Genomic DNA, 55,863 nt, shown 5'->3' with positions numbered 1-55,863 from the left:
CACGTGCCCGTCCCTGGATATGGGGCCGTCCAGCTCCGCCAATCCGACAACTACGACGCCGCTACGTATACCTGCTTTGAGGAACGTAGCACTAGCCAGGAGTTGCCTTCGTATCGCACCCACCACTCGGGAGTGGTCGTAGCCCAGAGGGACGTTGAAGGTTCCTGAGGCGGCGTCGAGGAGAGTTCTGCCGTCCCACAGCTCGATGGATGATCCGCGGCCCCGGGCCAATGTGTGGGCGCGTGAGTCAGCGGCTCCCTGACGAGCTGCCTTCGACGTGGATTCGGTCATGACGGCCTTCCTGAGATCGAGGGGGTCTCCCCGCGTCCGGACTGCATTACATCTCGGGGTGTGTGGCGTGGCATCCGGGCCATGTGCTGAGGGGATTCCCGGAGGCAGTTCCGAGCCCCACATCCGACATGTAGCATGACAATCTTGACGGGGCAGCGTGCGCACAGGTCCTGAGGGGGCTCTGTTGCCCATGCACTGACGGATCACGACTGGAAGCACCTCCGGCACTCGGTCGACCCGCCGTCCGCCCCTCGGAGCAGGTCGGCGGCAGGTGCTCCGATCGTCCTCTCGGCACGCCTCGGCAGTGAGACATCCTGTCTCCGGTCGTGACAGCGATCCGCACTCGTCCACCGCCGACACACTGGCCTGAGCTGCCCACGATCGTAGTGCACCGGGCACCTGCCTCATCGTGCTACCCGCCCGAGCAGGGTGTCACCCGGTGAGGAATCACCGTCCTTATAGTGCGAGGTTGAATTGTCTGCACCAGGCCTGGATCTGCTTGTGGCGTTTCTCGAGATCTACCGTTCGGGGTCCTTGTCGGCCGCTGCGGAGCGCCTTGGCGTCAGTCAGCCCGCCGTGAGCGGTCAACTCGCCCGCTTGGAGTCACATCTCGGCGAGAAGTTGTTCGTGCGCTCCGCCAGGGGAGCTGCACCGACCGCACGATCGGGTGCTCTGGCGGTCCAGGTCGGACTGCACCTCGACCGGCTGCGGGGAGTCCTGCGCCCGGAACGCGAAGCACTGTTGGAGGGCGATCTGCGCATCGCCGGCGCGAGCGAGGTCATGGCGTTGCGGGTGCTGCCTGCGTTGGCCGGCCTCATCGCCCGCGGTTTACGCGTCCGGGCAACGTTGGGCTTCTCGCACGGACTTCTCGACGCCCTTGCTGACGGCCAGGTCGACCTTGTCATCGCCTCCACACGCCCGAGGCACCCCGACATCGACGCCGTGCCCTTCGTCGACGAGGAGTTCCTGCTCGTAGCCTCACCCGCGCTCATGCACACCATGGACTTGGACAAGCTCGCGACCGAGCCGGTGAAGGCACTCGCACATCTGCCGCTCGTCGCCTACTCGCAGGAGCTGCCGATCATCCGTCGCTACTGGCGCAGCGAGTTCGGGTGCAGGCCGTCCAACTCCGCCGCTCTCATCGTTCCGGATCTGCGGGCCGTGCTCGACAACGTGATCGCGGGAGCCGGCTTCTCCGTACTTCCGCGCTACATCGCGCACCAGGCCTTGACGGACGGGCTGATCGAGCAGATCCACCATCCGCTCTACCCTCCACTCAACACCCTCTATCTCGCGACCCGGCGCGGCTTCGAGAGCCCGGGGCTGTCGGAGGCCCGCAAGACACTACTCGCGGAAGCGGCCGGTTGGGGGGGCCCTGTAGCCGGCGCCGCCGGCCCGCCCGGGCTCCCGAGCCTTGATCCGCCGCCAATCGCCGCTGCGGTGGCACCAGGCAGGCCGACCACGTCCGCCGCCACCGTCGGCGGATGAGCAGGAAGGCACACCGCCACCTCGACATATAAGGACCCGAATACCCGCGATGTGGCGAATGTGGGACCAGCGCTGCAGCATAGCCGCGTTCCACGGATCCCGAGTGTCGGGAAATCGGCGGTGGCGAGCTGGCCTCGGACCGGGAAGGGGTGACCTGAATGGCAGACCCGCCAAGCGTGCCTCGACTGAGCCGACGCGCTCCGGCCGGTTCCGCCGACCACCCCGCCGGCTCGTGCCCCGCACGTCTGGCGGTTTCCACGATCTTCGCGGTCAACGGTGCGCTGCTGGGAAACTGGGCTCAGAGAATCCCTGAGACTCGGGAGCGACCCGGCACCGGCGACGGAACCCTGTGCTTGGCTCTCTTCGCGCCTGCCGCCGGAAGCCTGAAAGCGATGCCTGTTGCGCGTTGGATCATGCAGCGGTGGGGTAGCGCCCGTGTCCTGCGCGTTTCCGCAGTTGCAGCCTGCCTGCTTGCCGCGGGGGTCGGGGTCGACCGTAGCCTGCCCTCCGCAGCCACGATTGTCCACCTCCCGTCCCGCACCATTGCGACTCCAGGACGCGGGCGACGACGACGGGCGCTGCAAGCCCACCCGTCGACGTCGAACCGACTACCGGTTCGACGTGGTACTCGTCGACGAGCGTCTCATCGACAACTGAACTCCCGTCCCTGCCGCAGGCGCTGTCGGCGACGACGAGTGACCGGAGCCGGCTTATCGTCCCTTGTCGGACAGCCGGACCACGAGCGGATCGGCCTTCCACGGCACGATTCGGCAGCCGACCGTCCCCGGCGGGCAAGGGTGGGAGACCCGCCTGGGGACGGTCGGCTTCCTCCGACCTTCGGGCTCCTACTGAGGATTTCGGGTTGTCGTCGGGTAGTGACGGTTCATGATCCCTGCGGTATGCCGTTGGTGTGAGGTATCCGGAGGGTGGGGGCCTGACCGCTGAGCGTCGGGCGTTTCGTGAGGGGATCCGGTTCCAGGCCGGGATGCGGTTCGCGGTGGGTGAGAAGACCACGGTGATCGCAAAGGATCTGCGGGTGAGCGTGCGGTCGGTGGAACGCTGGCGCCGTGCCTGGCGCGAGGGCGGGATGGAGGCATTGCGCTCAGCGGGGCCGGCCAACTCCCCGACTGTCACCGACGCCCAGTTCGCCGTGCTTGAGGAGGAACTCGGCAAGGGGCCGACCGCGCATGGTTTCGCGGATGAACGGTGGACGCTGGCCCGGGTGCGGAGCGTGATTCAGCGCCGGCTGCAGCTCAGTCTTTCGATCCCGACGGTGTGGCGGCTGCTGAAACGGCGCGGCTGGTCCTGGCAGGCACCCGCCCGCAGGGCCCTCGAGCGTGACGAGCATGCGGTGGAGCTGTGGAAGAAGGAGGTGTGGCCGCGGGTAAAAGCATCGGGGCGGCGTGTGGCGGCTGGATCGTCTTCGAGTTGCGCCGTGAGGCGCTGTGTTTCGTGTGGAGGTGAGAGACCTCCACCGCTGGCCTGTCGTAGCAGGGAGGTGGAGCTGAGGGCAGCCTGATCCGGGTGATGCCGGGGAGGGCGGGAGCGGCCCTGACAAAGCCGGGACGTGCCAGTACTGCCAGATGGCGCGGGTCCGGCGAGCGGGATGAAGAGGAGTACGCGAGGAACCGGCGTCTTTACGTCTCTTAACGATGTCATCGGCTCGAACCTGGCGGATCTGGGCCGGAAGCGGTGCGCACTCGTCGCGGGTCGGCGGGGAACTCCTTGGTCGGTCTTTCGAAGCCGGCCGGGAGGCCACGAGGAAGGTCTACGGCGTACTCGTGGCGATGCCGCAGGGACACAGTCGGGCTCCTACTTCGTCGAGCGAAATGCAGTGAACACGGGAACCATCCGGTCTCAACTCCCCTGTCGTGCAAGGCCAGTGCCCGGCCGGGGATAGGCGCATCGACTGCCGAACGGGCCGGATGGGGCGGAGCCGCCGTAGTACTCCGAGCCGGGGAAAGCCCGGTGCATGGGGAAGGGCGGCAGCGGTACCGAGAAGGGATGGAGGCTGCAATGCCGAAAGAGGCACCGCTGAACAGCGGCGCTCTGCTGGAGGCGGCCCCGGTGGGGCCGCGCCAGCGGGTATCGGAGATGCAGGCCAAGCTTCACCGTTGGGCGGTGGCCGATCCCGGCCGCCGGTTCGACGATCTGTTCAACCTCGTGCACGACCCGGCGACGCTGATCGCGGCGTTCGACCGGGTCGCGGGCAACCGGGGAGCCGGAACTCCTGGCGTGGACGGCCTGACAGCCGCCGACATCGAGGAAGCGCTCGGCGTTCCCGGGTTCCTGGACGACCTGCGTGCCCAGCTCAAGGCGGGCGCGTTCCGGCCGCTGCCGGTACGGGAGAAGATGATTCCCAAGCCGGGCGGGTCGGGGAAGGTGCGGCGGCTGGGGATTCCCACGATCGCCGACCGGGTCGTGCAGGCCGCGCTGAAGCTGGTGCTGGAGCCGATCTTCGAGGCCGACTTCAAGCCGGCCTCCTACGGGTTCCGGCCCAAGCGGCGGGCTCAGGACGCGATTGCCGAGATCCACTTGTATGGCACCTGCGGCTACCGCTGGGTGCTGGACGCGGATATCGCGGCGTGCTTCGACGAGATCGATCACGTTGCACTGATGGACCGGGTCCGGAAGCGGGTCAAGGACAAGCGCGTGCTGGCGCTGGTCAAGGCGTTCTTGAAGTCCGGGCTGCTGAACGAGCTCGGGGAACTTCAGAACACCTATACCGGCACGCCGCAAGGGGGCATCCTGTCCCCGCTGCTGGCCAACATCGCCCTGTCGGTGCTCGACGAACACCTGCACCGGGCATGGGAAAGCGGCGGGGAACTGTCCACCGAGTACAGGCGCGGACGACGCCGGGCCAAGGGCCTGCCCTCGTGGCGGCTGGTCCGCTACGCGGACGACTTCGTCGTCCTGGTCCACGGGACCAGGCAGGACACCGAGGCACTGCACGAGGAGATCGCCCAGGTGCTCGCACCGATGGGGCTACGGCTGTCACCGGCCAAGACCCAGGTGGTGCATCTGAGCGAGGGGTTCGACTTCCTGGGGTTCCACATCCAGTGGCGCCGCAAGAGGGGAACGGACAAGTGGTACGTCTACACCTTCATCGCCGACCGGCCCTTGCGGTCGATCAAGGCGAAGATCCGTTCCCTGACCCACAGAACGTCGCAGCAGGACCTGGCTGTGGTGCTGATCAACTTGAACAGAGCCACGCAGGGTTGGGCCCACTACTTCCGGCACGCCGTCGCGAAGCACGTATTCACCAAGGTGGACGACATCATCTGGTGGCGACTCGTCCGCCTGCTGCGTGAACGGCACCGCTGGAACTGGAGGGACTTCCGCCGACGATTCACCACCCCCAGCGGGCGGTGGCTTCCGATCGCGGCGGGCGAGATCAAGCTGCGGAAGATCAGCGCGATCCCGGTCACCCGGTATCGCTACCGCGGCAACAAGATCCCCAACCCCTGGGTCCCCGAGACCGCCTGACGGCAGAGACCGTGGAGAGCCCGTTGCGTTGAGAGGCGCACGGCGGGTTCGGCGAGAGGTCCGGGGAAACGGACCGGGAGCAATCCCGGCACCGCGCCCCGGGCCTACTCAGCGACGAAGCCGGATTCTCCATGACGCCGCCCAGCGCCCGCACCTGGGGCCGACGCGGAGACACCCCCGTCGTCCGGGTCCGTGGCAGATCCCGCCGCCGGACCTCGATCGCCGCCCTGTGCTGCTATCGCCCGGGCGAGAGCCGGCTGATCTACCGGCCCCGCAACCACCTCCTCCTCAAGGGAGCCCGCAAGAGCTTCTCCTGGAAGGACTACCGCGACCTGCTGGTCCGGGCCCACATCCAACTCGGCGGACCGATCGTGGTCGTCTGGGACAATCTCAACACCCACCTGTCAGCAGGGCTGAAACGGTACGAGGCCGAACACGACTGGCTCACCACAGTCCGTCTCCCGCCCTATGCACCCGACCTGAACCCCGTCGAGGCCATCTGGTCACTCGTGCGCAGAGCGATGGCGAACACCGCCTTCGGGACGCCCGACGACCTCGACCGCACACTCCGCCGCGAGTTGCGCCGAATCCAACTCCGACCCCACCTGATCGACGGATGCCTGACCGCCACCGGCCTGACTCTCAGACCACCGACCCCACCCTGAAAACCTCAGTAACAGGTACACCGTTTGCGGCGCTGCAGGGACACGACACCGTCGAAACCCGCGGCTCGGGTCGATGCTCCGAACCGTATCTCGGCCGCTGCGCTGCTCACCTGTCTGCGATGGCGCGCCCCGGCGTACGGGGAAACATACCGTGATCTACTCACCCGACTGCGAGAACCGATCGATCGCAGAATTGGTCCTACAAGTGCTTGATCATCGTCTTCTCCCTCTCGGGGGGATTCCCGCGCGAACGGGGCCATGAGGGCTGCCAGCTGGCCGGCAGGAGCGCGACTGGAGTTCCGGGCCGTCGAGCGTTGACTTTGACCCGGCATCGTCAAGTACGCTTCCGGGCATATGGTCTGACGTTGCTCGCGGGATCATACGCCGAGGTTTGCACAGGCGTCCAAGCTCACTCGGTTCCAGGACACGACACCTCTACGAGGAAGTGCCGACCTGGCACTTCGAAGCCGAGGTCTCTGCTGTGCGTCAGACCCCCGTGACAACAAGGCGATCGCACAGCCGGATCACCGCGCGACGGTCGAACTCTTCCTGGCGGGTCATGCCTCACAACGAGCCCGACCGCGCTCGGCCCTGAAGGCGAACAGAGCTGCCACCGCCCGCAGTGGAGGGTGCTGCCGGCCCAGGTGCCACCGTGCGGGACTCCAAGTCGGCCATCGAACAACCTCAGCCAGGAGCAAGCCAACCCGCTGGTTCCTCACCTTCAGCTAGCCGACGCACGACCTCAGCAGGGATTCGACATGGACAACGCTCCACGGTGCGAACCGCCCAGGGTTCTGCTCCAGGACGAAGTGCTGCGGGAGTTCCTCACCGCAGCCGTCGAGAAGTACCAGTTCATCACCTCCAGATCGCCCCTCCCGTGCTTCGCACTCCTCCTGGGGTCGGCGCACGGCAATACGTTCGCCGTGGAACGCATAGCCTTCGCCCGTAACGCGCGAACTGAGGACCCCGCCGCACGAGTCGAGTTCACCGCCTCGATCATTCCGCGGTTCGGCACCGCCTACGAGAACGAGGCCCGCGGATGGTGGGTGAACTCGAGCGACCTCCTGAGCATCTCCCGGGAAGCCGAGGCGGACGGCCTGGATCTGCTGGGCTCAATCCACCTGCACCCCGACTGGCATCGCATCGGGCCCCCGTCCGAACGGCACCTGGTTCTCAGCGACCATCCGACCCCGATGGACCAGCACACCTTCGGCCGCACCAGCTGGCCGGTCAACCTCATCTGTTACCTGGAGCGCCGAGGTTCTGCGATGTACCACTCACTCGCGGCCTGGTCACCGCCCAGCGAGCCCGACGACCAGTGCCACCGAATACCCCTTCTGGTAACGGCTGACGTGACGATGGAACGGTGAACTCGGTGAACTCGGTGAACTCGACAGCAGAATCACAGATCCACGCCCTATGGGATGCGATGAGGTCGGCATGGGCCACCGAAGACGCAGAGGGATTCGCAGCGGTCTTCACGGAGAACTGCGACTTCACCACCGTGCGGGGCGAGAGGATGCGCGGCAGGGCAGACATCTCCGAAGGACACGGACGCCTCTTCCGATCGACCTACCGTTCCACCAGGCTCGACACGGTGATCCGCTCCATCCGGTACCTGAACCCGGACCTCGCGACCGTGACCGTCGAGTCCACCGTCTCAGCGTTCGACGGAGCCACCATTGCCGGCACTCACGCTCTGGCTGTCGTAGAGCGAACGATGGTCTCCGGCACGAAGGCCTGGCAGATCACCGCCTTTCACAACATGGTTCCCGTCCGCACGCCGGCGCCCTGACCAACCCCGATGAGCCCAAGGAGGCACACGTGTCCGACCTGCCCAACACGCACAAGCCCCGACTCCGGCACCTCGCCATCGTCGCCCAGGACCCCATGAAGCTCGCGCGGTTCTACACCGAAACCCTCGGCATGCGACTCTTCCACCAAGACCCCGACGGCAGTTGCTTCCTCTCCGACGGTTACTTCAACCTCGCCCTGATCAAGCACCGGCTGAACGGTGACACACCGCTGGGGATGAACCACTTCGGCTTCCATGTGGCCGACACGTCGGACACGTCCGCGGCACTGATCGCGGCCGGAAGCTCCCAGCCCGCGGAGCGCTTCACCACCCGCCCGTTCGCCGAGTACCGGGCCATGGATCCGGAGGGAAACTGGTTCGACCTGTCGACACACGGCTTCGGAGGCACTGATCCGTCCCCCGCAGAGCAACCGCCGGTCGACAACGGCTGATCGACTATCTCCGGATGAGTCCGGGCCGAGGCACCCGGGGGGCGGAAGCCTTGCACGCCGTCCGTGAGGCTCATCCTCGGCCGAGGAGCAGTACTCATGAGGGATATCCCCCGCACAGGCGTGACTCTCAAATTGACTGGACATCATCATAATCGTGAGCGCAGAGAAGGGCGCACCCGCCACGACGATGCGCGGAGATCCACGCTTTGACGCGCCCCTTTCGCAGTGCGCCGAGTCGAGGCGCACATCGCCCTCTGCAGCAAGACCAGTCCGGAACCTCTTTCCCTGTCAGCCCCACATGCAAGGAGAAATGTCATGGACAAATCACGCCGCCGGAAGTGGCCCTCCGCCCTGCTCGCCACGGCCGCCATCATGGCGCTTGGCACCGGCCCTGCCGTCGCGGACAGCGCCACTGCCCAGTCCGTCCAGGGCAGGGCGACCTACTACAACGACGCCGGGTACGGCGCGTGCGGTACCCAGATCGACGCTTCCCGCGAATTCCTGGTGGCTGTTCCCGCCGCCTACTGGACCAGCCCGAACCCGAACAACGACCGTCTCTGCCGGGGCGTTTGGGTTCGAGTGACCTACCAGGGCAGGACGATCACCGTCCCGGTCGCCGACAAGTGCCCGTCGTGCGACAGTAGCCACATCGACCTGAGCCTCCCCGCGTTCCAACAGCTCGCCGACCCCAACGTGGGAGTCATAAACGTCCAATGGGAGTTCGTCGGAAACTGGTTGGGTCAGGTGCCGGCGGACCACTCCCGCTCCGGCAAGTAGAGCTGCTCCGCGCCGTGCCTGGTCTGATCCTCCAGCAGGCCGGGCACGGACGCTGCGGCAGCTGGCGTCCTGGCGATCCCGTCCGTTGAACCTCCCGGGGCAGCATGAACAGCCGCGACGCCCGCTGATGAGTAGCGGCAGAGCCTTGGGACCGCGTGGTCCGGCCGGACCACGCGCGACGGGTTGGGGGCCCTCCACCTCGGCGGGGGCGCTGCGAGTGGGCCACCGCCGTGCGCGACGCCGAGTCGGATCCGACGACCTGCTACTCGGCGTGGGTCAGGAGTCCCAGATCCTTCACCAGTGCCTGCAGTCCGGCTGACAGCGACGCCTTCACCACCACCAGGTCGCCGGGGCGCAGTAGATCCCCCAGCAGGCGGGCCGCGGACTGGCGGTCGGCCACGAAGTGGGTCTCGGCGCCGCCGGCGCGGGCTCCGGCGGCGGTGTGCTCGGCGTCGCCGTCGCCGATCGCGACCACCAGGTCGGTGCCGAGCTCGGCGGCCAGGGCGCCGACGGTGCGGTGCTCGGCGGCCGACGCCGGGCCGAGTTCGCGCATCTCGCCGAGCACCGCGACGGTGCGCCGCCCGCCCCGCATCGCGGCCACGGCGCGCAGCGCGGCGGCCATCGAGTCGGGGTTGGCGTTGTAGGCGTCGTCGATGACGGTGACGCCGTCCGGGCGGTCGTGGCGCTGCATCCGGGAGCCGGTGGAGGCCACCGCGGTGCTGAGGGCGTCGGCGAGAGCAGGCCGTCCTCGGGGCCGCCACTCTCGCCCTCGTCCGTGCTCCGGACGGGCGCGGGGACTTCCGGATCGTCGACCGCAGCAAGGACGTCATCATCCGGGGCGGCCTCAACGTCCACCCCGGGAGGTCGAGGAGGTGCTGTACCGGCACCCGGCGCTCGCCGGGGCCGCGGTGGTCGGCGTGCCGCACCCGACGCACGGGCAGGAGGCGGCGGTGGTCGTGCTGCGGCCCGGCGCCGGGGCGACCGCCGAGGAGGTACGCGAGTTCGTGCGCGTCCGGGTCGCGGGCTACAAGTACCCGCGGTTGGTGGGGACGACGGAGGTGCTGCCCAAGGGGGCCGACGGGGAAGATCCTCAAGCGCGAGATCGCGCCGCCGGTCCGGCTGCTCCAGCGGCCGGGCGCCGGGCGGGCGTCGGTGCGCAGGTCGGCGTCCGCCCGCTGCCGGTGGCGTGCTCGGGTGGTGTCGCGCGTGGGGCGCCGGGGCGGTTGCCGACCTGGTCCGGTGCGCCGGTCCGGGTCTCAGCCCACGGGGTGGTTCGCCCAGAGCGCCGGATCGTTCACGTTGTCCTTGGTCACCAGGGGCGCGGGGAGCTGGTCCTCCAGGCCGTTGGGCAGCTGGATGATGGTGGACTGGTGGTCGGTGGGCCCGGTCTGGAAGGACCTGCCCTGGGCCGCGGCCCGGGCGTAGAAGAGGGCGTACTTGGCGTAGAGGTCGGCGGGCTGGGAGACGGTGGCGTCGATCTGGCCCTCCCGGATGGCGGCGAGCTCGGTCGGGATGCCGTCGTTGGAGACGATGGTGATGTGGCCGCTCTGGCCCGCGGGCTTGAGTAAGCCCTTCTGGCGCAGGACGTCGAGGGTGGGCTGGAGGAACACCCCGCCGGCCTGCATGTAGATGCCGTTCAGGTCGGGGTGGGTGGCCAGGGTGGACTGCAGCTTGGTGGCGGCGACGTCGCCCTTCCAGTCGGTCGGCAGCTCGATGACCTGGATCTTGGGGTAGTTCCGCTTCATGCAGGTGGCGAACGCCTCGGAACGGTCGTAGCCGTTGACCGAGTTGAGCGCGCCCTGGAGTTCGGCGACCTTGCCCTTGCCGCCGAGCTGCTTGCCGAGGAACTCGCAGGCCTTGGTGCCGTAGGCCTTGTTGTCGGTGCGCACCACCATGTAGACGTTGCCGTGTTCCGGCTCGGTGTCGACGCTGATCGCGTTGATGTTCGCGGCGAACAGCCCGGAGAGCGTGACATCGGTGGTCACGGTGTTCTGCGGCGCCATCACGATGGACTTGGGGCGGCGGCGCTGCAACGCCTGGATGTTCGCGGTGAACTTCGCCTCGTCGCCCTCGGAGTGGGTGAGCGGCAGGACGTCCAACTGCTGGGCGCCGATCTCCTGCTGGAGGTACTTCGCGTAAGCCTTCCAGAAGTCGGAGTCGGTGCGGGGGATGTCGATGCCGATCTGCTGGGCGGAGCCGCTCGGCCCGCCGGAGCTTCCGCAGGCGCCGAGGCACCCGGCGAGGAGCACGACGACGCCGCCCGTGCAGGCGGTCCGGGTGGTACGTGTCTTCATGTGGCGAAACGTCCTGGGTGGTAGGGGTCCGGCGGATCGGGGCGAGGCGCCGGGGGCCGGGGTCTCGGCACGTCGCCGTCAGGCGGTGGTGCCGGGGCCCCGGAGGTCGGTGGTGGTTCCGGTGGCGAGCCAGTCCTCGACCGCCGCCACGTGCACGGTGCTGGCGCCGGCGGCGCGCAGGGCGTCGCGGTCGACCAGAGCCCGCCAGAGGGCCTCGTGCTCCAGGTGGGCCTGCTCGCGGGCGGGGGGGGATCCGGGTGCCCGCGGCGCAGGACCGGAGGAGGGCGCCGCGCACGATCCGCAGCCGCTGGGTGTGGGTGGAGAGGACGCCGAGCAGGGTGGACAGCACCGGGTTGCCGACGGCGTCGGCGATGACGCGGTGGAAGTCGATGTCCAGCTCGACGAATTCCTCGATGCCGATGTCCGTGGCGCTCCGGTCGAGGATCGCCCGGAGCGCCAACAGCTCGTCGTCGGTGAGCCGGCCGGCGGCGAGGGCGGTCACCTGGGGTTCGAGCAGTCGTCGGACCTGGAGGAGCTGGCGGGCGGTGCGGCCGTGGGAGACGTCGGCGGCGAAGGCCAGGGCTTCGAGGAGCAGGTGCGGCTCCAGCCCGCAGACGTAGGTGCCGTCGCCCTGTCGGGGGACCAGGATCCGCATCGCGGTGAGCGCTCGCACGGCCTCGCGCAGCGAGCCGCGGGACAGCCCGAGCCGGTCGGCCAGGTCGGCCTCGCTGGGCAGCCGGCCACCGGGCTGCAGGACGCCGGAGACGATCATGCCCTTGATCTTCTCGATGGCCTCGCCCGTCACCCCGATGGTGATCGCCTCCCGCGTCCGGGTGCTCGCGCCTACGGGGGTCGGGCGAGGCCGCGGCGGCGCGGCCGGCCGGACCCGGTCCCGGTCCCGGCCGCGCCGCCGCGGCTCGCAGGCCGTACGACCCGTCACTCCTGCTTCTCGCCGGAGGCGAAGCGGGAGATGATCAGTGCGACGATGATGATCGCGCCGTTGAGGAACTGGTTCCACAGCGGCGGCACGCCCGCGAGGGTCATCACGTTGACCACGAGCTGGAGGGTCAGCACCCCGGTCAGGGCGCCGAAGAGCGTGCCCCGGCCGCCGTTGAGGCTGACGCCGCCGATGACGGTGGCGGCGAAGACCTGGAAGATCCAGCCGTTGCCCTGGTCGGCGGAGATGGACCCGTAGTGTCCCGTGTAGAGGACGCCGGCGAAGGCGGCCACCAGGCCGCCGAGGACCAGCACCGTCCAGGTGATCCGGTCGACCCGGATGCCGGCGGCACGGGCGGCCTCGGGGTTGCCGCCGATCGCGTACAGCGCGCGGCCGTGGCGCAGCCAGGCGAGCGCGCACCCGCCGGCGAGGAAGAGCAGGGCGCAGATCCAGATCGCCGCCGGGACGCCGAACCAGCGGGCGCCGCCCAGGTAGGTGAACGAGCCGGGCAGGTTGACGATCGACTGCCCCTGGGAGACGGCGACCTGGAGCCCGCGGAGCAGGGTCAGCGCGCCCAGGGTGACGATGAAGCCGTTCAGGCGCAGCTTGAGGATCAGGAAGCCGTTGACCGCGCCGATGAGCGCGCCGACCGCCAGGCACAGCGGGACGGCCGTCCAGGAGGGGAACAGCCCCAGGCCGTTGAAGCGCGCGCCGTGGTCGGGCAGGACCAGCCAGACCGCGATGACCGGGGCCACACCGATCGTGGACTCCAGCGAGAGGTCCATCCGGCCGGCGATCAGGATCAGCGCCTCGGCCAGGACGAGCAGGCTCAGCTCGGTGGCCTGCTGACCGACGCCCAGGAGGTTGTCGGAGGTCAGGAAGGCCGGCGAGACGGCGAAGCCGATGACGCCCAGGACGAGCAGGACCGGCACCAGTGACAGGTCGCGGTAGCGGGCGAGGGTGAAGCGGCGGTCGGCGGGCGCGGTGACGGCACTCGCCGGGCGCGCGCGGACCTCAGTGGTGGGAGACATCGCGTTCCTTCGTGTCAATCGGGCCAGCCAGGCCCTCCATGGCTGCGACCAGCTGTTCGTCGCTCCAGCCGTGTTCGAACTCGGCGACCACGCGGCCGTGGAACATGGCCAGGACCCGGTCGCAGACCCGCAGGTCGTCGAGTTCGTCGGACACGATCAGGGCGCTTCGCCCGGCGTCGGCGACCTGGCGGACGGTGCCGAGCAGGGATTCCTTGGACTTCACGTCGACGCCGTTGGTGGGCCGGACGGCGATGAGGACGTGCGGTTCGGTGGCCAGCGCCCGGGCGATGACCACCTTCTGCTGGTTGCCGCCGGACAGCGCGGACACGGGGGCCGCCGGCCCGGGCGTCTTGATGTCGAGTTCGTCGATCATCCGCCGGGCGAAGGCCCGGGTGCGCGAGGGCAGCACGGTGCCGAACGGGCCGAGCTGGTCGGTGACGGTCAGGGTGGCGTTCTCGGCGACGCTGCGCTGCGGAATGAGGCCCTGGAGGTGCCGGTCCTCGGGAACGAACCCGATGCCCGCGGCGAGGGCGGCGGGGACCCGCCCGGTACGCACCGGACGGCCGGCCACGGTGATGGTCCCGGTCTGGGGGCGGTGCAGGCCGGCCACGGTCTCGCCGAACCGGACGTTGCCGCTGGCGGCCGCGCCGGCCAGGCCCACGACCTCGCCGGCCCGCGCGGTCAGGGTCACGTCCTGGAAGGCGCCGACCAGGCTCAAGCCGGTGACGGTCAGCAGCGGGGCCCGGTGGGTGCCCGTCCGGCCGGTCACCGCCCAGGACGGCTCGCCGCCCCGGGCGCTCTCCCCGGTCATCGCCTCCACCAACGCCCGCCGATCGAGTTCGGCGACCGGCGCGGTGACGATGTGGCGCGCGTCGCGGTAGACCGTGACAGTGGAGCAGAGGTCGTAGACCTCCTGCAGATGGTGGGAGATGAACAAGAAGGCGACGCCCTGCTCCTGGAGCGAGCGCAGCTTGTCGAAGAGCAGCTCGATGCCGCGGGCGTCGAGCTTGGCGGTGGGCTCGTCCAGGATGATGAAGCGGGCACCGAAGGACAGCGCCCGGGCGATCTCCACGAACTGGCGCTGTTCGACGGTCAGGTCCTCGGCGCGAACGGTCGGGTCGACGTCGACGCCGTACTCGGACAGCAGCTCGGCGGCGCGCCGGCGCAGCCGCTTCCAGCCGATCGGCCGCAGCGCGCCTCTGTCGTCGGGGCCGTGCCGGTTCAGGAACAGGTTCTCGGCGACGCTCAGCGCGGGGATGACGGTGGAGCGCTGGTACACGCAGGCGACCCTGGAGCGCCAGGCAGCGGTGTCGCCGGGTGCCGGGGCGGGCTCGCCGCCGAACCGCAGGGTGCCGGTGTCCGGGCTCTGCAGGCCGGTGAGCACCGAGACGAGCGTGGACTTGCCCGCGCCGTTGCGGCCGACCAGGGCGTGCGACTCGCCGGGCGCGACCGAGATGCGGGCGTCGCTGAGGGCGACGGTGGCGCCGAAGCGCTTGCTGATCCCGTCGGCCTCGACGACGGGGCCCCGTCCGGGGCTGGGGTCCGCCATGGCGGGGTCCTTTCCGAGGGCTCCGGTGAACGGCGGCGGGTGGCCGCAGGCTCGGACGGCACCGCCGTTCACCGGGGGCGGGGACTACTTGCCGACGTTGTTGCCCCAGAGGCTCTGGTCGTCGACGTTCTCCTTGGTGACCAGGGGGGCGGGGAGCTGGTCCTCCAGGCCGTTGGGCAGCTGGATGATGGTGGACTGGTGGTCGGTGGGACCGGGCTGGAAGGTCTTGCCCTCGGCCGAGGCCTGCGCGTAGTGCAGGGCGTACTTGGCGTAGAGGTCGGCCGGCTGGGAGACCGTCGCGTCGATGTCGCCCTTGCGGATCGCGTCGAACTCCTGCGGGATGCCGTCGTTGGAGACGATCGCGATGTGGCCGGGCTGGCCGACGGGCTTGAGCAGGCCCTTCTGCTGCAGCAGGGCCAGCGTCGGCTGCAGGAACACGCCGCCGGCCTGGAGGTAGACGCCGCCCAGGTCCGGGTGGGCGGCCAGGGTGGACTGGAGCTTCGCGGAGGCGACGTCACCCTTCCAGTCGGTGGCCAGCTCGATGACCTCGATGCCGGGAAACTTCTCCTTCATGCAGGCGGCGAACGCCTCGGAGCGGTCGCGTCCGTTGATGGAGCTCAGAGCGCCCTGGAGTTCGGCGACCTTGCCCTTCCCGTCGAGCTGCTTGCCGAGGAACTCGCAGGCCTTGGTGCCGTACGCCTTGTTGTCGGCGCGCACCACCATGTAGACGTTCCCCTTGTCGGGGCGGGTGTCGACGCTGATCACCGGGATCTTCCGGGCGGACAGCTGTTCCAGGGTGGAGGCGATCGCACCGGTGTCCTGAGGTGCCATCACGACGGCCTTGGCGCCGGTGTTCTGGAACACCTGGACGTTGGCGACCAGCTTGGTGACGTCGTTCTGGGAGTTGCTCACCGGCAGGGTGTTCAGGCCCTGGGCGGAGGCGTCCTGCTTGACGTACTGCGCGTAGGAGTTCCAGAAGTCGGAGTCCGCGCGCGGCAGGTCGACGCCGATCGCCGGCTTGCCGCCGGCGGAGGAGTCCGAGGCGCTACCGCGGTTGCAGGCAGTGGCGAACCCCGCCAGGACGACGACGGCGGCGAGCGTGGCCGCGGTTCCGGAGGAGCGGAACTTCATGGTGCAGATCTCCTTGGCTGGGATTGGCCGGGTCCTCCACGGCGGTGAGGGGAACCGGCGCGGCGGGAGGGGTGCGAAGCCCGTCCCGGTGAGGCGAGGCGGGAGGGGAAGCCGGCCGCCTTCTCCGGCCCTGGTCCGGGAGGGGAGCCGGTTCCTGGTCGCGGCGATCGGGGCGGCAGACGACACCGGAGCGCGCGTCCCGTAGTCATGGGATGCCTTGCGATACGGAGGACCTTATGAGCCTGACAGCTGACTGACAAGAGAAAACCTCGGATGATTCACAACCGTGACATCCGAGTTTCCCGGATGTGTCACGACGCACCGTCATATCGGCTCTGAGCTGCGAGATTTGGGAGCTTCTGACGGGGCCTCACCCGGTGTCGCCAGGAAGACATCGGAGGACTTCTTGCGATATGCGAGGTCGCTCCGTATCGTCTGGGCATCACTGATTCATCCGATGTATCGGCCCATGGAGAGCCACGGCCTCCGGAGTGACCTGGGAGAGACAGCATGAGGTTCCTGCGGATCGGGCCGGCGGGGAAAGAGGTTCCGGCGGTCCTGGGCGAGGACGGGCGGGTGTTCGCGCTCTCGGCCCTGACCGGTGACATCGACGGGGCGTTCCTCGCCTCGGGCGGGATCGACCGCGCCCGGGCGGCCCTGGCCGCCGGGGAGCTGACGCCCCTCGACCCGGCCGGCCTGCGGACCGGCGCCCCCGTCGCCCGCCCCGGCAAGGTCGTCTGCATCGGCCTCAACTACCGCGATCACGCGGAGGAGACCGGGGCGGCCGTCCCGGACCGTCCGGTGGTCTTCCTGAAGGACGCCTCCACCGTGGTCGGCCCCTACGACCGGGTGCTGATCCCCCGGGGCTCGACCAGGACCGACTGGGAGGTCGAACTCGCGGTCGTCATCGGGCGGGAGGCCCGTTACCTGGCGAGCCCGGAAGACGTGGCGGACCACATCGCCGGTTACGCGATCAGCAACGACGTCTCCGAGCGGGAGTTCCAACTCGACTACTCCGCCCAGTGGGACCTCGGGAAGTCCTGCGAGACGTTCAATCCACTGGGTCCGTGGCTGGTCACCCCGGACGAGGTCGGCGACGTGCGGGCGCTCGGCCTGCGCCTGGCCGTCAACGGCGAGGTGCGGCAGGACGGCGACACCAAGGACATGGTCTTCGACGTGCCCTACCTGGTCTGGTACCTGAGCCAGTACATGGTCCTGCGGCCCGGCGACGTCATCAACACCGGCACCCCGGCCGGCGTCGCGCTGGGCCTGCCCGGCACTCCCTACCTGCGCGCCGGCGACACGGTCGAACTCGGCATCGACGGCCTCGGCACGCAGCGCCAGACCTTCTCCCACGCGTGAAAGGCACCGAGTTGTCCGCAACCACAGCGCGGATCACCGCCGTCGACACCTACGACATCCGCTTCCCCACCTCGCGGGAACTCGACGGGTCCGACGCCATGAATCCCGACCCCGACTACTCCGCCGCCTACGTCGTCCTGCGCACCGGCGCGGACGGCCACGAGGGCCACGGCTTCGCCTTCACCATCGGGCGCGGCAACGACGTCCAGGTCGCCGCGATCGACGCGCTGCGCGAACACGTCGTCGGACGCCCCGTCACCGGGCTGTGCGCGGACCCCGGCTCGCTGTACCGCGACCTGATCGGTGACAGCCAACTGCGCTGGCTCGGCCCCGAGAAGGGCGTGATGCACATGGCCGTCGGCGCCGTCGTCAACGCCGTGTGGGACCTCGCCGCCAAGCGCGAGGGCAAGCCGCTGTGGCAGCTGCTGGCCGACGCGGACCCGGCGTGGCTGGTCTCTCAGATCGACTTCCGCTACCTCACGGACGCGCTGACTCCCGACGAGGCGCTGGAACTCCTGCGCAACGGCAAGCGCGGCGCACCGGCGCGGGCCACCGAGCTGCTGCGCCGCGGCTACCCCGCCTACACCACCTCGCCCGGCTGGCTCGGCTACAGCGACGAGAAGCTCACCCGCCTCGCCAAGCAGGCGGTCGCCGACGGCTTCACCCAGATCAAACTGAAGGTCGGCGCCGACCTGGCGGACGACACCCGCCGCTGCCGCGCCGCCCGCGAGGCGGTCGGGCCGGACATCCGGATGGCGATCGACGCCAACCAGCGCTGGAACGTCGACGAGGCGATCGAATGGACCAACGCCCTGGGCGAGTTCGACCCGTACTGGATCGAGGAGCCCACCAGTCCGGACGACGTGCTCGGCCACGCCGCGATCCGGCGGGGGGTCCACCCGATCAAGGTCGCCACCGGTGAGCACGTGCAGAACCGGATCATCTTCAAGCAGCTGCTCCAGTCCGGCGCCATCGACGTCCTCCAGCTGGACTCCGCCCGGGTGGCCGGCGTCAACGAGAACCTCGCCATCCTGCTGCTCGCCGCCAAGTTCGGGGTCCCGGTCTGCCCGCACGCCGGCGGCGTCGGACTGTGCGAACTCGTCCAGCACCTGTCGATGTTCGACTACGTCGCGCTGTCCGGCACGGACGAGGACCGTGTCATCGAGTTCGTCGACCACCTCCACCAGCACTTCCTCGATCCGGTGGTGATCGAGAACGGTCGCTACCGGGCCCCCACCACGCCCGGGTTCTCCGCGACGATGCACCGGGCCACCATCGACACCTACACCTACCCGGGCGGCGCGTTCTGGGCCGCGGAACCGTCGGAGCCGGCGGCGCAGGGGGGCCGGGCATGACCACCGACCTCGACGGGCTCACCGCCCTGGTCACCGGCGGAGCCTCCGGCATCGGCCTGGCCACCGCCCGACTGCTCGGCGAGCGCGGAGCGGACGTCGCCGTCCTGGACCTCGACCCGACCGACGCCCGCCCCCCGCTGCGCGGCTTCACCGCCGACGTCGCCGACGACCGCTCGGTGCGCTCGGCCGTCCAGGCGGCGGCCCGGGCGCTCGGCGGGATCGACATCCTGGTCAACAACGCAGGCGTCGGCGCGGTCGGGACGCTGGAGGACAACCCCGACGAGCAGTGGCACCGCGTCCTGGACGTCAACGTGCTCGGCATCGTCCGCACCACCCGCGCCGCCCTGCCCCACCTGCGCCGCTCGGTGCACGCCTCCGTGGTCAACACCTGCTCCATCGCCGCCACCGCCGGCCTTCCGCGGCGCGCGCTCTACTCGGCGAGCAAGGGCGCCGTCCTCTCGCTCACCCTCGCGATGGCCGCCGACCACGTCCGCGAGGGCATCCGGGTCAACTGCGTCAACCCCGGTACCGTCGACACCCCGTGGGTCGCGCGACTGCTGGGCGCCGCCGACGACCCGGCCGCCGAACGCGCCGCACTGAACGCCCGCCAGCCCACCGGACGTCTGGTGGCCGCCGAGGAGGTGGCCGCCGCCATCGCCTACCTCGCCTCCCCGGCGGCCGAGAGCGTCACCGGCACGGCCCTGGCGGTCGACGGCGGCATGGCCGGCCTGCGGCTGCGACCGGAGCCCCGCCCGTGAAGCCGCGCCGCCGCCCCCTCGGCCGCACGCCGGTCCAGGTCACCGAGCTCGGCTTCGGCGCCGCCGGAATCGGCAACCTGTTCACCGCGGTCGGCGACGACCGCGCGGAACAGGCCATCACCGCCGCCTGGGAGTGCGGCGTACGGTACTTCGACACCGCCCCGCACTACGGTCTGGGCCTGTCCGAGCGCCGGCTCGGCGCCGTGCTGCGCACCCTGCCCCGGGGCGAGTACACGCTGTCCACGAAGGTCGGCCGGCTGCTGGAGCCGACCCCCGCCGGTGGGGGCGACGACCTGGCCTACGGCTTCGCCGTCCCCGCCACCCACCGCCGCGTCTGGGACTTCAGCGCCGGCGGCGTGCGCCGTTCCATCGAGGACAGCCTCCGACGCCTCGGCCTGGACCGGATCGACGTCGCCTACCTGCACGACCCCGACGACCACGCCGAGCAGGCGCTCGCCGAGGCCTACCCCGAGCTGGAACGCCTGCGCGCCGAAGGCGTCCTCGGGGCGATCGGGGTCGGTATGAACCAGGCCGGGATGCTGGCCCGGTTCACCCGCGAGACGGACCTCGACGTCGTCCTGCTGGCCGGCCGCTACAGTCTGCTCGACCAGTGCGGACTGGCCGAACTGCTGCCGCTGGCCCACCGGCGCGGCGTAGGCGTCGTCGTCGGTGGCGTCTTCAACTCGGGCCTGCTCGCCGACCCGCGCCCCGGCGCGACCTTCGACTACACCGCGGCCCCCGCCGAGCTGCTCGCCCGCGCCACCGCGCTCAAGGCCGTCTGCGCGGAGCACGGCGTACCGCTGCGCGCCGCCGCCCTGCGGTTCCCGTTCGGGCACCCGGCCGTCGCGAGCGTGCTGGTCGGCACCCGCAGCGCCGAGGAGGTCCGGGACGCCGCCGCGCTGCTCGACCACCCGGTTCCGGCGGCGCTCTGGGCGGACCTCAAGGAGCGTGGTCTACTGCCGGCGGACGTCCCCACCCCGGCGCGGGAGAGCTGATGCGCATCGCCCTGTTCATCACCTGCTTCAACGACACCCTGTACCCCGGCACCGGCCGGGCCGTGCTGACCCTCCTCGAACGGCTCGGGCACACCGTCGAGTTCCCGCGGGACCAGACCTGCTGCGGGCAGCTGCACTTCAACACCGGCTACCGCCCCGAGGCCGTACCGCTGGTGGCCCGCTTCGCCCGGGCCTTCGCCGACTACGACGCCGTGGTCACCCCCTCCGCCTCCTGCGCCGGCATGGTCCGCGACCACCATCCCCTGCTGGCCCGGAAGTACGGGAACCCCGGCCTCCAGCGGCAGGTCGAGGACCTGGTGCCCCGGGTGCACGAGTTCACCGAGCTGCTCATCGACGTCCTGGGCGTCACGGACGTCGGGGCCCGCTTCCCGCACCGGGTCGCCTACCACCCCACCTGTCACTCGCTGCGCGGCCTCCGGCTCGGGGACCGCCCCTCGCGCCTGCTGCGCGAGGTCGAGGGCCTCGACCTGGTCGACCTCCCCGCGGCCGACTCGTGCTGCGGCTTCGGCGGCACCTTCGCCGTCAAGAACGCCGACACCTCGGCCGCGATGCTCGCCGACAAGGGCGACGCGGTGCTCGACAGCGGGGCCGAGGTGCTGTGCGCCGCCGACAACTCCTGTCTGATGCACATCGGGGGCGGACTGTCCCGCCGGCGCGCCGCCGTGCGCACCATGCACCTGGCCGAGATCCTCGCCGCCACCGAAGGAGCCGCGCCGTGAGCGACCACCGTGACCGCGGCGTCGTCTGGCTGGGCGCCCCCTCCTTCCCCGACGCCGCCCGCGGGGCGCTGAAGGACACCCAACTGCGCGCCAACCTCAAGCGCGCCACCGCCACCATCCGCGACAAGCGGCTCGCGGTCGCCTCCGAACTCGACGACTGGGAGCAGCTGCGGGACGCCGGCGCCGCGATCAAGAGGCGCACCTCGCGGCACCTGGACCGCTACCTGGTGCAGTTGGAGGCATCCGTCACCGCGGCGGGCGGCATCGTGCACTGGGCCGCCGACGCGGCCGAGGCCAACCGCATCGTCACCGAACTGGTGCTCGCGACCGGCGAGCGCGAGGTGGTGAAGGTGAAGTCGATGGCCACCCAGGAGATCGGGCTGAACGAACACCTGACCGAAGCCGGCATCAACGCCTACGAGACCGACCTGGCCGAGCTGATCGTCCAACTCGGCGACGACCGGCCCTCGCACATCCTCGTCCCCGCGATCCACCGGAACCGCACCGAGATCCGCGACCTGTTCGCCGCCGAGATGCGCCACTGGGGGCGGCCCGCTCCCGAGGGCCTGACCGACGAACCGGCGGACCTCGCGGAGGCGGCCCGCCGCCATCTGCGGAGCAGGTTCCTCACCGCCAAGGTGGCCGTCTCGGGGGCCAACTTCGCCGTCGCCGACACCGGTACGGTCGTCGTCGTGGAGTCCGAGGGCAACGGCCGGATGTGCCTGACCCTCCCCGAGACGCTGATCACCGTCATGGGCCTCGAAAAGGTCGTCCCCACCTGGTCCGACCTGGAGGTCTTCCTCCAGCTGCTGCCGCGCTCCTCCACCGGCGAGCGGATGAACCCCTACACCTCCACCTGGACCGGCACCACCGACGGCGACGGCCCGCGGACCTTCCACCTGGTCCTGCTCGACAACGGCCGCACCGACACCCTCGCCGACCGGGTCGGACGGCAGGCCTTGGCGTGCATCCGCTGCTCCGCCTGCCTCAACGTCTGCCCGGTCTTCGAGCGCACCGGCGGCCACGCCTACGGCTCCGTCTACCCGGGCCCGATCGGTGCCGTCCTCACCCCCCAGCTCGTCGGCGTCGAGAACGCCGCGAGCCTGCCGTTCGCCTCCACCCTCTGCGGGGCCTGCTACGACGCCTGCCCCGTGAAGATCGACATCCCGGAGGTGCTCGTCCACCTGCGGGCCGAGGTCGTCGAGAGCGGGACGGGCGGTGCGGAGGCGCCGGCCATGAGGGCGGCCGCCGCCGTCCTCGGCTCCCCACGACTGCTCGGCGCCGCCCAGAAGGCCGCCGCCCTCGGTGGCCGGGCCCTCGCCCGCCACGGCCGCATCGGCCGGCTGCCGGGCCCGCTGCGCGGCTGGTCCGACACCCGCGACACCCCCGTGCCCCCGGCCGAGTCCTTCCGGACCTGGTGGCGCAAGAACCGGGAAGGCGAACGATGAGCAGCCGTGAAACAGTCCTCGGCCGCATCCGGGCCGCCCTCGCCGACGTCCCCGCCGGCGAGGACCCGGACGACGTCCCGGTGCCCCGGGCCTACCGCCGCCGCCACACCGAACCGGGCGAGGACGTCGTCGCCCTGTTCGCCGAGCGGGTCGCCGACTACCGCGCCACCGTCACCCGCACCGACCGGGCGGGCCTGCCGGCCGCCATCGCCTCCGCCCTCACCGCCCGCGCCGCCGTCCGTCTGGCGCTGCCCGACGGCTTCCCCGTCGAGCTGCTGCCGCCCGGCGACTGGCAGTGGCACCCGGAACCGCTGGACGTTCCCGAGCTGGACGCCCTGGACGGCGCCGTCACCCTCGCCGCCGCCGGCATCGCCGTCACCGGGACCGTCGTCCTGGACACCGGCCCCGGCCAGGGCCGCCGTGCGCTCACCCTGGTCCCCGACTACCACCTGTGCGTCATCCGGGCCGGCCAGATCGCCGACGACGTCCCAGAGGCCCTCGCCCGCCTCGATCCGACGCTCCCGCTGACCTTCGTCTCGGGCCCGTCCGCCACCAGCGACATCGAACTCGACCGGGTCGAGGGCGTGCACGGCCCCCGCACCCTGCACGTCATCATCGTCGACCCCACCCGACCGGACCCGGAGCCGTCATGAGGATCGCCCTGCACACCCGCGTCCGCGAGGACCGGATCGAGGAGTACGAGGCCGCCCACCGCGCGGTGCCCGCCGAACTCACCGCCGCCATCCGCGCCGCCGGCGTCAACTCCTGGACCATCTGGCGCAGCGGCTGCGAGCTGTTCCACCTGCTCGAATGCGAGGACTACGCCCGGCTGCTCGGCGAACTGGAGCGCCTTCCGGTCAACGTCGCCTGGCAGGCGCGGATGGGCGAACTCCTCGACGTCGCGCACGACTACGGTGAGGGCGGTGCCGCGGCCGGGCTCCGGGCGGTGTGGGAGCTGTGACCGGCCCCGGGACCGTCGACGCGCACCACCACCTCTGGAACCTCGCGGCGAGGCCCCAGCCCTGGATCACCGGTGCGGCCCTCGCCCCGCTCGCCCGCTCCTTCCACGTCGAGGACCTGGCTCCGCGGGCCCGCGCCGCCGGTGTGAGCGCCACCGTCGTCGTCCAGACCGTCTGCGTCCCCGGGGAGACCTCCGAGCTGCTGGCCCTCGCCGCCGGCGGCGGCCTGGTCGCCGGCGTCGTCGGCTGGACCGACCTCACCGCCCCCGACGTCGCCGACGCGCTCGCCGCCCTGCGTGAACGACCAGGCGGCGACCGGCTGGTGGGCATCCGGCACCAGGTCCAGGAGGAGCCCGACCCGGGCTGGCTGCTGCGGCCCGACGTGCACCGCGGGCTACGCGCGGTCGCCGGGGCGGGCCTCGCCTACGACCTGGTCGTCAGGCCGCACCAGCTGCCCGCCGCCACCGCCGCGGCCGCCCGGATGCCCGGTCTGACGTTCGTCCTCGACCACCTGGGCAAGCCGCCGATCGCCACCGGGGCGCTCGAACCCTGGGCGGGGCACGTACGCCGTCTGGCCGCCCTGCCCAACACCGTGTGCAAGCTGTCCGGCCTGGTCACCGAGGCCGCGCCCGGCCGCTGGGGGAGCGAGCACCTCGGGCCGTACGCCGACACCGTCCTCGACGCCTTCGGCCCGCGGCGGCTGCTCTTCGGTTCCGACTGGCCGGTGTGCACCCTTCGGGCCGGCTACTCCGACGTCGTGCGGACCGCCGAGCAGCTCGTGGCCGGGCTGAGTCCGGGCGAGCGGGACGCGGTGTTCCGGCGCAACGCGGTCCTGGTCTACGGCCTCGACGTACCCGTTCCGGGCGTCACCGCCACCTGAACCGGGGCCCGCGCCGCCGCCCGTGACACCGGCCGCCCGTGACACCGGCCGCAGGTGCCACCCTGCCGCGGCCGACGGACCCCGGGCCGGGAGGGGCGGGGTGACTATGCTGTGACGATCAGGACCAGGGAGGCAACACCGTGCCCGTCACCGACGAGGCGATCGAGAAGATCAAGGCCATGATCGTCAGCGGTGAGCTGCGGCCGGGCGCGCGGCTGCCCAAGGAGGCCGACCTCGCCGAGCGGCTCGGCCTGTCACGCAACTCCCTACGCGAGGCGGTCAAGGCGCTCTCGCTGATCAGGGTGCTGGACGTGCGCCAGGGCGACGGCACATACGTGACCAGCCTTGAGCCGCACCTGCTGCTGGACGCGCTCGGCTTCGTCCTCGACTTCCACCAGGACGACACGGTGCTGGACTTCCTGGAGGTCCGCCGCATCCTGGAGCCCGCCGCCGCGGCCATGGCCGCCCGAGTGATGTCCGAGCAGGACATCACCGCCCTGGGCGAGGTGCTGGAAGGCCTGCGCGACGACTCGGCGCTGGAGGAGCTGATCGACAACGACGTCGAGTTCCACCGCCGGATCGCGGCAGGCTCGGGCAACTCCGTGCTCTGCTCGCTCATCGACGGGCTGTCCGGCCCGACCGCGCGGGCCCGGACCTGGCGCGGCCTCACCGAGGAGGGCGCCGTCGCCCGGACCCGCGAGCAGCACCGCGCCATCTTCGACGCCATCGCCGGCCGTCGCCCCGACGTCGCGCACGCCTGGGCCACGATCCACGTGGCCGGCGTCGAGCAGTGGCTACGCAACATCCTCGGCGCCCCCGGGTCCGCACTCGGCTGACGGGCCGCCGATCCGCCCGGCCGCCGATCCGCCGGCCACCCCACGCGGGCCCGTGCGACAGGCGTGTCCGTCCTGCGAACAGAGCCGTCCACCACGGGCCTGTCACGGCTGCCGGCGAGTGCCTGGCGTCGTTCCCCGGTGGTGAACGGATCGCCCTTGCGCGGCTGCCGGCCCGTACGGTCCTCGCCGCAGACTCCGGGGTGGAGGACCTACTGGTCGAGCACCTCACGGCCGAGCACCGGGCGCCGCACCACCGGATCGGCGACGAGCGAGTCCACGTCCTCCTGCACCCCCTCAAGCCGGAGGAGGCCGCCGTCGCCACGTGACGGGTCCCGCTGGTGCGGCACCGGGGGGAGGTAGGACGGGGCGCCCGTCCCGTCCTGCTGGAGCGAGACCGTCCGCGTAGGCGCGGGGATCGAGATGCCTTCCGTCCGGTACCGCTGGTGGAGGCGCTTGATGAACTCGTGCTTGATCCGGTACTGGTCGCTGAACTCGCCGACACCCAGGATCACCGTGAAGTTGATCCTTGAGTCCGCGAAGGTGTGGAAGCGGACGGCGGCCTCGTGGTCGGGCACGCCGCCGCTGATGTCAGCCATCACACTGTCGACGACGTCGAGGGTGACTCTCTCCACGTGCTCCAGGTCGCTGTCGTATCCGACCCCGACCTGGACCAGGATCGACAGCTTCTGCTCGGGCTGCGAGTAGTTCGTCATGTTCGTCCGCGCCAGGCGGCCGTTGGGGATGATCACCAGGTTGTTCGACAGGTTGCGCACCACGCTGTTGCGCCAGTTGATGTCGACGACGTACCCCTCCTCCCCGCTGGTGAGCCGGATGTAGTCACCCGGCTGGACCGTCTTGGAAGCGAGGATGTGCACACCCGCGAAGAGGTTGGCGAGGGTGTCCTGCAACGCCAGCGCGACCGCGAGACCGCCCACGCCGAGGGCGGTGACCAGCGGGGCGATGGACACCCCGAGGGTCTCCAGGGCCACGAGGACGCCCATCGACAGCACCACGATCCGGGTGATGTTGACGAAGATGGACGCGGATGCCGCGACACCCGTTCGAGAGGCGGCCACGGACTGCACCAGCCCGGCCACCACCCGGGCCGCGCTGAGCGTCGCGATGACGATGAACACGGCCATCAGCGACTGATCGACCAGTCCCCCAGTCCGCGCGGTGAGCGGAAGCGCCGAAGCGGCCACCGCGACCCCGGCGAGCACGGCTGCCCAGGGAACGATGGTGCGCAGCGCGTCGACGATGACGTCGTCACCGCTCCATTTGGTCCTGGTCGCGTGTTTGCCCAGCCATTTCATCAGGGCCCGCAGCAGGAGACCGGCCGTGCAGCCGGAGGCCAGCGTGATGCCGGCCACCACCCAGTCGTGCAGGACCAGGTCCCGGGTCACCGCGCCGCTTCCCCTGCGTGGGGAGGGAGGGAACGGGCCGTCGCCGGCCGCTGTATGTGTTGTGTCGTCACCCTGTTGCCTGTCAGATCGTTCTGTTCATAGCCACGTCGGAGCGGATGTACGCATTCCGAACGGACTGCCATCCTGCCCCATGGGCAGGCCGCAGCTACGAGCAGCCCGCCGTGCAGCCGGTCGACCGCGCCCTGCCCGCCCGACGAACGGCCGACGAACGGCCGACGATCACCAGAACCGAGCGCCGGTCGGGCCCGGGGGCTCCCCCGCGCCATGGGAAACGGTCGGCGGAAGGTCGCTACGCCGGCGCCAGCTCGAGCGCTCGGCCCGCCGGGGACGACCCGCCCGCCGCTCCGCGGCGGTGCTGAGACCCGGGGCGTGCGTGCCGGTGTGCGGCCGCCGCCGCGGGGCCATCCCCGCAGGCGCGGCGAGCAGGAGGCTGCTGTGGTCAGTTCGCGTCCTCGGCAAGCACCAGGACCAACTCCTCCCGTTTGACGTCGACCTCCCTTGCCGCACGTCCGAGAGTCCGAGCCGGGGAAGGGGCGCCACCGATGGAGAGGTTCACCCGCAGCAGTTCCTCCACGCCCGCGCCGACCAGGTCGCGGCGGGCCCGCGGCAAGCTGTTGATCGCACGCTCCACGGTGTTGCGCTTCGTCGTCACAGGTGGGAGACCAGCATCCATACGGCAATGGCGAGGAACGCGATCCCGACCACACGCTGCATCAGGTAACCCCTGCGCGTGGGCTCACCGGCATCAGGGTCCTTCACCCACCCCCGCTGGAGCCGCCGGTTCATCCCCCACAGGAGCTGTGGCCGCAGTACCTGAAGAAGCCCCATCGCGAACACCGCGCACGCCACCATGATGAACATCCGTCCTCCTCGTCTGGCCACCGCGGGCGTTCCTCTCACCTGACACCCGCTCATCCAGCGGCTGCCCTCACAGCCTCGCCTGAACCAGGGTCTGCAACCCGCGGTGCGCCACCACCCGGCTGTCCGGCATCGCGGTGGGCGACCTCGGCGGCGACATCGGCTCCGGGCTCACACTGACCCCCGCCCCGCACCGACCTCGGACGGCACCACCGGCTGGCTCCTCCCTCGGTCCCCTACCAGACGGCCGACCAGGGCAACCGCGTCCCCGGTCGACCGCCTCCGCCGGCCGGCTCGTCCCGCTCCGTGGTCACGTCGTCCTCCCTGCCCCCGTGACCGACCCGGTGGCCGGCGACGTGGAGCCTGGCCGATACACGGTTCCGCCGAGGCTTCAGCGAAGGAATATCGCACGCCCGAAATGACGCTCCCCGCCAATCGGAGCCGACACCTCGACCACCGCCAAGCCCCGCGCCTACGCCACCGACCTTACCCACTCCCAGCTGATCGCCGTCTCCGCCGCCTCCAACCGCAGCAAGGGCGACAAGTTTCGGCCGCCGCTCTACGGGGGGACGGCCGTCCACATCCCCTGGACCTGGGCGAACCGTTTGCGGGCGAGAACTTGACCGGCCGTCTGAGCGGCGTATCGACCGTCGGTTAAGCGTCCTCACCAGGCCGACGCCAACCGCACAGGACGGCCCCGGCTCCTCTTGATTGACCGTCTCCCAGGCCTACCTTCCGGTGCCAAGGACCGCCGAGACGGCCCGGGTCAGCACCAGCCAGGTGCCCCGCAGCCCCCGCCCGGGCACAGTGAGTGGCAGGAACGCTCGGACCATGTTCCCGTTCGCTCGCCCATGGTCTCTGCCCCGCCGGACTTCGTGGAAAGGGGTCAGTCGTCCGCGGATGACTGACCCCTCTCGTCCCGGGCGGTTCGCGTGAGTTGCCGCGGAGCAGCTTTCCTCACGGCCACGCGAGTGCCGGTGCGACGACGTACGGACGCGGCCATCCACTCCGGTTCGCGATACATCGGAGCCGCGAGGCCACGCAGGCCGCCTGTTGGCCCTCGGACGCACGGGTAGCCTGCTCAGCACCCGGGGTACTGACCGGCCGAGGAAGTGGATCAGCTGGTGACCGCTGCGGCGGAGAGCGCGGAGATGCCGCCATTGCCGTCCAGCAGGCTGGCGCCGGTCCAGGAGCCGTCGGTGTTGCGCTGGTTGTCGTACACGTTGCCGCTGACGAGGGTCTGGACGTGGAGGGTCCCGTCGGCGAGGCCGGCGGCGGAGACGGCGGCGATGTGCCCGTTCTGGTCGAGGAGGTTGGCGCCGGTCCAAGTGCCGTCGGTGTTGCGCTGGTTGTCGTACACGTTGCCGCTGACGAGGGTCTGGACGTGCAGGGTCCCGTCGGCGAGGCCGGCGGCGGAGACGGCAGCGATGTGCCCGTTCTGGTCGAGGAGGTTGGCGCCGGTCCAAGTGCCGTCGCGGTTGCGCTGGTTGTCGAAGACCTTGCCGTCAGCGATGGTCTGGACGTGCAGCGTCCCGCCGGTCAGCCCGACGGAGGAGACGGCCGAGATGCCGTCGCTGCCGTCCACCAGGTTCGCGCCCGTCCACGAGCCGTCGCGGTTGCGCTGGTTGTCGAAGACCTTGCCGTCAGCGACGGTCTGGACGTGCAACGTCCCGTCGGTCAGCCCGACCGAGGAGACGGCCGAGATGCCGCCGCTGCCGTCCACCAGGTTCGCGCCCGTCCACGAGCCGTCGCGGTTGCGCTGATTGTCGAAGACCTTGCCGCCGGCCAGGGTCTGGACATGGAACGTACCGTCGGTGAGCGCCGCGGTGGCGACCTGGGTGATACCGCCGTTGCCGTCCAGCAGTGCCACGCCGTCCCAGGTGCCGGTGGTCCGCCGCTGATTGTCGTAGACGCTGCCGCCGGCCACCGTGTCCACCCGCAGCGGGTAGGGGTCGGTGCGGTCGATACCGAGACCGTTCGAGCGACCGCAGTTCGGCCAGGCCCCCGGGCCCTGGCCGGCAAGCACCCGCTCGGCGACGGTGATCTGCTGCCGCACCGTGGCCTGGTTGGCGTAGGGCGCGTACTGTCGGCCGCCGTAGGCGTTCCATGTACTCGCGGAGAACTGGAGGCCGCCGTAGTAGGTGGTCCCGCTGGACGTCATGTGGACGATGGTCCAGTTGTTGCCGCTCTCGCAGGCGGCGACCTTCGTCCAGGTGCTGACCGATGCCGCCCACCCAGGCTCCGCTACCACGGTCTGGAGGAGGGCGCCGGATATCGCGGCGAGGCCGACGAGCGTGTGACGCGTACGGATGCGGCGGGACGCTGACCGGGTTCGGCTCCCATCCGGGTTCATGCCGGTCACGATCCGAGGCCGGCGGCGGAGACGGCGGTGATGGCGCCGTTCTGGTCGAGGGTGTTGGCGCCGGTCCAAGTGCCGTCGGTGTTGCGCTGGTTGTCGTACACGTTGCCGCTGACGAGGGTCTGGACGTGCAGGGTCCCGTCGGCGAGGCCGGCGGCGGAGACGGCGGCGATGTGGCCGTTGCCGTCGAGGAGGTTGGCGCCGGTCCAGGAACCGTCGGGGTTGCGCTGGTTGTCGAAGACCTTGCCGTCAGCGACGGTCTGGACGTGCAGGGTCCCGTCGCTGAGGCGCGCGGAGGAGACGGCCGAGATGCTGCCGCTGCCGTCCACCAGGTTCGCGCCCGTCCACGAGCCGTCGCGGTTGCGCTGGTTGTCGAAGACCTTGCCGTCAGCGATGGTCTGGACGTGCAGCGTCCCGTCGGTCAGCCCGACCGAGGAGACGGCCGAGATGCCGCCGCTGCCGTCCACCAGGTTCGCGCCCGTCCACGAGCCGTCGCGGTTGCGCTGATTGTCGAAGACCTTGCCGCCGGCCAGGGTCTGGACATGGAACGTACCGTCGGTGAGCGCCGCGGTGGCGACCTGGGTGATACCGCCGTTGCCGTCCAGCAGTGCCACGCCGTCCCAGGAACCGTCCGAGTTCCGCTGATTGTCGTAAACGCTGCCGCCGGCCACCGTATCCACCCGCATGGTGCCGGTGCCGCCGGAGCCGGTGATCTTCTTGTACCGCAGCCCCACGTAGTTTCCCGCCGGGTGGCCGTCGATGGAGCCGCTGTAGACGTTGGCCTGCTCCAGCGAGGTGGGCACGCCCCGCCGGTGCTCGGCGTAGTACTTGAACGTCCCTGCGGACTTGTCGATCCAACCCGCGAACAGCACCGCGTGTCCGTCGCCATCGTCGTTGAGGGCGTCGCCCGGCAGGAGGGTGGACTTGTCGGTGACCTTGGTGGACACGTTCGGCAGGCTGCTCGTGGTCAGGCTGCTGGTGAGCTGCCAGGCCATCGAGATGAGCCCCGAGCAGTCCTCACGGTAGCGGCCGCCGGTGGCCTCGTCGGCCCACCAGCCGTAGGGCGGGGTGAGGCCGTTCGGACTGTACGGCACCCGCTGGTCGGCCCAGTCCTGAGCCCGGGCGATCGCCTGCTGCCGGGTCACCGGGCCGCCCGGCGCCGCCCAGCGGCCGATGGAGCCGGTTGAGGTGACCGGCTCACCGTAGGAGACGACCGTATCGGCGGCCGCCGGGGTGGCGGCGAGCAGGGACGCGCCGATCACGATCGACGCGACTCCCCCGACGGTGGAGCGGGAGAACGGACGGGCGAAGATGAGCTTGAGCATGGAGTGTCGGCTCCTCGGAGAATCGGGAAGCGCCTCTGGGGGCGCACACCGTGATCCTCCGAGAGCCCGATCACCGCCCGATCACCGCGCGATCACGCCCGCCGGTACAGTGGCCGCCAGGGCGCCGGGCACGGCCAGGACGGTGCTCGAACCGGCGCCCGCGACTGCCGCGCGCTCCCGGGCGAGCTCGCGGGCGAAGGCCCGGACCAGTTCGTGCGTCGTGTAGCGGCCGCGGCCACATTCCTCCGCCAGGGCCACCTCGGCGAGCCGGTTGAGCACCCGGTCGGCGTGGTTGTCGTCGGTGTCCAGCAGACGGGCGACCGCCGGTGCGGTGTAGGCCGGCAGGTCGACCGAGCCCATCCGCAACAGGGCGGCGGCGGCGGCGTTGTCCAGCGGACGGCCGTTTTCGCAGAGCCAGTCATAGGTGACGCGCAGCGACTGCCGCACACTGAGGTCGTCGTGCTCCAGCCCGTCCAGGCGCTGGTCGAGCAGGGTGAGCTCCTCGACCAGCGCGGTGATACCCAGGGCGCGGCGGGCCGCCAGCCGGGCCGCCGCGATCCGCAGGGCGAGCGGGAGCCGCGTGCAGAGTTCCACCAGCCGTGCTGCTGCGGGCGAGTCCAGCTCGCCGTGCGCACGGCCGGACGCACGGCCGACGAGGTCGAGGGCGTCCGGCAACGGAAGCGGTCCCAGCCGGAGCTTGGCCGCGCTGTCCAGCGCCGTCAGTGAGAGCCGGCTCGTGACGAGGACGGCGCACCCGGGGCCGGAGGGCAGCAGGGGGCGGACCTGGGCCGCGCAGGCCGCGCTGTCCAGGACGAGCAGGGCGCGGCGCTCTACGAGCGTGCTGCGCAGCAGTGCGGCCGCGGCGTCGACGTCCTCCGGGATCCGCCCCGGCGGGTGGCCGAGGTCGTGCAGCAGGGCGGCGAGCGCCTGCGCAGGGTGGAGCGGCCACCGGCCGGTCGTGGAGCCGAGCAGGTTGACGTACAACTGTCCGTCGGGGAATTGCTCCTGCAGGAGCTGGGCGGTGCGCAGCGCGAGGGCCGTCTTGCCGGCGCCGGCCATGCCGCTCACCACAGCGACCCTCCCCTGCTCGGCAGGTGTGGTGAGGGCGGCGCACAGGCCCGCGACCTCGGATTCGCGTCCGGTGAAGTGCGAGGGGCACGGTGGAATTTGGGAGGGCCGTGTCCGGCTGTGGCGTGATTCGGCGGGTGCCTCCGCCGCGGCGGACCGCCGCGGGCGGGGTACGGTGCCGCCGGTCTGGAGGACCTCCTGATGGATCCGCTGGAGGGCGGGTCCGGGGTCGATCCCGAGCTGGTCCACCAGGGCGGAGCGCAGTCCCTGGTAGGCCGCCAGGGCCTCGGCGCGCAGGCCGCTCCGGTGCAGGGCCCGCATCAGCTGGCCGTGGAAGGTCTCGCGGAGCGGGTGCTCGTGGGCCAGCCGAGTGAGCCCGGAGACCAGGCCCTGGTGGCGACCGAGTTCCAACTCGGCCTCGTGGTACCACTCCAGGGCCTCCAGTCGGGCCTCGCCGAGGCGGTGAACCTCGGCCCGCAGGTCCGGGCCGAGCGGGCCCAGGTTGCTCAGCGGGGTACCGCGCCACAGACCGAGCGCGGCCCCTGTGCGGTCGGCCACCTGCTGCCAGTCCCCCTTGAGCCGGGCCGCACGGGCCTGCCGGAGTTCGCCCGAGAACTCGGCGGCGTCGAGTTCGCCCGGGCCGACGGTGAGCTCGTAGCCAGGCGGTACGGTGCGCAGCCGGGTCCGCCCGTCCGGGCCGAGCAGGCGTCGCAGCCGGGCGACGTGGTTGGCCAGGGACGAGGCCGCCGAGGCGGGCGCGGCACCGTCCCAGACGGCGGAGGCGAGACGGTGCACCGAGAGGGGCCGGTTGGGCTCGACCAGCAGAGCGGCGAGCAGCGCCCCGGTTCGCGCGCCCTGGAAGGCGGTAGCGGTGGTTTCCTGACGGAGTTCCAGAGGGCCGAGGATCGCAAAGCGCAAGGCGGTGGCTGCCTCTCCGTCACGGGTCAATGATACCAACCTCCTTGGTATCCCGGCGGCCGCCGGAGCGGCAACGCGTTCTCGTGTGAGGATCACCACCCTGGCTGCACTCACGCCAGGGGCGGCGCAGGTCTGCGGCCAGCGGGCGGGCCAGGCGAGACTGGGTGTGGGCGACGACGACCAGCCAGGTCCACAGGTCGGCGGTGTCCGGTGCGCGGAAGTGCGGCGCGATCCAGCGGAGGGCGCCCTTGAGCAGGCGAAACGCGGGCTCAAAGTCGAATCCGCGCAGGAAGGTGCGCCGTCTCCGGTCCACGTGTGCGGTGTCGATGCCGGTGGCCGAGGAGCACAGCCACAGCGGCTTCGCTTCGCGTTCGCCAGGCCGGTGCTCGACCGGGAGGCGGACCAACGTGCCGTGGGTGATGGGGATTTCACCTTCGCCGTCGAGCCATGGGCCGTGTTCTTCTAGCCAGGGCCTGTCCGGTCGATCATGTTCGGAGGCAGATGAAACCCGTCCAGCCCCGGGCAGGATCAGCAATGGCGACTTCAGCGACTGCCCGGCCCCGGTCGGGACCGGGTCACCAGCACGACCGCGGGTCTTGTACGTGCTCTGGTGAGTGCCGGTCCTCGCCCCTGCCCAGGCCGGTCTGGACCAGGAAGCCGGGGTCCACTTCCCACGGCGGGGCAGCAATGTGCACCCGCTGGGTGCCGGGGATGCCCACCTCGACGAGGACCCCGTCGCGGAACATCCACAGACCGAACAGGTCGTCGTCCTCGTCGTGGAGCATGACCTGCACGCAGGCGGGCTCGTTCCACGGCAGGGACTCCAGGTCCTTGAGTACCCCGCGGCGCCGGTTCCACCGCTCGAACTCGATGTGCCAACCCCCAACAAACCAGGGAATCCGCACGAAGCAGCCGTGCCAGGTGCGGGCCTCGTCCGGCCGCGTCAGCGGCTCCATCACCTCGTCCTCGTACCGCGCCAACACGATGACCTGCGCCATTCTGCTCATACCCAGATATCACACCGTGCCGGGTACCGAGGCAATCGATTTGAGACCCCGAGCCGTCGGGGCTCCTTCCGTACGCGGAGTCCGCCGCATGGGCAGCGGCCGTTCTCCGGCTTCTTCGTGACTCGACATCTCGAAGCGTGGAGAACGGCCACCTTCGCTGTCCCGGGAAGAACCGCAGATCAGCAGGTCGACTGACCAGTGGGGTTGAACAACGAGCTCAGGCGGGTGTGGCCGGCTTCCTGCCGCGCCGGGCGCCGAGGAGAGCGCACCGGAACAGGATCAGCAGGGCGGCCGCGGCGGCGAGTGGGGCGAGCAGGCAGGTGGCGGGCAGGTCCTCGTCCGGGTAGGGGTCGCCCACACCACGCGCGCTGTCGCCGGGTCGCCGGCGGCCACCTCCAGCGGGGCGCTCACCCCGACGGCCGGATGTGCGACGCGCTCGAGGCCGAGGGTTGCCGTCGAGTAGTCGCGATCGCCCACCCGGTAGGTGACCTGGTAGTCCCTGCCGCGCTTTCGGGGGATCGCGGAGGTGATCGTTCCGTTCACCCTGAGCGGCTTGTCATCGATGAGGCTCCCGGCCCGCTCGCCCAGCGGCCGCGAGGGAGCAGCGCGGCCGCCGGTCGCCAACCCGTCGGCCCTGTGGTCGCCGTGCCGGTCGCCAGCGTGCCGGAGGGGTGGATCGCCGGGCTCGCGGCCGGTGGCATCGCCCTGGACGACCCGGCCGTCCATCACTTGTTGACGGCCTGTCTACGCGCGCTGCCCAGCGTCCTTCCCTGTGCCGGCCCGATTCCGGGCCGGCACCGAAAGGGAGAACCCCCGTGCTGCGCGGGACCCGCGCTCTGCTGACCGGTTCGGTCGCCGTCCTGGCCCTCAGCCTCACCTCGACCACCTTCACCGCCGACGCCGCCGGTGACCAGAGCGGCATCGACGCCTGCGCCCGCGAGGCCCAGTGGGCGGGCTTCGCGAAGGACAAGTCCGGCGAGGGCCGCGACGACGACGCGATCTACGCGGTGGCGATCGCCATGGCCGAGTCCGGCTGCGACCGGCTGGCCGTCCACACCGACCTCCCCCACCGACCCCGACCCGGGCCCCAAGGAGCTCGGTGCCCGGCAGATTGATGAGCACTGGTACCCCGAGGTCCACGGCCACGACGCCGGGATCGTCACCGCCGAGAGCTGGCAGGACATGGGCCGGTCGGCACGAAAGGCCTTCAAGATCGACAACGGCGGCACCGGCCGGGGCTGGGCCTCGTGGGCGGCCTGGCACCTGGGCACCTGGGCACCTACCACCAGTACCTCGGCCAGGCACGGGACGCGGTCTACCGCGTCTGGCAGTGACGCCCCGCCCCCGCGTGACCACCGCGGGCCCCGCCCGGCCGAACCGGCTCGGCCCCGACCGGCAGACCGTCATTCGGACCGGTCCCCAACGACGAACTCCCCACCGCTACCCTTCCCCCCACCCGCGGACCGGCCCGCTACGGGCGGGCCGGTCCCCCCTGCTCATCCCCCAGAGGACGCCCATGTTCAAGGTCAACGAGTACTTCGACGGCACGGTGACGTCGATCGCCTTCACCACGGCGGACGGGCCGGCGACCGTCGGCGTCATGGCGCCCGGCGCGTACGGGTTCGGCACCGCGAAGCGCGAGATCATGCACGTGGTCTCCGGCGCCCTGACCGTCCGGCTGCCCGGCTCCGAGCAGTGGGAGACGTTCGAGGCCGGCGAGCGGTTCGACGTACCGGCCGACAGCGCGTTCCAGGTCAAGGCCGACGTCGAGACCGCCTACCTCTGCGAGTACCGCGACTGATTCCGGCCGCGCGGCCCGCCGGTGCGCCCAGCACGGGCGCCGCGCCGGGCACGGGGGGAACACGCCCGTCGCGGCGGCGTCAGGCCGGCGCGGCGCCGGTGCCGGTCACCATGGGGAGGGTGCGGCCGTCCGGGGTGGTGAGGGCCACCAGCCACTGCTCCGGCGGCGGTTGGCCGGGAAGGGCGTCGAGGCGCAGTTCGGGCCCGGCACCGGCGATGGACGGCGGGGTGGACGGCGTCGGGCCAGTCGGGTCAGCCGGCCCGGCCGCCGTGGTGGCGGCGGACAGCGTCCAGGGCGCCGCGGCCGGGTGCGTGGCCGGCACCGTGACGGCGAGACTCGCGGTGCCGTCGCCGTGCGTGGTGTAGACGGGTACGACGGCCGGGAGCGGCTGGGGCGCGGCTACCCCGCGGGGCTCGGAGGGCGGGCTCCACACACCCGGCCGGGCGACCGTGGCGGGCGCCCCGAAGGTCTGGGCGAACGCGCCGGCGACCGGCTCGGCGCCCGGCCGGTAGGTGGGCTCGGCGGGCCAGGCCGCCTGGCAGGTGTAGCGCAGCGGCGCCCAGGCCGGGGTGCCGGGCGGCAGGGTGTCGGCGAGTTCGCCGGTCCACCGCCAGCCGTCGGCCGGGTTGTCGGGCGGCTCCGGGCGCATGTCGACCGTGGCGAGCACCGGCCAGGCGGCGGGCGCGCCACCGGCTGCGGACCGGCGCACCCGGACGAGCGGGGCGGCCTCCCCGCCCGGACCGAGCCGTCGGGCGATCGGCGGCGCGGTCCCCCCGCCGGCCGACCGGTCACCGGGGAAGGCGACCGACACCCTCAGCCGGACGGTGCGGCCGTCCGGGTCGAGGGCGGCGGTGAGCAGCGGGGCGGGGGGCGCGTCGGTCAGGGGGACGGCGACGACGCAGCCGCCCCGCCGGTCCCGGGGCGCCTCCAGCCCGGCGGCGCTCACCGGTGCGAGCTGCAGGGCCCGCAGCGACTCCAGCCGCCCGGGGAGCGGGCAGCGGATCCGCAGCCGTCCGTCGGTCTCGGTCACCGTCGCCTCGGTGGCCCGGGCCATCGGGGTCTGTCCGGCGGCGGTGTCGTCCCGGAGCCTCTCGGCGCGCTGCCAGCGGGGTTGTCCGGCGGCCCCGGCGGTGCCCGGGCTCTGTTCCTCGCCCGTGTACAGCCGCCAGGTGGTGCCGGCCGGAGCGCCGGCCGGCCGGTCGGTCCAGAGGTCCAGCTCGGCGAAGCCGTCCGGCCGGCGGTCGCCGCTGAAGAGGATCACCTCGCCGCGCAGGGGGCTGGTGTAGGGGCGCGGGTCGTGGACGGTCAGGCCGGCGGGCGTGGAGGTCGTGGTGCCGTCCTGGTAGGTGGCGGTGACGGTGCAGGAGAGCTCCAGGCTGGTACCGGGGGTGGTCGGCGGTGCGGCGACGTCGGCCGTCCACAGCCCGTCGGCCAGCTTGCTCAGGATGAACGGGCTTGGCGTGCCGGTGAGTTCGGCTTCTACCGAGCTGATCGGGGCGCCGCCGGCCAGGGGTGCGTTGAGGGTCGCCCGGACGGTGACGGTGCCCGGGCTCGCGGGGGCGTCGTCGGCGGGGACGGCGAGTGCCTGGGCGTAGTCGAGGGCGGCCGCGGGAACGGCCGGGTCGGGCCGGGTGGGCTGCTGGACGTCGCCCGAGCAGCCGAAGTCCGACCAGCGGCCCCACGGGTCGGCCGTGGCGACCAGCCAGCGCGCGCTGCCCGCCGGGCAGTCGGTGTCGGTGACGAGGGCGGCCCCGGTGCCCGGTCCGGCGGACGCCGCGATGATCGGTTGCCGATCGGGCCCGGTGTCGTCGGTTACCGGGTTGAGCCACGTGCCGGGCTCGCGCCTGACCGCGAGCGGGCCGGCCACGGCGTTCCGTACGGTGAGGGAGACCGTCCGGGTGCCGTCGGGTGCGCCGGCCGCGTCCTGGGCCGGGTTCCACCGGGTGAGGTCGGCCACGGCGTCGACCTCGGGCGGGTCGGGCGGGTCGGGGGGCGGCGTCGCGACGGCGATCGTCCAGAGGCTGACCAGCCGTTGTCCGCCCGCCTCCAGTTCCTTGGCCTTTCCGAGCAGGTCCTTCGCCGTGTGGGCCTGGTACAGGGCCTTTCTGAACGCCTGCTCCATCGGATCCGCCGCGTCCGGCAGCAGCCGCAGCAGCAGGGCGTTGCGCTCCGTCGGCGCGATCGCGAACAGCGCGGCGACGGCGAAGCAGCCGACCAGCTCCCGGCCGACGAGCGGCACCGGGTCCGCGTCCAGGGTGGTGGCGAAGCCCCACCAGCGGGCCACGGCCGGGTCGGTGGCGGCCGCCCAGAGCGGGAGCGAGAGGTCGGCGTCGACCGTGACCTCCTTCTGGTCAGCGCCCGCGCCGGACAGCGACAGCGAGGTGAGCGGCGCGAGCGAGGGCGGTGACGCATGGGCGTCCCGCGCCCAGAGTCTGCCGATGTCGGCCTCCAGGTGCCGGGCCGCGGCGGCGGCGCGCTCCACCGGGTCCTCCGGCGCCGGGTCGTACGGCGGCGCGGCGCTGTCGGGAACCCCGCGGCGCACCCGGGCCTCGCTGTCCGCGGAGTGGTACGCGCGATCGGCACCGCACCACCAGAGGCCCTCCGGCAGAGCGGCGCCGATCGCGTCGACCGGCGGGGCGCCCAGCCAGGCCGGGGGTGTGACCACCGCGCCCTCGACCCGCGGCCCGGACCGGAAGGACGCCAGGCCCAGGTCGGTGGACGGCCCCTGGTAGCGCAGCCCCGGCAGCGGCACCCGGGCCACGAACGGGCGGCGGGTGAACGGGGGCCGCCCGGTGCACCCGGGCCCCGGGCGTCCGGCGGCGTCCACGAGGGTGACGGTGCGGTCGGGGCCGCCCCACGCGCCGACCAGCAGGCCCTGCGCGCCCGTGCCGGTGAAGCACCGGGAGCCGTCGGGCAACTCCGCGGGCAAGGGGTCGGCGGACAGCGTCGCGCTCCCGGCCCGCCAGACGGTGAACGGGCAGACCGGGAAGCCGATCAGCGGGGAGGGGAACACCCGCAGGTGCACGCCGGGCGGCAGCCCCGCGCCGCTCGCCTCGTCCTGCGGGACGCTCACGCACTCCGCGGCGAGCAGCGCGGGGCTGACCCAGGCCGGTCCCGTGGTCATGGCCACACCTCCAGGGCGAGCGTCGGCACCGTGGCAGGCGCGGGGAGAACGAGGGTCGCCAAGTGGCTGACCCAGTCGGCCTTCTCCGGTGCGCGTTCCTGCCAGGTGAGGGTGAGCGGACCGGCCGGGGCGGGGGCGGGCGGCACGCACAGCGCCGCGGTGGTGGCGCGGTCGGTGCGGGTGACGAACCCGGTGAGGACGGGGTCCTTCAGCCGACCCGCGCGCACCAGGGGTTCGGCGGCCTCCAGCAGCACCCCGCCGACGGCGTGTCCGCCCGCGCCGTCGGGCACCCACAGCACGGTGGTGCGGGCCCAGGTGTCCAGTGGGCCCGGGTCGGCACCGGCCCGGTCGAGGGCGGCGCGCAGGGCGCCGTCGCTGTCCTCGCCCGGGTCGGTGGGGGCGGTGTGGACGACGAGGTGCTGCACGGCGTCCACCGGGCCGCCGAAGCCGAGGTCCTCGAACATTCCGGGCGCGTCGGCCCAGTGGCTGGTCCGGAAGGAGACGTGCGGCAGGGGGGTCCGCACCCGGTCGGGCTGGGCCGTGTCCGTTCGGAGTTCGGCCACGGCGGCCAGGTCGTAGCAGGCGTCGGGGACCAGGACCGCCTGCACCGCCAGATCGGCGGCGGTGACGGGCCATGCGCAGGCCGACAGGACGGTGTCGGTCACGCCGTGCCGATCGGCCGGATCCATCAGCCCGAACCGCGCCGACGGGGCCAGGCCACCGGTCAGCAGCTGCTTGAGGCGCGGGTCCTGGTTCTGCGCCCAGCTGGGCGGCGGGTCCTGCGGCTGCGCCCAGCTGGGCGGCGGGTCGGTCCGGGCGACTTCGAGACCGATGAGGTAGCCGTACAGGCGGGCGACGGTGGAGACGGTGTCGGTGGAGAAGGTGGCGACGAGCCGGTCCTCGTAGAACACCGGGGCGTCCCCGCCGGCCGAGTAGCCCTTGAGGTACCGGCCCAGCATGGCCGGGTGGAAGGTGCTGACGTCGCTGTGGAGCGTAGCCTCCGACGGGCGCGTCGCCTGGTGCTTGGCGATCCGGAAGCAGCGGCTCTCGGTACCGCCGGAGGTCTGCGGGCTGCCGTCGAGCGAGCCCGCCCAGGTGACGTCCAGCCGGTAGGTGGCGTCCTCGACGAACAGGTTGCCGAGCGCGAGGGCGCGTGACTTCTTCCGTTCGGCGATCGAGGCCTTGCCGGCGGCCCGGGCGTGGTCGACGGCGTCGGCGGCCACGGTGGTGACGCCGCCGATCGCCACCACGGCCAGCAGCGGACCGACTGGGCGGGCGGCCGGGACCAGCCCGTGGCGGACCGTCACGGTGGCCACGGGCGCGGGAGAGCCGTCGCCGGGCCGGTACTCGAAGACACCCAGGAGACCGCCGGACGTCTTCTGGGTGTCCGTCAGCGTCCAGTCCACCCGGGCCCGGTTGCCCGGCCGCTCGGTGAAGACCTCGACGCCCCGGAAGGACTCCGCGGTGTACCGGAGGACGAGCGTCGGCGCGACGCCGGTCCGCTCCCGCGGCACCAGCGGCGAGTCCAGGGCGAGGGTCGTCCGGGCCGGCCGCGGGCCCTCGCCCTCGAACGGGACGACCACCAGGTCGGCGAGCGGCAGCAGGCCGGGGAACTCGGTCGGCGGGAACGTCGACGGGAAGGAGACGGGCACCGGGCCGGTGTCGGGCGGCCCGCCCGGGACCAGGGCGGTGCCCGGCGCCAGCACCGGCGCCGACGAGGGGACGGCCGGGACGGGGTCCAGCGGTGCCAGCGCCGTGACCACGGTGCTCGCGGTGGCCCGGACGGTGGCGGTGGTCGCGGGGGTCGGCCCCGGCGTGGACGGCCCGTCGGCGAGTGACGGGAGCCGCCAGGAGACGCCGTCCGGGACGGCCCGGCCGCCCACGGCCCAGCCGGGGGCCGCGGACCAGTCGCCGGCGCAGTCGCGCCGGAACCGCGCGACCGGGTCGGCGAGGTCCTTCGCACCGCCATTGAGCAGGTGCCGCGTCCAGAGCGCCGGTTCGTCGGTCAGCAGGGCCAGCACCCGGCCGGTGGTCGGCGTGTTCGGCGCCACGCCGGGCGGAAGCTGCCAGCAGGCGGGCAGTCGGGAGGTCAGGGGCACGCCGACGCCGTTGTCCAGCCGCTGGAGGGTCAGGCCGGTCAGCGTCCAGTGGCCGGGGTAGCCGGGTGATCCTATCGTGCCGTCCGGGGCGGCTCCGGTGCCGGGGCCGGGTGGGGCGGAGGTCTGGTCGAGGGCCCGGTGGAACGGTTCGCCGGGCGGGCCGGTGTAGGCGGGGCCGGGCGCGAAGCCGAGCAGGAGGACGCCGTCGGGCCACATCGCGGGCGCGCCGTCCGAGGTCGGGGTCATCGTGCCGTCGGTGGCGGCGGCCCCGGCGAAGTCGGCCACGGTCGCCGAGACCAGCGGGTCCGCCGGTGGATCGGGCTCGACCAGTTCGCTGTCACCGAACGTCAGGTGCACACAGCCGCTGAGCTCGAACAGCCACAGGTCGATCGATCCACAGGCTTTGAGCTCGGCGAACTTCGCTTCACCGGGGCCCAGTCGCAGCGTCAGGGTGCTGTTCAGGCCGAGGCTGAACGGCCCCAGGTGCAGCGAGCCGCGGACGTCCGCCGCGCCGGCCACGGACACCGGCGCGCTGGCGACCGCGGCCACCGCGCCGGCCGACAGCTCGGCCCACACCGGCGGCACACCGTACTTGGCACGGAAGGAGAACCCGGCCGCGGCCGCGAACCCCGCGGCCGGGGTGGCCGGCAGCCCCGGCAGCGGCTTCGGGAACCCGTTGCCCCGCAGCATCAGGAAGGCCTCGGCCCCGACCGCGAAGAGTTCGGGCAGCAGCGTCGCCCGGACCGGCGTGCCGTAACCGGGCGCGGCCCCGAGATGGACGAACCAGTCGCTGTCACCGGCCCCCCGGACGTAGCGGGCCTCTGCGGGGACGTCGACCTGGAGCAGGTGCCACGCCCCGGGGTGCTCGGGGTCGTCGGGCGGGACGCGGTAGTGGCCGGCAACGCCCGCGTAGAGCTCCTCGGCGCCGACGGACAGCAGGCCGGTCAGCCGGGCGGTCGTGGTGGTGTCGGGTTCCCGGGTCACGTCGCGGGGCGTGGAGAGGACGGTGGCGTCGAGGGCGACGAGCAGGCCGAGGTCGGGGGTGCGTACGACGACCCGGCCGAGCGCGGAGAACGCCAGGCCGAGGTCGGGCAGGGTGCCGACGGCGACACCGGCTCCGAACAGGTGCGTTCCGAGCCGCTTGACGGTGTGCGCCGCGTCCGGCTGCCAGTCCAGCCGCTGCTCGACAGTCCCGCCGATCGGCTCGACCGTCCCGCCGATCGTCGGGACGCGGTTGAGCCCGAGGACCGCCTCGATGCCGAACAGGCCCAGCCCGCTGTCGGCGAGCGGCACCGGCGCCGGCAGGGTCACTCCCAGCACCGCGAGGATCGAGCGGGTGCCGTCCAGCGATTCGGTGGTCAGCCCGGCGTCGGCGGCGAGGTTCAGCGGGGTGATCCCGACCCGCAGCGTCGCGGAGAAGGCCCCGTCGTCGCCGAAGGCGATCCGGCCCTCGCCGGAGACCAGATCCGGCACGTCCAGGGACAGCGAGAACCCCTGGAGCGACACCCGGTGGTCGTCGAGCGAGACCCGCAGGACGCCGCCGGCCGAGTGGACCGGGCCGAGGTCGAAGGTCAGGCGGAGGTCCAGTTCGAAGAAGGACGAGCCGTGGCCGGAGCGCACGCCGGTCACCTGGAGCAGGCCGGAGGGCTGGGACACCTCCCAGCGCCCGGTGTCGCAGACGTCGATCGACGCGCCCTCGAAGCTCAGCAGGGGCGCGCCGGAGCCGTACTCCAGGAGGGCGTCGCGGACCGCGACCCGCATGGGCGACACGGTGCCCGCCGTCAGGATCGTCGACCGGATCCGGCAGTCGAGTTCCGCGCGGTAGTCGATCCTGGCGAGGCCGGGGGTGGCGGGGTCGAACCGGACCGCGGTCACCGTGGTCCGGCCGTGGCTCCCGGCGCCCTCGGGGAGGATCCCGGTGCCGGCCCCGGTGCCCCCGACGAGAAGCCGGGCCTCGGCGGCCAGCGCGGCGAGACCGGCGACGTCGTGGTCCTTCGCCACCGGCGCCGTGCCACCGACGGTGGCGGTGACCAGCACCGCCGCGGCCGCGAGATAGGGGTCGGCGTCCCACAGCACGCCGTCCTCGCCGGACTCCACCGCGACCGTCCCGTGGTAGCCGCCGGCGTCGTGCACCAACCGGGCCCGGACCACCGACCGGCCGGCGGTGGCCGGCGCGACGCCCGCGACGACGGTCGGCGGCGGGTTGAACGGCGTGCTGACGTCGATCGAGTCGGGGAACGGCCCGCCGGCTCCGCTCCAGCAGAGGCTGTAGTCCACCGGGCCCGTCGTCGCGTTCACGCCGCCGGCGAAGCCCGGCCGGCCGACGGTCAGCGCGAAGTCCAGCGGCACCGGCCCGGCCGACGGCAGGCCGCCGACCGTGACGGTGCCGGCCAGCTCGAACGCGGGCGCGCCGTCGGCGATGCGCAGCGCCGCCGTGGTCAGCCCGAGCGACACGGTGGTGCCGCCCGGCGCCGCGTGTACGACGGCCGGGGCCGGGGTGAGCGTCGCGGTCCCGTCGACCGGCCCGGTGAGCGCCCAGTGGACGCCCTTCGGGTCGATGTCCACCGTGGCGACGGCAGGACCGGCCACCGTGAGGGACAGCGCCGTTCCGTCGGCCTGCCCGGCGAACACGAGCCCGGTGAGCGGGAGGGTGAGCCGGGCCGAGGCCGGGCCGCCGCTCGCGGTCACTCCGTGGACGGTCCCGCGGAAGCCGCCGATCGTCAGCTCGACGTCGAAGGGCGCTGCCGTCGAGGCGGTGGTGGCCGAGAGGGCCGACAGTTCCCCGCCCGCGGGGAGCGGGAGCTGCGTGATCAGATGTGCGGCGCGTAACACGTCCACCAGCGCGGTCATGGTGGCTCTCACTCTGCTGATCGGGCCCCGGCCGCCGACCGGCCGGGGCGCGGTGCGATCGGGCCTGCCCGACGGGTTCCCTTCCAGCGTCGACCCGCCCTCGCGGCAACGCAACCCCCTGGGAGGGCGGATCCCGCCCGGCCACGGCGGGTCACGCGCGCCCCGGGCCGTCGGCGATGCGCTCGACCTTGAGAGGCGGACTCTTCGCGGCGTCATCCGGCGCCGGCCCCACGCCCCGGACCTCTCCCGGACCGACTCGACCCGACCATCGCGGCATAGCGGCCCGAGAGCGCCATGAGCTCGGGGTGTGAACCTTGTTCGACGATTCTCCCCCGGTCCATGACGATGATCCGGTCGGCGTCCCCGATCGTGGCGAGGCGGTGGGTGATGGTGATCGTGGTACGTCCTTCGGCGAGGGTCTCCAACGCCTGTTGGATCAGCCGCTCCGTGTGCGCGTCCATGGCGCTGGTGGCTTCGTCCAGGACGAGGACGGGTGGGTTGCGCAGCATCGTCCGAGCGATCGCCAAATGCTGGCAGGAAGCCGCATCCCAATGACACCGCGCCCGCACATCACAACCTGCCGGCCCGACCGACGCGCCGATACTGCACGCACCCTGCGCGGTGCCCGAGGCCGTCTCGAACGACCGTCCCGCCGCTACCGGGCGAGCAGGGCACTGACGGTCTTGCCGCCGCCCTCCCGACGTACGACAGCGGTGGCACGGGCAAGACGGTTGACCATGGGCCAGCCGAAGCCCCCGGCGCCGCCGTCCAGGTCCGGGGTCCGCATGCGCGGCAGCCACGAGCTGCGGTCGTGCACGGCCACCTCCACACCGTCCGCCTGCGCGGTCAGGTCCAGAGTGAACGTGCCGCCGCCATGGCGCAGGGCGTTGGTGACGAGCTCCGAGACGACGAGAAGCACCGTGTCCGCGGCCTCCGGCGCGGTCGCCGGGACGAGGCCGTCGAGGAACCCGCGCGCTCTCGCGCGCGCGGCCGCGACACACGAGGCCGAACCGAGGGCCGCGACCTCAACGCTCACCATGCCCATCATTCACCTACTTCCTGCGTCGCCAACCCCGCTCCGTCCTGCCCGAACCTTGTGCCCCGCCACGAGCGCACCAACCCCGCCACGATCACCCCGCTGCCCACGCCGGTCCCCCGCATCCGCCCGTTCCATGCGCGTGAACGGTTTGCTCGTTGCACCTGCTGACGTTGCGGAACGGGGTCGGGCGCTGAAGGAGATCGACCTGCTGTAAGCGATCGGCATCGAGGAGGATCCGGAGCTGTGCCGAGGCGAACTTGCGAGCCCTCGGGAATGAATCCCAGGATCTCTCGGCTGTCGATCAAGCCGGGGTGAGCACAACTGCCCGGCTCCATATGTGTGCAGCTTTGAGGGAGTGTCAGCAGCATGTCCGTTACTCAGCCTGCCGCCGAGCGCGTGCGTGTCTCCGCGGAACCCGACTGGTACGAGTCGGCCGGTATATCGCTCGGCGTCCGAGTCGGGAACTTGGTCTTCACGTCGGGGCAGGCGCCGATTGATGCCCAGGGGGCCACGGTCGGCGCGGGGGACTTCGAGACGCAAGCCCGTCAGGCGCTCGCGAATCTGTCGACTGTCCTCACCAACGCGGGCTCCAGCCTCGGCGAGGTAGTCAAGGCGACCGTGTTCGTCACCGACATCGCGCAGCAGGACATCTTCGCCAAGTTGCGCGCGGAGCACTTCCCGGACAAGCCCCACCTCGCGGAGTCGTTCGTGGAGGTCTCCTCACTCGCCAACCCTGAGTGGATGATCGAGATTGAGGCCATCGGACTCGTCCGGTGATCCTGGCTACTTACAGGCTCTTCGGCGAGTTCAGGAGCCAAGCCACAGGCGCATTGCCGCGCCGGTCACGGTGCCGTGAGAGATGTGGGCCCTCTTGTCGAACCCCGTGGCCACCGCCCGGAAGTTCTTCAACGCGCTGATCGTCCATTCAACTTCGTTCCTGCGCTTCGGAATCGCCTTGTCGAAGGCGGCGGGCCGGACGCCCTGCTGCCGCGGCGTCGGCGGTTGGCCCGCTGGTTCTTCGGTCCGGGGATGGTGTGCTTGATCTCGCGTCGTCACAAGTCGCGACGGATGCGGCGGGACGAGTACGCCTTGTCGCTGCCGAGGTGGTCGGGCCGGGTCCGCGGATGCCCGCCACCCAGGCGACTGACCCGAATGCGTTGCACGACCGGGACGAACTGTGGGGCGGCGCCCCACTGGCCTGGAGTGATCAACATGGCCAGAGGGCGGCGCCCGCCTTCACTCGCGAGGTGGATCTTGCAGGCCAGGCCGCCCCGGGGCCCGCAGAACAGCGCGTGCGCCTTTCCCCGCACTCGCGGCGCTGTTCTGCGGGCCCCGGCGGCATGCCGGTGGGCCCGGCAGGAGGTGGAGTTCCACGGTGAACGACCAGAACTCACAGGGCGGAACCATGTCGCAGTTCTACCGGTGGGAGCGGGTACTTGACGGCGACCCTTCAGGGCGCGGGTTGTAGCCTGACCCGCCCCGAGGGCCCGGTCCGAAGCCTTGGCACGGTTCGGGCCCACAGTCCGGCGGGTGGCCCGCTGAATCCCTCATCTGGAGCCAGTTGCGAGAGGAGCGCCCCGTGCCGACCGACACCCCGGTCCTCGTGCACGTTTCCGATCGATCCTTCGGCCTGCTGGACACCGGCCTTATCCCGGTCGGCCCTGAAGACGACTACTCCAACGGTCTGGTCATCACCATGACCTCAGGTGCCCGTATCCACACCGGTATCCACACCGGGCCGGCGCGTGCGTACGTCACCGTTCTCACCGCCCGCCCCGACGACGGGAAAGGCCCGGACCCGCGCTGGAGCGAGGTCGTCGAGGCCAGCGTCCACGCCCCGCGCGGGAATCTGCGCGTCGACTCGCTGTCCGACGGCCCGGTGCCCGGACTTCCCGTTCTAAGCGCGCAGGGCCCGGGCTGGTACCGCCTCCTCGTCAAGGCCCGCGGCCGGGACACCGCACCCGACAGCGTTGTCAGCGAACCCGTCGAGGACTACGAGATCACCATCTGGCCTGAGCCGCCGTCCCGTTCGCACATCATCCAGACCCAGGATCAGTGCGGTCACGGCTTGAGGCTGGCAGCCGGCCGCTACCCCGCACCGCCGCCCCGAGCCCCCTCCATGCCGTACGGCAGTACGGCCGAGGAGGAACGACAGGCCGCCAACCTCGCGCGCCTTCGTGCCATGGGCGCCTCACCGTCCTCGGACCCGGACCCGGCCATGCAGCCGTGGAAGCCCATGCCGGACCAGCCCGCACCTCGGCCGCGCAACCCGGGGCCTACTATTTGAAGCCGTTCCACCAGGGCGAGAGCATGTGGGCTGAGCCACAAACGCGAACGCACGCTCCAAGCCCATCTCGCCGCGCAACGTTGAAGATCAAGATCGGCAAACAGGGCAACCCTGTGCGGCTGGTGATACAAGTCGCCTCACAGTCGACCGTTGGCGCCTACCGTCGGATTGCCGCGGTGTCAACGGCCGCCGGCGACCGGCACTGACCCACCCCCTTCCGGCCGGTGGAACGCCCGACGCAGGGAGGCAGTTCTGCCCGGTCGCTTGCTCAGCCTTGTTCCGGGCCGGTCGTCCTTGTCGGTGGCTTCGTCTACGGTCTTCCCATGCGTGATCAGCTGTCGATGCAACTGAAGGGAACTCAGGTGGACGGTTCAGGAGACGTGCGGGCGGCCTGGGCACGGTTCACCGCGTGGCTCGAACGCGACGACCCCGGGGTCGTCGCCGTCCTCGGCGGGCCGGGGGACTCGGAGGCCATCGGCCGGGCCGAGGTGCGCATGGGTCTGGCACTGCCGCCGGAGCTGCGGCAATGGCTCCTCGCACACGACCTGGACACCGGCTGGCGGGGCGAGCCCCGCGAGACCCTGGTGGAGCGGGGCTGCGACGTACCCGTTCCCGGCGGTCATCTCCTGCTCGGCTTGGCGGACATCGAGCGGGTCTACCTCCACCGGCTCGCCGTGGAGCGAATGGAACCCTCCGACGATCCGGACTGCCCGTCGTGGCGCCCGGAGTGGGTGCCGATCACGGCGGAGCGCGACGGCCTCTACGGGACGTTCCTCGATACGGCCAGCGGGACGGTCGGCAGGTGGGCCGAGTACGACCTGCCCGACGAAGGCGTCTACGCGTCGCTGTCCGCCTTCTTCCAGCAGGCGGCGGACGAGTTGGAAGGAATCACCACCGGTGACTGGCGTGGCCCCGGCGCGCCCGTGCGAGCCTAGCGCGACGCGCCCCAACCGGAGGACGAGGCGATACGCCACTGGACCCGCACTCACGGCATGGTTGTGAACGACGCTGCTGGCCCGGTGAAGCCTTGCCGCCCGTTGCCGAAAGCGACGGTCATCGCGTTATGACGCATGGACAGGAGCACGAGGTCGCCGCAGGGGACGGGGAGCCGCAGACGAGAGGGCACCAGCCGCAGCACGGCCGGGGTTGCCTGATCGGCCAGCAGGCAAGCCTTCTTGCTCGGCTCTCTGACATGCCTCCCGGGTTGAACTCTCGCGACCGCCGGCGGGATCAGTTGAGCAGGCCGACGGCACCCGAGGAGGTCCTCGGGCTCGTAGATGGCCGTGCGCGTCGTCGGTCCGGGCCGCGTTGGGTTGGGTCGGTCGAACCGCGGCAGCGCCTCGGCCTCGGCGTCGAACAGGGCGGTCCCGGAGCCGTATCGATCCGGTGGCACAGGGCAGTGCCCGGGTCTGACCGACCGCCTTCCGATGGCGCCACCCGGCTGGAGGACTTGAGTCTCCTGCTCTTGTCTACGGATCCCGGGCTGGGCGGCCCCGGTCTCGGCGTTCGGACCTGCGGAAATTCGTGATCACAGGTGGGTCACGTGATCTTCACAGCGGCCGCCTGGTGCCGGAGGCTGTCGCCGTGAAGAACGTCCTCTGGTCCACGCTCGCCGCCCTGTCGGCCACCGCCCTGTTCGCCGACGACAGGCCCGCCACCCTGCGGGTCCAGCTTCTCGCCCTGGCGGGCCTGGTGCTGTCCGCGCTGGCCACCCAGGCATGGGTCCTGGCCACCGCCCGCCTGCAGAGCAAGAAGATCGCCTACGTCAGTCTCGGGCGCGGCCAGATCCTGGCCGAAGTCGTGATCGGCGAGACCCTCGTCCAGTTGAGGAAGATCCCGGGACCGCTGGACGTCGCCTGGTTCGCGTGCCGGGCCCCGCTGGCGAGGCTGCGCGTGTGGCTCGGAACCGCCCTGTCGGTCGTCCTCCAACTCGCGGCCGGGGCCTGGCTCCTGGGCACGAGCGCCTGGCCCGTGGGCGCGGCCGCGATCGGCGCGACACTCGTACGGGTGGCATCCACCCTGCGCGGCCCCTTGGGCACCGGCCGAATCCTCCTCGTGGTCCCCTTCAAGCCGTCGTCGCTCCCGCTCAGCTCCTCCGCCGACGTCCGGGCCACGACCGCCGTCCTCCAGGGTCGTGTCGCGGACCTGCGCGCCGCCGTACCGGAACTGACCGAGCAGGACCGGCCGGATCTGGACCGCGGACTGCTCGCCCTCGCCGAGGGCCGCTACGCCGAGGCGGAGCAGTGGGGCCGCGCGGCCACAGCACAGGGCTGGTCCGACGGCCGCCACAGCGAAATCCTGCTGGTCAGCAGCGCAATCGCCGGCGCGGCGGACGCGGGGACGCTCCCGCGTGAGAGCTACCTGCCCCGCCTGAGCAGCGCGATGGACGCGATCGACGCCCCCAAGGCCAAGGTCGACCTCATGGTTCCCGCCAGCGCCGACCTCGCACGCTTCGAGGACCGGACCGACGACGCCGTCACCACCGCCAGACGCCAGCAGAACCGACACCCCGAACGCCTCTGGCGGGCCGAGGCGGCATGCACACTCGCCGGCGCACTTACCCACGCCGGACAGTTCGACCGGGCCCAGGACGCCCTCCGCCGCGCCCACCGACTCTGCCCCGGACTGGCCCGCACCGCACACATGGAACGGCTGCTCGGGGAAGCCCGGGACCGCGCACCCGCTGAGGTCACGCCCGCCACTCCATGAACCTCCGGGCAAGGCGCCCGGGTCGCGAGGAGATCGTCATGGGTACCTGGGACATCGGCCCATTCGAGAATGACAAGGCCGCGGACCTCGCCGAGGACAAGGCAGGCCGGCAGCCGCGTCGAGCGGGCACCCCGTCGGCCGGCCTCGGTCCATGGGCAGACCAGGTCGTGCAACCGCTCGGGCGAGAGTCTCGGTCGGCAGGACGAGGAAGCCGAAGCGGTCGTCCTCGCGGACCGTGTCCAGGTGGTCGACTGCGAGGCGCAGAGCATGGTCCGGGCGGTGGAGGCCGGTGGTGTCGTCGGGTAGGTGCTGGCTGTGCCACGGGGTGTGGAAGAGGTAAGCGTCGACGGGGGGAGGCTGGGGGCATCGGTGCCGGGGCGAGCGGGCTTGTCGAACGAACTCGCCCTCGGGCAGGGCCGGCCGAACCGACTACCTCCGCGGCCTCCGCATTGCCGTGCGGAGCACCAATGGCCGGACGGGGCCGCCGTTCTCGGGCACCACGTCCGACCTGGCCACAATCCTTCGGGTCAAAAATCCGGTTGCTCGCACGCTCGGCCGTGCCGCAGAGTAGGCGCATCAGCCAGACATCACCCGGAGAGGAACGTACGTCATGAGCAGCAGCCAGTCGTATCAGCGTTCCTCAAGCTCGCAGCAGAGCCAGGGAGATCCCTCCGCGCGGTAGACCGGCACCCGAAGTGCCTGGCCGTCCTCGGGGGCTCTCCCCCGCCAGGGCGGCTCTTCTCATGTCGCCTCGTAGTGCCGGATGGTGCAACTGGCAGCACGCCTGACTTTGGTTCAGGAGGTTCGGGGTTCGAATCCTCGTCCGGCAGCGCAGGTCCTGGAGGGTTGGCCGAGTGTAAGGCAGCGGCTTGCTAAGCCGTCGTCGGGTTCACGCCCGCGCGCGTTCGATCCGCGCACTCTCCGCGCGACACCCGAGCGGTTCACTGGAGGAGCCAGCCGACGGGTGGCGCCGGCCTCGGTCTTGAAAACCGTTGGGGTGCGCGAGCACCGGTGTGGGTTCGACCCCCACTTCCTCCGCCAAGGGCGAGCTGGGCATGGGAGAGCCCAAGGGTCTGTAACACCCCCGCTTCGGCTGTGACGGTTCGAATCCGTCCTCGCCCACCTTCCGTCGACGTCCCCGGAGCGAGGCCGGAAGCAGGGACACCACCCCACCGCCGGGGACCCGTGCCGGACGGTGTACGTCCGAGTCGCTCACACCCACAGTCGCTCCACTCGGCTCACGCACGCCCGGCCCGCCACTGGGCCGTGGACCCGTCGGGCGAGAAGTGCGGCCGCGACGGAACGCAGCGTTCTCTGAGGAATTCGGTCGGCGCTTCCGGGGCGGCGGTGCGGAGCGTGGGGACCGCGGCGGTTCAGGGCGTGAGGAGTGCTCCGCCCGCCGCCCCGCCCTCCACCCCCAGCCCGCAGGCCGGTGAGGCGGACAACGCGGCACACGACGGACGGGGTGCCACCGGAAAGGTCCACTCGCCGGTGCCTCCGTGCACCCGCGCGTAGTCGAACGGCTGCACCGCTGGCTAGAATCCGCCTGCCCACGAACTCCGGTGATCATCACAGGAATCGGGGGCATCAGACGAGGGGGGAACCATGAAACTGCTGCCATCGGGCAGCCACACGCGACGGGGACGGAGAAGTGCGGGCCCTACCGCACCGGCCGCCCTGTTGTTCGCCGTTCTGGTCGCACTGGTGGGCCAGAGCGGTCCCGCCGCCGCTGTGGCGCCGCCGACAGCCACCGCGGCGCCACAGGCGAGCGCCGCCAGGAGCCCGACCGCTCCGGACCCGACGGCGCCCAGCCCGACCGCTCAGAACGCGGCACCCGCCGAGGGCCCGACAGCCCTGCCGACGGTGGACCCGCAGGCCGAGACCCAGGCCGCCGCCCGGGAGCTGAAACAGGCCGACCCGAGCGGCCAGTGCCCGACGACCCTCACCGCCGGTGCGGTCGCCGCCTGCACTCTCGAACCCACGACGCCGGTGTCGTTCTCGTTCACGCTGCCCCAGGCCCCCGACCTGCTGTTCGTCCGGGTCCTCGCGACCTCGGGCTCGCTGAGCAAGGCCCTGCTCGGGCCGGACGGCGCCGAGGTGGCCTGCGACAGGCTGAGCGACTCCCAGTACGGAGCGATGCTGCGCTGCGCCACGACGCAGGCGGGCACCTACACACTCCGGGTCAGCGAGGAGTACTCCTTCCCGGTCGGCCTCTCGGTCTCGTACCGGACGCTCCTGGCGCCCGGTGCCTGCCGGGCGGTGAGCGCCGACGACCTCTCACTCGCCGCACCGACCGTCTTCCACGGCTCGCTGCCGACCGGATCCGCCGGCGACTGCTTCCTCGCCGCCGATCTCGCGGTCGGGGACCAGTTGCGCACCCACGTCACGGACTACCACGTGACCCGGTCCGTCTACGACGCCACGGGCCGCCGGATTTGCTCCGGCACCAGCAACTGGGACTCCTCCCGGCTGGACTGCACGACGGCCGGTCAGGCCCCGTTCCGGATCATGGCGCAGGACGGCTACGGCTCCGCGCAGACGTACGACCTCACCATGGCGCGGCTCGCCAGCACGCAGGACTGCGCGGTCGTGGAGCCGCAGTCCTTCGGTACCTCCCCGGACCCGAGCCCGGTCGCTCGCTGCCGCACGCTGCGCATCACCGAGCAGGCACCGTACGCCTTCGCGGCATTCACCACCGACGGCCGCCGCCTCACCGGTGAGCTGTTCGCACCCGACCGGACCTGGCTGAACGTCAGCTGCGCGCCGGGGGCGAACTGCGAGCTGTCCCCCGGCGACTACACCTGGATGGTCGACCCGGGCACCGCCGTCGGCCAGGCCTTCGGCATGGTCCTTCGCTCGGACAGGGAGACCCGGGGCTGCACCGCGGCCGGCGACACGGGAATGGTGTCCGGTCCCGTCGCCGGCACCGTCGGCGCATCGGGCCAGGCCCCCTGTCTCATCCTTCCCACCGCCACCGGCACCGGCCTCTACCTGCTCAACCGGCCCCCCGGGGACGTGGCCGGGGCCAACTTCACGGTGCTCGACGCGGCCGGCGTCAAGCAGTGCGAGAACCCGTTCGCGTACGGCGCCACGGTCTGCAAGCTGACCGGAACGGCGCCGTTCCGCGTCCTGCCGAACGGCGCGCCCGACCAGGCCTTCCAGTTGCTGGTACACCGCACCGGCGAGACGGCCGGCTGCACGGCCTGGCCGCGCAGCGCCTTCGACGGCGGCTGGGGCACGGAGGTCACAACCACCCAGGCCCTGCCACAGACCTGCTTCGCTCTGCCCGTCGACCAGCACAGCACCGCCGAGAGCATCGACTACACGAACACCACCAACACGGGCGGAGCCTCGCTGAAGGTGGTCGACCCGCAGGGCAACGTGGTCTGCGAGGGCGCGGCCTTCAGCTGCGCCTTCAACGCCGGGGCGCCCTACACGATGCTGCTGGCCGGTGCCCACGGTGAGACCTACAAGGTGGCCCGGCGGGACATCTCACCGACCGCGACCTGCCTCACCCCGAACGCCACCACGGTCGGCGGCCGGTCACTCCCACTGGACCTGAACGCGACGCTGGACGCCCGCTGCATCCGGCTCGACGCCGCCGCCACCGACAAGCTCTGGCTGAGCGCCCGGTCGACCGCCGGCCGGTACGACGCCACCGTGCAGCTCCAGGTGGCCGACGCCAGCGGCCGGACCGTCTGCGTGCAGTTCGGCTACTACTGCAAGGTCACCGGCTCGACCTCGTACACGCTGGTCGTGCTCGCGGCCGGCTACAAGGGTGCCCCGATCCACAGCGACGTGGACACCTGGAAGGTCGGTACAGCGGCCGGGTGGGCGCCGGAGTGCACCGCCCACCCGGTCTCGGTGGCGGGCTTCTCCCTGCGCGGCGGGGTGCTCACGGAGTCCTCGCCGGCGTACTGCGCGGTGGTCGACATGCAGCCGTCGCAGGCCTTCAACGTCGCCGGGACGTCCTCCGCACCGTCGATGGTACAGCCGCTCCTGGACCTGCTGGGGCCACAGGCATGGGAGGAGTCCAACCCCAGCTACTGGTGCGACGTCAACTACGGCGAATTCGCCGGCCAGTGCCGGGCCAACCCGGGCGCCGCCGCCGGACAGGCCCTCCTCGTGGTCTCCCCCGGCAAGGCCGCGACGCCCGTCGAGTACAGCTTCCAGGGGACGTGCGACCGCCGTTCGGGCGCCTGCGGAGGCCAGCCGAACATCCTCGCGCTGAACTCGATCAGCCCCGCCACCGGCACCGCCGGGACGCAGGTGCAGGTCACCGTGCGCGGGTACGGCCTCACCCTGGGCACCAAGCTCCGGCTGACCGGTAGCGGGGGCGACTCCCAGTACCCCATGAAGCCGCTCTCAGTGAACCCGGGCGGGACGGAACTGCACGCCCTGGCCTCCACCGCGGCGCTCCAGCCGGGGACGTACGACGTGGTGCTGGACGGCGCCGGGAGCGGCGGGCCCACCCTGACCAAGGCCTTCACGGTGACTCCCGCCCCGGTGCCGACCAAGGGCAGGTTCGTCCCGGTGCCGCCGTCACGGATCCTCAACACCGTACTCGGCGTCGGCGCGCCCGCCGGCCGGGTCGATCAGGGCGGCGTGGTGTCCCTGCAGGTCGCCGGTGCGGGCGGGGTCCCCGCCAACGGTGCGACGGCGGTCGTGATGAACGTGACGGCCGTCAACCCCACCCGCGACAGCGCCATCTCGGTGTACCCGAGCGGCCAGTCGGTGCCGGACCTGCCGACGGTCAGCTTCGCCGCCGGCCAGAACGTCACCAACCTGGTGACGGTCCCGCTGGCCAAGGGCAAGGTAGATCTGCGCAACGCCTGGGGCGAGGTCGACCTCGGTGTGGACGTCGTCGGGTACTACACCGACGGGGGTGCGGGCTCGCTGCTCAGCCCGGTCGACCCGACACGGATCCTGAACACCGTCTCGGGTGTTGGCGCGCCCGCCGGCCGGGTCGGCTGGGGCGGCGTGGTGCCGCTGAAGGTGACCGGGGTCGCCGGCGTCCCGGCCCGCGGCGTGACGGCGGTCGTGATGAGCGTGACGGCCGTCGACCCGACCCGGACCGGCTACCTCACCGTCTATCCGCACGGTGAGCCGGTGCCGGACGCGTCGGGCGTCAACTTCGCGGCGGGGCAGAACGCGTCGAACCTGGTGACCGTCCCGGTCGGGGCGGACGGCAAGGTCGACCTGTACAACGCTTGGGGCGAGGTGGACCTGGGGGTCGACATCGTCGGGTACTACGGCGAGACGGGCGCGACGTTCTCGCCGTCGAACCTCGTGCGGCTGCTGGACACCCGTGACGGCACCGGCGCCCGCGCCGGCGCCCTGGGCGGGGACGGCGACGTGGTCAGTCTGAAGGTGGCCGGGGTCGAGGGCGTGCCGCTGACCGGGGTGACCTCGGTACTGCTGAACGTCACCGTCGTGTGGCCGACCGACACGAGCTTCCTGACGGTCTACCCGCACGGGACGGGCCGCCCGGACGCCTCGAACATCAACTACCGGCCGGGAGAGGTGGTCTCCACGCTGGTGATGGTTCCGGTGGTGGACGGGAGGGTGTCCTTCGCCAACCAGTGGGGCGCCACCCACGTCGTCGCCGACCTGATCGGCTCCTTCTCGGCCTGACCTGTCGTCACGTAATCGCTGGCGCGCCGCCCGGGCCGGCGGGGGGGGGCCCCGCGGCGGGGCACGGGCCGGGCGAGGGGGGGGCGGGGGGGCGGGGGGGGGGAGGCCCGGGGGCCGGCCCCCCGCCACCGG

42 protein-coding genes, 4 tRNA genes and 7 pseudogenes are annotated in these 55,863 nt (G+C 71.8%); 32 read left to right on the top strand and 21 right to left on the bottom strand.

The genetic code is table 11. The features are described from left to right. A pseudogene (locus ABT263_RS28070) lies at positions 1-291 on the bottom strand (hypothetical protein); the annotation flags it as partial. A gap of 501 nt (positions 292-792) precedes the next feature. Between ABT263_RS28070 and ABT263_RS28065 the strand changes: the two are divergent. The 9 genes and pseudogenes from ABT263_RS28065 to ABT263_RS28025 all read left to right on the top strand — a co-directional run bounded on the left by ABT263_RS28065 (position 793) and on the right by ABT263_RS28025 (position 8,954). Next, on the top strand, positions 793-1,779 hold the full coding sequence (locus ABT263_RS28065) for a LysR family transcriptional regulator (RefSeq protein WP_352294467.1): 987 nt from the start codon (positions 793-795) through the stop codon (positions 1,777-1,779). A 519-nt stretch (positions 1,780-2,298) separates the two neighbouring features. After that, the gene (locus ABT263_RS28060) at positions 2,299-2,436 is read left to right on the top strand and encodes a hypothetical protein (RefSeq protein WP_352294465.1); all 138 of its coding nucleotides are present in this window, start codon (positions 2,299-2,301) and stop codon (positions 2,434-2,436) included. A gap of 253 nt (positions 2,437-2,689) precedes the next feature. After that, positions 2,690-3,199 (top strand): annotated as a pseudogene (locus ABT263_RS28055) (winged helix-turn-helix domain-containing protein); the annotation flags it as partial. A 596-nt stretch (positions 3,200-3,795) separates the two neighbouring features. Beyond that, on the top strand, positions 3,796-5,265 hold the full coding sequence (gene ltrA, locus ABT263_RS28050; RefSeq protein ID WP_352294461.1) for a group II intron reverse transcriptase/maturase: 1,470 nt from the start codon (positions 3,796-3,798) through the stop codon (positions 5,263-5,265). Between the two features lie 113 nt (positions 5,266-5,378). Beyond that, positions 5,379-5,930: pseudogene (locus ABT263_RS28045) on the top strand (transposase); the annotation flags it as partial. Between the two features lie 758 nt (positions 5,931-6,688). Beyond that, positions 6,689-7,300, top strand: coding sequence for a hypothetical protein (locus ABT263_RS28040; RefSeq protein WP_352294459.1), 612 nt, complete (start codon positions 6,689-6,691; stop codon positions 7,298-7,300). Beyond that, entirely contained in the window at positions 7,297-7,725 is a 429-nt protein-coding gene (locus ABT263_RS28035) for an SgcJ/EcaC family oxidoreductase (protein ID WP_352294457.1), read from the top strand. Before ABT263_RS28040 ends, ABT263_RS28035 begins: the two co-directional genes overlap by 4 nt. Positions 7,726-7,754: 29 nt before the next feature. Continuing rightward, complete coding sequence (locus ABT263_RS28030) at positions 7,755-8,177, top strand: VOC family protein (RefSeq protein ID WP_352294455.1); 423 nt, start codon at positions 7,755-7,757, stop codon at positions 8,175-8,177. A 315-nt stretch (positions 8,178-8,492) separates the two neighbouring features. After that, positions 8,493-8,954, top strand: a complete 462-nt coding sequence (locus tag ABT263_RS28025) for a cysteine/serine endopeptidase inhibitor (RefSeq protein ID WP_352294453.1) — start codon at positions 8,493-8,495, stop codon at positions 8,952-8,954. 262 nt (positions 8,955-9,216) lie between these two features. Here ABT263_RS28025 and ABT263_RS28020 read toward each other — a convergent pair whose 3' ends face one another. Then, the gene (locus ABT263_RS28020) at positions 9,217-9,645 is read right to left on the bottom strand and encodes a glutamate ligase domain-containing protein (protein ID WP_352294451.1); all 429 of its coding nucleotides are present in this window, start codon (positions 9,643-9,645) and stop codon (positions 9,217-9,219) included. Positions 9,646-9,737: 92 nt separating this feature from the next. On the opposite strand from ABT263_RS28020, the pseudogene ABT263_RS28015 reads away from it, so the two are divergent. Then, a pseudogene (locus tag ABT263_RS28015) lies at positions 9,738-10,073 on the top strand (AMP-binding enzyme); the annotation flags it as partial. A 137-nt stretch (positions 10,074-10,210) separates the two neighbouring features. Here the strand turns inward: ABT263_RS28015 and ABT263_RS28010 are convergent. The 5 genes and pseudogenes from ABT263_RS28010 to ABT263_RS27990 form a co-directional block, all read right to left on the bottom strand. Then, complete coding sequence (locus tag ABT263_RS28010) at positions 10,211-11,248, bottom strand: sugar ABC transporter substrate-binding protein (RefSeq protein ID WP_352294449.1); 1,038 nt, start codon at positions 11,246-11,248, stop codon at positions 10,211-10,213. 355 nt (positions 11,249-11,603) lie between these two features. Next, a pseudogene (locus ABT263_RS28005) lies at positions 11,604-12,020 on the bottom strand (FadR/GntR family transcriptional regulator); the annotation flags it as partial. Positions 12,021-12,184: 164 nt separating this feature from the next. Then, complete coding sequence (locus tag ABT263_RS28000; protein WP_329485059.1) at positions 12,185-13,216, bottom strand: ABC transporter permease; 1,032 nt, start codon at positions 13,214-13,216, stop codon at positions 12,185-12,187. After that, positions 13,200-14,765, bottom strand: coding sequence for a sugar ABC transporter ATP-binding protein (locus tag ABT263_RS27995; protein ID WP_352294447.1), 1,566 nt, complete (start codon positions 14,763-14,765; stop codon positions 13,200-13,202). Before ABT263_RS27995 ends, ABT263_RS28000 begins: the two co-directional genes overlap by 17 nt. An 84-nt stretch (positions 14,766-14,849) precedes the next feature. Then, positions 14,850-15,896, bottom strand: coding sequence for a sugar ABC transporter substrate-binding protein (locus tag ABT263_RS27990; RefSeq protein WP_352294446.1), 1,047 nt, complete (start codon positions 15,894-15,896; stop codon positions 14,850-14,852). Between the two features lie 510 nt (positions 15,897-16,406). Here ABT263_RS27990 and ABT263_RS27985 point away from each other — a divergent pair. The 10 genes from ABT263_RS27985 (at position 16,407) to ABT263_RS27940 (ending at position 25,229) form a co-directional block, all read left to right on the top strand. After that, positions 16,407-17,258 carry a fumarylacetoacetate hydrolase family protein gene (locus ABT263_RS27985; RefSeq protein ID WP_352294444.1) on the top strand — a complete coding sequence of 284 codons (852 nt, stop codon included), beginning with the start codon at positions 16,407-16,409 and terminating at the stop codon, positions 17,256-17,258. Between the two features lie 11 nt (positions 17,259-17,269). After that, entirely contained in the window at positions 17,270-18,613 is a 1,344-nt protein-coding gene (locus ABT263_RS27980) for an L-fuconate dehydratase (protein ID WP_329485064.1), read from the top strand. Beyond that, positions 18,610-19,371: an SDR family NAD(P)-dependent oxidoreductase gene (locus ABT263_RS27975; protein WP_352294442.1), complete on the top strand. Its 762-nt coding sequence runs from the start codon at positions 18,610-18,612 to the stop codon at positions 19,369-19,371. Before ABT263_RS27980 ends, ABT263_RS27975 begins: the two co-directional genes overlap by 4 nt. Next, a complete protein-coding gene (locus tag ABT263_RS27970; RefSeq protein ID WP_352294440.1) occupies positions 19,368-20,366 on the top strand; it encodes an aldo/keto reductase in 999 nt (332 codons plus the stop codon). The genes ABT263_RS27975 and ABT263_RS27970 overlap by 4 nt, the downstream gene beginning before the upstream one ends. After that, on the top strand, positions 20,366-21,106 hold the full coding sequence (locus ABT263_RS27965) for a (Fe-S)-binding protein (RefSeq protein WP_352294438.1): 741 nt from the start codon (positions 20,366-20,368) through the stop codon (positions 21,104-21,106). Before ABT263_RS27970 ends, ABT263_RS27965 begins: the two co-directional genes overlap by 1 nt. After that, positions 21,103-22,554 (top strand): LutB/LldF family L-lactate oxidation iron-sulfur protein, encoded by a 1,452-nt coding sequence (locus ABT263_RS27960; protein ID WP_352294436.1) that lies wholly within the window; start codon positions 21,103-21,105, stop codon positions 22,552-22,554. The genes ABT263_RS27965 and ABT263_RS27960 overlap by 4 nt, the downstream gene beginning before the upstream one ends. Beyond that, complete coding sequence (locus ABT263_RS27955; protein ID WP_352294434.1) at positions 22,551-23,207, top strand: LutC/YkgG family protein; 657 nt, start codon at positions 22,551-22,553, stop codon at positions 23,205-23,207. Before ABT263_RS27960 ends, ABT263_RS27955 begins: the two co-directional genes overlap by 4 nt. Next, positions 23,204-23,515 (top strand): L-rhamnose mutarotase, encoded by a 312-nt coding sequence (locus tag ABT263_RS27950; protein ID WP_329485071.1) that lies wholly within the window; start codon positions 23,204-23,206, stop codon positions 23,513-23,515. The genes ABT263_RS27955 and ABT263_RS27950 overlap by 4 nt, the downstream gene beginning before the upstream one ends. Beyond that, positions 23,512-24,393, top strand: coding sequence for an amidohydrolase family protein (locus ABT263_RS27945; protein WP_352294432.1), 882 nt, complete (start codon positions 23,512-23,514; stop codon positions 24,391-24,393). Before ABT263_RS27950 ends, ABT263_RS27945 begins: the two co-directional genes overlap by 4 nt. Before the next feature lie 140 nt (positions 24,394-24,533). Continuing rightward, positions 24,534-25,229 carry a FadR/GntR family transcriptional regulator gene (locus ABT263_RS27940; RefSeq protein WP_329485073.1) on the top strand — a complete coding sequence of 232 codons (696 nt, stop codon included), beginning with the start codon at positions 24,534-24,536 and terminating at the stop codon, positions 25,227-25,229. A gap of 209 nt (positions 25,230-25,438) precedes the next feature. Here ABT263_RS27940 and ABT263_RS27935 read toward each other — a convergent pair whose 3' ends face one another. The 3 genes from ABT263_RS27935 to ABT263_RS27925 form a co-directional block, all read right to left on the bottom strand. After that, entirely contained in the window at positions 25,439-26,632 is a 1,194-nt protein-coding gene (locus ABT263_RS27935) for a mechanosensitive ion channel family protein (protein ID WP_352294430.1), read from the bottom strand. A gap of 460 nt (positions 26,633-27,092) precedes the next feature. After that, positions 27,093-27,305, bottom strand: a complete 213-nt coding sequence (locus ABT263_RS27930; RefSeq protein WP_352294428.1) for a hypothetical protein — start codon at positions 27,303-27,305, stop codon at positions 27,093-27,095. After that, the gene (locus ABT263_RS27925) at positions 27,302-27,514 is read right to left on the bottom strand and encodes a DUF6199 family natural product biosynthesis protein (RefSeq protein WP_329485076.1); all 213 of its coding nucleotides are present in this window, start codon (positions 27,512-27,514) and stop codon (positions 27,302-27,304) included. The genes ABT263_RS27930 and ABT263_RS27925 overlap by 4 nt, the downstream gene beginning before the upstream one ends. 434 nt (positions 27,515-27,948) lie before the next feature. Here ABT263_RS27925 and ABT263_RS27920 point away from each other — a divergent pair. Next, positions 27,949-28,056 (top strand): annotated as a pseudogene (locus tag ABT263_RS27920) (HNH endonuclease); the annotation flags it as partial. 572 nt (positions 28,057-28,628) lie between these two features. Here the strand turns inward: ABT263_RS27920 and ABT263_RS27915 are convergent. From ABT263_RS27915 to ABT263_RS27890, 6 genes are all read right to left on the bottom strand, one after another. After that, a complete protein-coding gene (locus ABT263_RS27915; RefSeq protein WP_352294426.1) occupies positions 28,629-29,762 on the bottom strand; it encodes a transglycosylase family protein in 1,134 nt (377 codons plus the stop codon). A 107-nt stretch (positions 29,763-29,869) separates the two neighbouring features. Continuing rightward, positions 29,870-31,195: a hypothetical protein gene (locus ABT263_RS27910; RefSeq protein WP_352294424.1), complete on the bottom strand. Its 1,326-nt coding sequence runs from the start codon at positions 31,193-31,195 to the stop codon at positions 29,870-29,872. Between the two features lie 81 nt (positions 31,196-31,276). Continuing rightward, complete coding sequence (locus ABT263_RS27905; protein WP_352294422.1) at positions 31,277-33,211, bottom strand: AfsR/SARP family transcriptional regulator; 1,935 nt, start codon at positions 33,209-33,211, stop codon at positions 31,277-31,279. After that, positions 33,201-33,716, bottom strand: coding sequence for a hypothetical protein (locus ABT263_RS27900; protein WP_352294420.1), 516 nt, complete (start codon positions 33,714-33,716; stop codon positions 33,201-33,203). The genes ABT263_RS27905 and ABT263_RS27900 overlap by 11 nt, the downstream gene beginning before the upstream one ends. Positions 33,717-33,756: 40 nt before the next feature. Then, on the bottom strand, positions 33,757-34,188 hold the full coding sequence (locus ABT263_RS27895) for a hypothetical protein (protein ID WP_352294418.1): 432 nt from the start codon (positions 34,186-34,188) through the stop codon (positions 33,757-33,759). A gap of 217 nt (positions 34,189-34,405) precedes the next feature. Next, the gene (locus tag ABT263_RS27890) at positions 34,406-34,546 is read right to left on the bottom strand and encodes a hypothetical protein (protein WP_352294416.1); all 141 of its coding nucleotides are present in this window, start codon (positions 34,544-34,546) and stop codon (positions 34,406-34,408) included. Positions 34,547-35,003: 457 nt separating this feature from the next. Between ABT263_RS27890 and ABT263_RS27885 the strand changes: the two genes are divergently transcribed. After that, positions 35,004-35,303, top strand: a complete 300-nt coding sequence (locus ABT263_RS27885; RefSeq protein WP_352294414.1) for a transglycosylase SLT domain-containing protein — start codon at positions 35,004-35,006, stop codon at positions 35,301-35,303. A 401-nt stretch (positions 35,304-35,704) separates the two neighbouring features. Then, positions 35,705-35,989 (top strand): pyrimidine/purine nucleoside phosphorylase, encoded by a 285-nt coding sequence (gene ppnP / locus ABT263_RS27880; RefSeq protein WP_352294412.1) that lies wholly within the window; start codon positions 35,705-35,707, stop codon positions 35,987-35,989. A 79-nt stretch (positions 35,990-36,068) separates the two neighbouring features. On the opposite strand, the gene ABT263_RS27875 is transcribed toward ppnP, so the two are convergent. The 4 genes from ABT263_RS27875 to ABT263_RS27860 all read right to left on the bottom strand — a co-directional run bounded on the left by ABT263_RS27875 (position 36,069) and on the right by ABT263_RS27860 (position 45,107). After that, a complete protein-coding gene (locus ABT263_RS27875; RefSeq protein ID WP_352294410.1) occupies positions 36,069-39,113 on the bottom strand; it encodes a hypothetical protein in 3,045 nt (1,014 codons plus the stop codon). Next, complete coding sequence (locus tag ABT263_RS27870; protein WP_352294408.1) at positions 39,110-44,074, bottom strand: hypothetical protein; 4,965 nt, start codon at positions 44,072-44,074, stop codon at positions 39,110-39,112. The genes ABT263_RS27875 and ABT263_RS27870 overlap by 4 nt, the downstream gene beginning before the upstream one ends. Before the next feature lie 200 nt (positions 44,075-44,274). After that, positions 44,275-44,571, bottom strand: a complete 297-nt coding sequence (locus ABT263_RS27865) for a hypothetical protein (protein WP_502885876.1) — start codon at positions 44,569-44,571, stop codon at positions 44,275-44,277. 146 nt (positions 44,572-44,717) lie between these two features. After that, positions 44,718-45,107 carry an ATP-binding protein gene (locus tag ABT263_RS27860; RefSeq protein WP_352294469.1) on the bottom strand — a complete coding sequence of 130 codons (390 nt, stop codon included), beginning with the start codon at positions 45,105-45,107 and terminating at the stop codon, positions 44,718-44,720. Between the two features lie 360 nt (positions 45,108-45,467). On the opposite strand from ABT263_RS27860, the gene ABT263_RS27855 reads away from it, so the two are divergent. Beyond that, a complete protein-coding gene (locus tag ABT263_RS27855; RefSeq protein ID WP_352294406.1) occupies positions 45,468-45,878 on the top strand; it encodes a RidA family protein in 411 nt (136 codons plus the stop codon). Between the two features lie 30 nt (positions 45,879-45,908). On the opposite strand, the pseudogene ABT263_RS27850 reads toward ABT263_RS27855, so the two are convergent. Further along, positions 45,909-46,489: pseudogene (locus tag ABT263_RS27850) on the bottom strand (IS5 family transposase); the annotation flags it as partial. Between the two features lie 191 nt (positions 46,490-46,680). Here ABT263_RS27850 and ABT263_RS27845 point away from each other — a divergent pair. From ABT263_RS27845 to ABT263_RS27810, 8 genes are all read left to right on the top strand, one after another. Beyond that, positions 46,681-47,388, top strand: coding sequence for a hypothetical protein (locus ABT263_RS27845; protein ID WP_352294404.1), 708 nt, complete (start codon positions 46,681-46,683; stop codon positions 47,386-47,388). 323 nt (positions 47,389-47,711) lie between these two features. Then, on the top strand, positions 47,712-48,323 hold the full coding sequence (locus ABT263_RS27840; RefSeq protein WP_352294402.1) for an SMI1/KNR4 family protein: 612 nt from the start codon (positions 47,712-47,714) through the stop codon (positions 48,321-48,323). Positions 48,324-48,972: 649 nt separating this feature from the next. Further along, complete coding sequence (locus ABT263_RS27835; protein ID WP_352294400.1) at positions 48,973-50,097, top strand: hypothetical protein; 1,125 nt, start codon at positions 48,973-48,975, stop codon at positions 50,095-50,097. Between the two features lie 757 nt (positions 50,098-50,854). Next, a tRNA-Gln gene (locus tag ABT263_RS27830) sits at positions 50,855-50,927 on the top strand. A gap of 10 nt (positions 50,928-50,937) precedes the next feature. Next, positions 50,938-51,021 (top strand) — tRNA-Ser (locus ABT263_RS27825). A gap of 22 nt (positions 51,022-51,043) precedes the next feature. Continuing rightward, positions 51,044-51,138: transfer RNA gene (locus ABT263_RS27820), tRNA-Ser, on the top strand. A gap of 1 nt (position 51,139) precedes the next feature. Continuing rightward, positions 51,140-51,219, top strand: a tRNA-Tyr gene (locus tag ABT263_RS27815). Between the two features lie 558 nt (positions 51,220-51,777). Beyond that, on the top strand, positions 51,778-55,731 hold the full coding sequence (locus ABT263_RS27810; RefSeq protein WP_352294398.1) for a hypothetical protein: 3,954 nt from the start codon (positions 51,778-51,780) through the stop codon (positions 55,729-55,731). The last annotated feature ends 132 nt before the right edge of the window (positions 55,732-55,863 follow it).

This window comes from Kitasatospora sp. NPDC001603 (assembly GCF_040298365.1).
Classification (GTDB): Bacteria; Actinomycetota; Actinomycetes; order Streptomycetales; family Streptomycetaceae; genus Kitasatospora.
This window is presented reverse-complemented; position numbering and strand designations above follow the sequence as displayed.

Coding starts and splice junctions, on each gene's coding strand:
- ltrA (WP_352294461.1), top strand. CDS start 3,796: ATGCCGAAAGAGGCACCGCTGAACAGCGGCGCTCTGCTGGAGGCGGCC.
- ABT263_RS28040 (WP_352294459.1), top strand. CDS start 6,689: ATGGACAACGCTCCACGGTGCGAACCGCCCAGGGTTCTGCTCCAGGAC.
- ABT263_RS28025 (WP_352294453.1), top strand. CDS start 8,493: ATGGACAAATCACGCCGCCGGAAGTGGCCCTCCGCCCTGCTCGCCACG.
- ABT263_RS28020 (WP_352294451.1), bottom strand. CDS start 9,645: ATGCAGCGCCACGACCGCCCGGACGGCGTCACCGTCATCGACGACGCC.
- ABT263_RS28010 (WP_352294449.1), bottom strand. CDS start 11,248: ATGAAGACACGTACCACCCGGACCGCCTGCACGGGCGGCGTCGTCGTG.
- ABT263_RS28000 (WP_329485059.1), bottom strand. CDS start 13,216: ATGTCTCCCACCACTGAGGTCCGCGCGCGCCCGGCGAGTGCCGTCACC.
- ABT263_RS27995 (WP_352294447.1), bottom strand. CDS start 14,765: ATGGCGGACCCCAGCCCCGGACGGGGCCCCGTCGTCGAGGCCGACGGG.
- ABT263_RS27990 (WP_352294446.1), bottom strand. CDS start 15,896: ATGAAGTTCCGCTCCTCCGGAACCGCGGCCACGCTCGCCGCCGTCGTC.
- ABT263_RS27985 (WP_352294444.1), top strand. CDS start 16,407: ATGAGGTTCCTGCGGATCGGGCCGGCGGGGAAAGAGGTTCCGGCGGTC.
- ABT263_RS27975 (WP_352294442.1), top strand. CDS start 18,610: ATGACCACCGACCTCGACGGGCTCACCGCCCTGGTCACCGGCGGAGCC.
- ABT263_RS27965 (WP_352294438.1), top strand. CDS start 20,366: ATGCGCATCGCCCTGTTCATCACCTGCTTCAACGACACCCTGTACCCC.
- ABT263_RS27955 (WP_352294434.1), top strand. CDS start 22,551: ATGAGCAGCCGTGAAACAGTCCTCGGCCGCATCCGGGCCGCCCTCGCC.
- ABT263_RS27950 (WP_329485071.1), top strand. CDS start 23,204: ATGAGGATCGCCCTGCACACCCGCGTCCGCGAGGACCGGATCGAGGAG.
- ABT263_RS27925 (WP_329485076.1), bottom strand. CDS start 27,514: ATGTTCATCATGGTGGCGTGCGCGGTGTTCGCGATGGGGCTTCTTCAG.
- ABT263_RS27910 (WP_352294424.1), bottom strand. CDS start 31,195: ATGCTCAAGCTCATCTTCGCCCGTCCGTTCTCCCGCTCCACCGTCGGG.
- ABT263_RS27895 (WP_352294418.1), bottom strand. CDS start 34,188: ATGAGCAGAATGGCGCAGGTCATCGTGTTGGCGCGGTACGAGGACGAG.
- ppnP (WP_352294412.1), top strand. CDS start 35,705: ATGTTCAAGGTCAACGAGTACTTCGACGGCACGGTGACGTCGATCGCC.
- ABT263_RS27875 (WP_352294410.1), bottom strand. CDS start 39,113: ATGACCACGGGACCGGCCTGGGTCAGCCCCGCGCTGCTCGCCGCGGAG.
- ABT263_RS27865 (WP_502885876.1), bottom strand. CDS start 44,571: ATGCTGCGCAACCCACCCGTCCTCGTCCTGGACGAAGCCACCAGCGCC.
- ABT263_RS27860 (WP_352294469.1), bottom strand. CDS start 45,107: ATGGGCATGGTGAGCGTTGAGGTCGCGGCCCTCGGTTCGGCCTCGTGT.
- ABT263_RS27855 (WP_352294406.1), top strand. CDS start 45,468: ATGTCCGTTACTCAGCCTGCCGCCGAGCGCGTGCGTGTCTCCGCGGAA.
- ABT263_RS27840 (WP_352294402.1), top strand. CDS start 47,712: ATGCGTGATCAGCTGTCGATGCAACTGAAGGGAACTCAGGTGGACGGT.